The 56573-nt window shown below is 72.1% G+C and carries 51 protein-coding genes and 1 tRNA gene (2 of these 52 only partly in view); 31 read left to right on the top strand and 21 right to left on the bottom strand.

From position 1 onward, the window contains the following. Positions 1-36, bottom strand: the start of a protein-coding gene (locus ABDZ66_RS13105; RefSeq protein ID WP_343759699.1) for a peroxiredoxin. The gene continues 447 nt to the left of window position 1, outside the view; only the first 36 of its 483 coding nucleotides appear in the window; its start codon is at positions 34-36; its stop codon lies beyond the left edge, outside the window. A 35-nt stretch (positions 37-71) separates the two neighbouring features. Here ABDZ66_RS13105 and tilS point away from each other — a divergent pair, with 35 nt between their 5' ends. Next, entirely contained in the window at positions 72-1682 is a 1611-nt protein-coding gene (gene tilS / locus ABDZ66_RS13110; RefSeq protein WP_343759701.1) for a tRNA lysidine(34) synthetase TilS, read from the top strand. A gap of 29 nt (positions 1683-1711) precedes the next feature. Here tilS and ABDZ66_RS13115 read toward each other — a convergent pair whose 3' ends face one another. Both ABDZ66_RS13115 and ABDZ66_RS13120 read right to left on the bottom strand, forming a co-directional pair. Continuing rightward, the gene (locus ABDZ66_RS13115; RefSeq protein WP_343759703.1) at positions 1712-2470 is read right to left on the bottom strand and encodes a glycine-rich domain-containing protein; all 759 of its coding nucleotides are present in this window, start codon (positions 2468-2470) and stop codon (positions 1712-1714) included. A 191-nt stretch (positions 2471-2661) separates the two neighbouring features. Continuing rightward, positions 2662-3765 carry a GTP pyrophosphokinase gene (locus ABDZ66_RS13120; protein ID WP_343759705.1) on the bottom strand — a complete coding sequence of 368 codons (1104 nt, stop codon included), beginning with the start codon at positions 3763-3765 and terminating at the stop codon, positions 2662-2664. 45 nt (positions 3766-3810) lie between these two features. On the opposite strand from ABDZ66_RS13120, the gene ABDZ66_RS13125 reads away from it, so the two are divergent. The 6 genes from ABDZ66_RS13125 (at position 3811) to ABDZ66_RS13150 (ending at position 12210) form a co-directional block, all read left to right on the top strand. Beyond that, positions 3811-5748, top strand: coding sequence for an N-acetylmuramoyl-L-alanine amidase family protein (locus ABDZ66_RS13125; protein WP_343759707.1), 1938 nt, complete (start codon positions 3811-3813; stop codon positions 5746-5748). A 488-nt stretch (positions 5749-6236) separates the two neighbouring features. After that, on the top strand, positions 6237-6926 hold the full coding sequence (locus ABDZ66_RS13130; RefSeq protein ID WP_343759710.1) for an SDR family oxidoreductase: 690 nt from the start codon (positions 6237-6239) through the stop codon (positions 6924-6926). Positions 6927-6937: 11 nt separating this feature from the next. Then, positions 6938-7957: an NAD(P)/FAD-dependent oxidoreductase gene (locus ABDZ66_RS13135; protein ID WP_425544434.1), complete on the top strand. Its 1020-nt coding sequence runs from the start codon at positions 6938-6940 to the stop codon at positions 7955-7957. A 9-nt stretch (positions 7958-7966) separates the two neighbouring features. Further along, on the top strand, positions 7967-8596 hold the full coding sequence (locus ABDZ66_RS13140) for an HAD family hydrolase (RefSeq protein WP_343759714.1): 630 nt from the start codon (positions 7967-7969) through the stop codon (positions 8594-8596). Between the two features lie 378 nt (positions 8597-8974). Then, the gene (hrpB, locus tag ABDZ66_RS13145) at positions 8975-11470 is read left to right on the top strand and encodes an ATP-dependent helicase HrpB (protein WP_343759716.1); all 2496 of its coding nucleotides are present in this window, start codon (positions 8975-8977) and stop codon (positions 11468-11470) included. Beyond that, positions 11467-12210, top strand: a complete 744-nt coding sequence (locus tag ABDZ66_RS13150; RefSeq protein WP_343759718.1) for a class I SAM-dependent methyltransferase — start codon at positions 11467-11469, stop codon at positions 12208-12210. The genes hrpB and ABDZ66_RS13150 overlap by 4 nt, the downstream gene beginning before the upstream one ends. A gap of 203 nt (positions 12211-12413) precedes the next feature. Here ABDZ66_RS13150 and ABDZ66_RS13155 read toward each other — a convergent pair whose 3' ends face one another. After that, entirely contained in the window at positions 12414-13046 is a 633-nt protein-coding gene (locus ABDZ66_RS13155; protein WP_343759720.1) for a Rad52/Rad22 family DNA repair protein, read from the bottom strand. 160 nt (positions 13047-13206) lie between these two features. On the opposite strand from ABDZ66_RS13155, the gene hisB reads away from it, so the two are divergent. The 3 genes from hisB to ABDZ66_RS13170 all read left to right on the top strand — a co-directional run bounded on the left by hisB (position 13207) and on the right by ABDZ66_RS13170 (position 15568). Beyond that, entirely contained in the window at positions 13207-13794 is a 588-nt protein-coding gene (gene hisB, locus ABDZ66_RS13160; RefSeq protein WP_343759722.1) for an imidazoleglycerol-phosphate dehydratase HisB, read from the top strand. Beyond that, entirely contained in the window at positions 13791-14435 is a 645-nt protein-coding gene (hisH, locus tag ABDZ66_RS13165; RefSeq protein ID WP_343759724.1) for an imidazole glycerol phosphate synthase subunit HisH, read from the top strand. The genes hisB and hisH overlap by 4 nt, the downstream gene beginning before the upstream one ends. 92 nt (positions 14436-14527) lie before the next feature. Then, entirely contained in the window at positions 14528-15568 is a 1041-nt protein-coding gene (locus ABDZ66_RS13170; protein WP_343759726.1) for a branched-chain amino acid aminotransferase, read from the top strand. 56 nt (positions 15569-15624) lie between these two features. On the opposite strand, the gene ABDZ66_RS13175 is transcribed toward ABDZ66_RS13170, so the two are convergent. Then, on the bottom strand, positions 15625-16479 hold the full coding sequence (locus tag ABDZ66_RS13175; protein WP_343759728.1) for a hypothetical protein: 855 nt from the start codon (positions 16477-16479) through the stop codon (positions 15625-15627). A 50-nt stretch (positions 16480-16529) separates the two neighbouring features. Between ABDZ66_RS13175 and ABDZ66_RS13180 the strand changes: the two genes are divergently transcribed. From ABDZ66_RS13180 to ABDZ66_RS13215, 8 genes are all read left to right on the top strand, one after another. Further along, positions 16530-18413 (top strand): 1,4-alpha-glucan branching enzyme, encoded by a 1884-nt coding sequence (locus ABDZ66_RS13180; RefSeq protein WP_343759730.1) that lies wholly within the window; start codon positions 16530-16532, stop codon positions 18411-18413. A gap of 7 nt (positions 18414-18420) precedes the next feature. After that, positions 18421-18723: a hypothetical protein gene (locus ABDZ66_RS13185; RefSeq protein WP_343759734.1), complete on the top strand. Its 303-nt coding sequence runs from the start codon at positions 18421-18423 to the stop codon at positions 18721-18723. An 84-nt stretch (positions 18724-18807) separates the two neighbouring features. Then, positions 18808-19809 carry an FAD:protein FMN transferase gene (locus ABDZ66_RS13190; RefSeq protein WP_343759736.1) on the top strand — a complete coding sequence of 334 codons (1002 nt, stop codon included), beginning with the start codon at positions 18808-18810 and terminating at the stop codon, positions 19807-19809. A gap of 78 nt (positions 19810-19887) precedes the next feature. After that, positions 19888-20454, top strand: coding sequence for a DUF2271 domain-containing protein (locus tag ABDZ66_RS13195; protein WP_343759739.1), 567 nt, complete (start codon positions 19888-19890; stop codon positions 20452-20454). After that, positions 20432-21082: a PepSY-associated TM helix domain-containing protein gene (locus tag ABDZ66_RS13200; RefSeq protein ID WP_343759742.1), complete on the top strand. Its 651-nt coding sequence runs from the start codon at positions 20432-20434 to the stop codon at positions 21080-21082. Before ABDZ66_RS13195 ends, ABDZ66_RS13200 begins: the two co-directional genes overlap by 23 nt. Positions 21083-21146: 64 nt before the next feature. Then, positions 21147-21935 carry a nitroreductase family protein gene (locus ABDZ66_RS13205; protein WP_343759744.1) on the top strand — a complete coding sequence of 263 codons (789 nt, stop codon included), beginning with the start codon at positions 21147-21149 and terminating at the stop codon, positions 21933-21935. Positions 21936-22102: 167 nt separating this feature from the next. Next, positions 22103-23314, top strand: a complete 1212-nt coding sequence (locus ABDZ66_RS13210) for a trans-sulfuration enzyme family protein (RefSeq protein ID WP_343759746.1) — start codon at positions 22103-22105, stop codon at positions 23312-23314. A gap of 98 nt (positions 23315-23412) precedes the next feature. Beyond that, on the top strand, positions 23413-24417 hold the full coding sequence (locus ABDZ66_RS13215; protein ID WP_343759748.1) for an NADP-dependent oxidoreductase: 1005 nt from the start codon (positions 23413-23415) through the stop codon (positions 24415-24417). Positions 24418-24611: 194 nt separating this feature from the next. Here ABDZ66_RS13215 and ABDZ66_RS13220 read toward each other — a convergent pair whose 3' ends face one another. The 3 genes from ABDZ66_RS13220 to mnmC2 form a co-directional block, all read right to left on the bottom strand. After that, positions 24612-25613: an isocitrate/isopropylmalate dehydrogenase family protein gene (locus ABDZ66_RS13220; RefSeq protein ID WP_343759750.1), complete on the bottom strand. Its 1002-nt coding sequence runs from the start codon at positions 25611-25613 to the stop codon at positions 24612-24614. Between the two features lie 98 nt (positions 25614-25711). Then, positions 25712-26707, bottom strand: coding sequence for an NAD(P)/FAD-dependent oxidoreductase (locus tag ABDZ66_RS13225; protein WP_343759752.1), 996 nt, complete (start codon positions 26705-26707; stop codon positions 25712-25714). After that, complete coding sequence (mnmC2, locus tag ABDZ66_RS13230) at positions 26707-27435, bottom strand: tRNA (5-methylaminomethyl-2-thiouridine)(34)-methyltransferase MnmC2 (RefSeq protein ID WP_343760320.1); 729 nt, start codon at positions 27433-27435, stop codon at positions 26707-26709. The genes ABDZ66_RS13225 and mnmC2 overlap by 1 nt, the downstream gene beginning before the upstream one ends. Positions 27436-27588: 153 nt before the next feature. Here mnmC2 and ABDZ66_RS13235 point away from each other — a divergent pair, with 153 nt between their 5' ends. Next, on the top strand, positions 27589-29601 hold the full coding sequence (locus ABDZ66_RS13235; RefSeq protein ID WP_343759754.1) for an elongation factor G: 2013 nt from the start codon (positions 27589-27591) through the stop codon (positions 29599-29601). A gap of 1 nt (position 29602) precedes the next feature. On the opposite strand, the gene ABDZ66_RS13240 is transcribed toward ABDZ66_RS13235, so the two are convergent. Next, entirely contained in the window at positions 29603-30268 is a 666-nt protein-coding gene (locus tag ABDZ66_RS13240) for a hypothetical protein (RefSeq protein ID WP_343759757.1), read from the bottom strand. Between the two features lie 71 nt (positions 30269-30339). Here ABDZ66_RS13240 and ABDZ66_RS13245 point away from each other — a divergent pair, with 71 nt between their 5' ends. The 3 genes from ABDZ66_RS13245 to ABDZ66_RS13255 all read left to right on the top strand — a co-directional run bounded on the left by ABDZ66_RS13245 (position 30340) and on the right by ABDZ66_RS13255 (position 33479). Continuing rightward, positions 30340-31359, top strand: a complete 1020-nt coding sequence (locus ABDZ66_RS13245; RefSeq protein WP_343759759.1) for a threonine aldolase family protein — start codon at positions 30340-30342, stop codon at positions 31357-31359. An 85-nt stretch (positions 31360-31444) separates the two neighbouring features. Continuing rightward, positions 31445-32413, top strand: a complete 969-nt coding sequence (locus tag ABDZ66_RS13250; protein WP_343759761.1) for a CPBP family intramembrane glutamic endopeptidase — start codon at positions 31445-31447, stop codon at positions 32411-32413. A gap of 346 nt (positions 32414-32759) precedes the next feature. Then, positions 32760-33479 carry a hypothetical protein gene (locus ABDZ66_RS13255; protein ID WP_343759763.1) on the top strand — a complete coding sequence of 240 codons (720 nt, stop codon included), beginning with the start codon at positions 32760-32762 and terminating at the stop codon, positions 33477-33479. Positions 33480-33541: 62 nt separating this feature from the next. On the opposite strand, the gene ABDZ66_RS13260 is transcribed toward ABDZ66_RS13255, so the two are convergent. Beyond that, the gene (locus ABDZ66_RS13260; RefSeq protein ID WP_343760322.1) at positions 33542-34042 is read right to left on the bottom strand and encodes a DUF456 domain-containing protein; all 501 of its coding nucleotides are present in this window, start codon (positions 34040-34042) and stop codon (positions 33542-33544) included. An 84-nt stretch (positions 34043-34126) separates the two neighbouring features. Continuing rightward, positions 34127-34203, bottom strand: a tRNA-Met gene (locus ABDZ66_RS13265). 217 nt (positions 34204-34420) lie between these two features. Here ABDZ66_RS13265 and fni point away from each other — a divergent pair. Continuing rightward, a complete protein-coding gene (gene fni / locus ABDZ66_RS13270; protein WP_343759765.1) occupies positions 34421-35500 on the top strand; it encodes a type 2 isopentenyl-diphosphate Delta-isomerase in 1080 nt (359 codons plus the stop codon). On the opposite strand, the gene ruvA is transcribed toward fni, so the two are convergent. Further along, positions 35469-36071 (bottom strand): Holliday junction branch migration protein RuvA, encoded by a 603-nt coding sequence (gene ruvA, locus ABDZ66_RS13275; RefSeq protein WP_343759767.1) that lies wholly within the window; start codon positions 36069-36071, stop codon positions 35469-35471. The genes fni and ruvA overlap by 32 nt on opposite strands. Positions 36072-36173: 102 nt before the next feature. Here ruvA and ABDZ66_RS13280 point away from each other — a divergent pair, with 102 nt between their 5' ends. After that, on the top strand, positions 36174-36782 hold the full coding sequence (locus ABDZ66_RS13280; RefSeq protein WP_343759770.1) for a GNAT family N-acetyltransferase: 609 nt from the start codon (positions 36174-36176) through the stop codon (positions 36780-36782). Positions 36783-36870: 88 nt separating this feature from the next. Here the strand turns inward: ABDZ66_RS13280 and ABDZ66_RS13285 are convergent, their stop codons facing one another. Then, positions 36871-38070 (bottom strand): MFS transporter, encoded by a 1200-nt coding sequence (locus ABDZ66_RS13285; RefSeq protein ID WP_343759772.1) that lies wholly within the window; start codon positions 38068-38070, stop codon positions 36871-36873. Positions 38071-38445: 375 nt separating this feature from the next. On the opposite strand from ABDZ66_RS13285, the gene metG reads away from it, so the two are divergent. The 4 genes from metG (at position 38446) to ABDZ66_RS13305 (ending at position 44213) form a co-directional block, all read left to right on the top strand. Then, complete coding sequence (metG, locus tag ABDZ66_RS13290) at positions 38446-40461, top strand: methionine--tRNA ligase (protein ID WP_343759774.1); 2016 nt, start codon at positions 38446-38448, stop codon at positions 40459-40461. A gap of 125 nt (positions 40462-40586) precedes the next feature. Continuing rightward, positions 40587-41429: an RNase adapter RapZ gene (gene rapZ, locus ABDZ66_RS13295; protein WP_343759776.1), complete on the top strand. Its 843-nt coding sequence runs from the start codon at positions 40587-40589 to the stop codon at positions 41427-41429. Next, positions 41426-42814 carry a gluconeogenesis factor YvcK family protein gene (locus ABDZ66_RS13300; protein ID WP_343759779.1) on the top strand — a complete coding sequence of 463 codons (1389 nt, stop codon included), beginning with the start codon at positions 41426-41428 and terminating at the stop codon, positions 42812-42814. Before rapZ ends, ABDZ66_RS13300 begins: the two co-directional genes overlap by 4 nt. Before the next feature lie 76 nt (positions 42815-42890). Further along, entirely contained in the window at positions 42891-44213 is a 1323-nt protein-coding gene (locus ABDZ66_RS13305; protein ID WP_343759781.1) for a glutamate-5-semialdehyde dehydrogenase, read from the top strand. A 64-nt stretch (positions 44214-44277) separates the two neighbouring features. Here ABDZ66_RS13305 and dxs read toward each other — a convergent pair whose 3' ends face one another. From dxs to ABDZ66_RS13325, 4 genes are all read right to left on the bottom strand, one after another. Beyond that, a complete protein-coding gene (gene dxs / locus ABDZ66_RS13310; RefSeq protein ID WP_343759784.1) occupies positions 44278-46170 on the bottom strand; it encodes a 1-deoxy-D-xylulose-5-phosphate synthase in 1893 nt (630 codons plus the stop codon). Next, positions 46171-46860, bottom strand: a complete 690-nt coding sequence (locus ABDZ66_RS13315; RefSeq protein WP_343759786.1) for a hypothetical protein — start codon at positions 46858-46860, stop codon at positions 46171-46173. Between the two features lie 273 nt (positions 46861-47133). After that, positions 47134-47805 (bottom strand): PspA/IM30 family protein, encoded by a 672-nt coding sequence (locus ABDZ66_RS13320; protein WP_343759788.1) that lies wholly within the window; start codon positions 47803-47805, stop codon positions 47134-47136. A gap of 203 nt (positions 47806-48008) precedes the next feature. Beyond that, entirely contained in the window at positions 48009-48839 is an 831-nt protein-coding gene (locus ABDZ66_RS13325; protein ID WP_343759790.1) for a hypothetical protein, read from the bottom strand. A gap of 81 nt (positions 48840-48920) precedes the next feature. On the opposite strand from ABDZ66_RS13325, the gene mnmE reads away from it, so the two are divergent. After that, the gene (gene mnmE, locus ABDZ66_RS13330; RefSeq protein WP_343759793.1) at positions 48921-50246 is read left to right on the top strand and encodes a tRNA uridine-5-carboxymethylaminomethyl(34) synthesis GTPase MnmE; all 1326 of its coding nucleotides are present in this window, start codon (positions 48921-48923) and stop codon (positions 50244-50246) included. 169 nt (positions 50247-50415) lie between these two features. Here the strand turns inward: mnmE and ychF are convergent, their stop codons facing one another. From ychF to ABDZ66_RS13350, 4 genes are all read right to left on the bottom strand, one after another. Beyond that, positions 50416-51513: a redox-regulated ATPase YchF gene (gene ychF, locus ABDZ66_RS13335; RefSeq protein ID WP_343759795.1), complete on the bottom strand. Its 1098-nt coding sequence runs from the start codon at positions 51511-51513 to the stop codon at positions 50416-50418. Positions 51514-51597: 84 nt separating this feature from the next. Then, complete coding sequence (locus tag ABDZ66_RS13340; RefSeq protein ID WP_343759797.1) at positions 51598-52086, bottom strand: hypothetical protein; 489 nt, start codon at positions 52084-52086, stop codon at positions 51598-51600. 66 nt (positions 52087-52152) lie between these two features. After that, positions 52153-53514 (bottom strand): sensor histidine kinase, encoded by a 1362-nt coding sequence (locus ABDZ66_RS13345; RefSeq protein WP_343759800.1) that lies wholly within the window; start codon positions 53512-53514, stop codon positions 52153-52155. Beyond that, positions 53511-54194, bottom strand: coding sequence for a response regulator (locus ABDZ66_RS13350; protein ID WP_343759802.1), 684 nt, complete (start codon positions 54192-54194; stop codon positions 53511-53513). The genes ABDZ66_RS13345 and ABDZ66_RS13350 overlap by 4 nt, the downstream gene beginning before the upstream one ends. A gap of 163 nt (positions 54195-54357) precedes the next feature. On the opposite strand from ABDZ66_RS13350, the gene ABDZ66_RS13355 reads away from it, so the two are divergent. Next, entirely contained in the window at positions 54358-55791 is a 1434-nt protein-coding gene (locus tag ABDZ66_RS13355; protein WP_343759804.1) for a TolC family protein, read from the top strand. After that, positions 55788-56573, top strand: the 5' portion of a protein-coding gene (locus ABDZ66_RS13360; protein ID WP_343759806.1) for a TolC family protein. Its footprint extends 297 nt past the window's final position; 786 of the gene's 1083 nt are visible here — the first part of the coding sequence; the start codon lies at positions 55788-55790; the stop codon falls past the right edge of the window. The genes ABDZ66_RS13355 and ABDZ66_RS13360 overlap by 4 nt, the downstream gene beginning before the upstream one ends.

A 56573-nucleotide genomic window follows, 5' to 3' on the forward strand; every position in this document is an offset into this window, starting at 1 on the left:
GAAGTCCGGGGCGGGCTGTCCGACTTGGAGGCTCATGCGCCCGATTGTACGCGCCGTCCTACAATGCGCCCGTGTCTGACGTTGCTGAGTCCCTGCTGCGGCCCCTGCGTCCCTACGCGGGCGAGGTCGTGGTGGTGGGCGTGTCGGGCGGTGCGGACAGCGTGGCGCTGCTGCGGGCGCTGCGGCTGGTGGGGGCGCGGCCGGTCGCGGCGCATCTGGATCACGCGCTGCGGCCCGACTCTGCCCAGGACGCCGCGTGGGTGCAGGCGCTCGCGGCGCGGCTGGGCGTGCCGTTCGTGGGGGGGCGGGTGGACGTGGCGGCGGTCGCGGCGCGGCGCGGCTGGAACACCGAGGACGCCGCCCGTCGCCTGCGCTACGACTTCCTGACCCGCACGGCGAAGGCGCAGGGGGCGCAGGTGATCCTGACGGCGCACACGCGGCGCGATCAGGCCGAGACGGTCCTGACGGCCCTGCTGCGCGGCGAGGCCGCCTTGCACGGTATTCCCGCCGCGCGCGGGCGGGTGCGCCGCCCCTGGCTGGACGTGCCCCGCGCCGATCTGGAGGCGTTGCTGCGCGCGCAGGGGCAGGACTGGCGCGAGGACCCCACGAACGCCGACCCCGCTTACACCCGCGCCTGGATCCGCCGGGAGGTCCTGCCGGTCCTGACCGCCCGCTACCCGGCGGCCGAGGAGGCCCTGGCCCGCGTGGCCCGCACGCAGGCCGAGGACGACGACGCCCTGACCGGGCAGGCCGCCCGCCTGAGCGCGCACGCCCCGCGCCGCAGCGTGCCCCCGTCCGTGCTGCGCCGCTGGCTGCGCGCCGAGTTGCGCCGCGCCGGACTGGCCTTTCATGCGCTGCACCTGGAAGCGCTGGCCGGGGCGCTCCGGGCGGGGGAGACGGCGCACGTCACCCTGCCCGGTGGGCGGGACGTGACGGTCACAGGTGGGCAGCTGTACCTGACCCGGCAGGCGTACCCGGAACCGGAGTTCCCGATTCCTGCCGGCTGGGTGCGGCGCGCCCGGCGGAACGGGGACCGCATCACCCTGCCCGGCGGGACGCGCAAACTCAGCGACGTGCTGACCGACCGGCACGTGCCGCGCGCCGACCGTGACCGCGTGCCGCTGCTCGCCTCCGATCAGGGCGTGCAGTGGGTGGGCCTCCGGCCGCCCGTCTGGGCCGTCGGTGCGCGCGAGGCGGCCGGGCAGCCCCCGGATCCGCTGCACGCCGCGATGGGTGAGGCGCTGGCACAGGCGCGAGAGGCCGCCGCCGCGCAGGAAGTGCCGGTCGGCGCGGTCGTCCTCGGCCCCGGCGGGCAGGTGGTCGGGCGGGGCCGCAACACCAGCCGCGAGCATGGCGACATGACCCGGCACGCCGAACTGGCCGCCCTGCGGGACGCCGCCCGCACCCTCGGCACCGCGTACCTGAGCGGCTGCACGCTGGTCGTCACGCTCGAACCCTGCCCCATGTGCCTCGGCGCGGCGCTCGAAGCGCGGGTCGGGCACATCGTGTACGGCGCCGCGAACCCCAGGGCCGGTGCGCTGGGCGGCGTGACCGACCTCCTTGCCGCGCACTGGGGGCACACCCCGACCGTCACGGGTGGCGTGCGGGGGCGAGAGGCCGCCCGCCTCCTGAAAGACGTGTTCGGCCGTCTGCGTGAGGACCGGCACAGAGACGATCGCTAGGGTCGCTCAGGCCGCCGTCGCGCAGGGGTTCAGCTGCTGCACCCGCCGCCACAACTGCTTCCACAGCTGCCGCCATCCGAACCGCCATCCGAACCGCCGTCCGAACTCCCGCCGTCCAGACCACCGAGGTCCATGCCGCCGTCACTGTCCCGGCGCTCCCGCCGGGCGCCGGTGCCCGCCGGGGTCGCCTGCGCGGTCGTCAGGAGGATCAGGGCCAGCACGAAGACGCCCAGCGCGGCCAGCACCCCGAAGCGCGTGGACAGGAACGTCAGGAACGCCACGCCGCCCGCGATGACTGCCAGCACCAGCGCCGACATCCTCACCTCCCCGGCCGTGCGGGAGGGCAGGGCCGCCCTGACGGACGGGTCAGGCCACAGGTCCGCCGGGGCCACCTCGCCGAACACGCGGGCGTAGCTGTCCAGCGTGCGGCGGTACTGCGCGCCGAAGTCCGTGTCGCCCGCCTCGCCGGTCGCGGGTTCGTGGTGCAGCGGCGCGGGCAGCAGCGGCGTCAGGCGCTCCCAGTAGTCGCGGGTGAAGGTCAGGTGCTCGTGCCACACGGCGTCCACCGCCCGTGACGGCGTGACCGGGTGCCCGGCGGTGACCGCCAGAATCAGGAAGCGGCGGTACTCACGCGCGGCGCGGTCCGTGAAGGCCGGACTCCAGCCGTGCTCCTGCGCGGCGCGGCGCAGCATCGCGGGTGGGAAGTCGTATCCGGTCAGGGCGGCGGTCGGGTCGGCGGTCTCCGGACCGGAAAGGGGGAGGGGGAAGGTGCGCGCGGTTCCTGTCATGCCCGACTCCTGGCAGGACCCGGAGGAAGGGCGGCCTGGAGGTCGAGAAACGCGGGGCCGCCCGCGCGGGTTCCTGCTGAGGACAGCGTGAGCCGCTGCTGTCAGTGGCACGTCAGCTGATGGGGGGGAGAAGGCCCCCAGCGTCAGCGAGACGTGAACCGGTCGGCCGCGCGACCGGCACCGGTGGGCCCTCAGGCGGAACGGGAACTGTCCGGCAGGAGCCGCTGCACGTCCGCGTACGCGCCGCGCACTGCCTCCACCAGCTGATCGCTGCTCAGCACGCCGCGCATGTCCAGCATGCTCACGATCTCGTGCGGGTCCAGGCTGGGGTTCGCGCAGGCGCGCAGCAGCCCGTAATGCACCACGCTGGTACCGGGCCGCGCGCCGCCCGCCGGGGTCCACGCCTCGCGCAGCATCGGCATCAGGCGCGCGGCGAACGCCAGGATCTCCTCCCGGTGGCGCCGCAACTCCTTCTGCAGCGCCCCCACCGAGTGCACGCCCACGTAATGCAGCAGGCTCGCCAGTCGCTGCGGCCGCTCCGGGTCGGGCCAGCCGGTCAGCAGCAGCACGTTCAGCGCCCCGGCCACCCCGTCGTCCAGGTCCCGCACGGGCGCGATGCCCAGCAGGTGCTTCATGCTCTGCGCGTCGATGAACACGCTGTCCGGCGCCTCCTGCACCCGCTCGGGCAGTGTCGCGGCGTAATCGCGCGACAGGCGGTGCAGGGCCATGAACTCCTCGTCCGCCATCTCCAGCAGGCCCGCCAGCCGGTAGAAACGCCGCTGCACCTCCCGCGGGATCGCCTCGCGGTTCTTGTACCCCAGGTCATGCTCGATCTCCGCCCAGGCATGCTGGAGGATCGAACGGATCTGCACCTCGAACCCCATGCCCGCGAACGCCGCGAGTTCCGGCGTGTCCGGCGTGACCTGCACCACGTAATGCACGCCCATGTACCCGAAGCGGTCCGGGTCGTGCATCTTGCTCTTGTCGATGGAGTTCTCCCAGTCCACGCGGTGGTTCGCCTCGATCAGGCGCGCCACGGCCCCCACGTCCGACTCGAAGTACGTGATCACGCGCACCGCCACGAGGTCCGTCACGTCCGACAGCGACCGGTACCGGCCCGGCTTGCGGCGCAACTTGTCCTCCAGGCTCATGGGTTTCTTCACGCGGCCCGTGACGTGATGGATGTTCAGGCCCGCCTGCTCCAGCAGCCGCGACGTGTGCGCCACGGCCGCGTCCCGCAGCCCCTCGAACTGCGGCAGGTTCGTCTCGTAGTCCTTCACCAGCACGTCGTTCATGAGTGACCGCAGCATACCCCCGCCGGGCCGTGCTACACCCTGAAGATGCGCCCCACCCTGCCGCTGCTGGCCCTGATCGCCCTCCTGAGCGCCGGGACGCCGACCGGCCAGGCCGCCCCGCCCGCCCCGAACGGCGTGTTCGTCGCGTACCCCCCGGACGGCCACCGCGTGCCGTTCGACCACGTGATCCTCGAAGGCCGCGTGCCGCCCGGCTCGACGCTGAGCGTCTCCGGCCGCGCCGTCCCCACCGGCCCGGACGGACTGTTCATGGAATGGTGGCCGCTCAGAGGCGGCGTGAACACCCTCACCCTGACCGCCCGGCAGGGAGGCCGCGTCACCGGCAACCGCACCCTGCGCGTCACGCGCGCCGCCACGCCCATCCTGCCGACGCGGCCCACCCGCATCCTGCCCGGCAGTGTCACGCCCGCCCGGCCGGTCGAGTTCTGGGACGCACCCGGCGACACGCCCGCCGAACGCCGCGTGACCGTCAGCGTGCAGGGCAGCGCCGGAGCGCGCGCCAGCGTCCGCCTCGGCAGCGCCGCGCCCACCCCCATGCGCGAGGGACCGCCCGGCACGTACCGCGCCGACCTGCCCGTCCCCCCGGCCCCCCAGGCCAGCGCCCCCCTGACCGTCACCCTGACCGGCCCGGACGGCCGCACCGTCACCGCTGCCGCCCCCGGCCGCGTGACCGTGCAGAGCGGCGCCGCCCGCAGCGGCACCCAGCGCCCCGGACAGGTGCCGGGCCCCGGCCTGAACGCCAGCAGCACCGTCCTGACCACCCTGACCGGCCAGTCCCTGCTGTACCCCCGCACCGACATGACCTTCACCGTCGTCGGCCGGCAGGAAGGCGACCTGCGCGTGCGCCTGACTGGCGGCCAGAGCGCCCTGATCACCGCTACGCAACTCGACCTGGGCGCCCCCGGCAGCGCCCCCCTCGCCTGGACCGGCGGCCCCGTCCAGCTGGAACCCGACCGACTGGACGCCCCCACCCTGGCAGTCACGCCCGACCCCGGCCCCGCCACCCCGCCCGGCGTGAACGACCTGCCCGCCCTGCCCCCCACCGAGGCCGGGAACGCCACCCCCCCACCGGCAGCACCGACCGTCCAGGCACCCACCCCGGCCGACCCCACCCGCCTCACCCTCCTGATCCCCACCGGACCCGCCCGGCCCCCGTTCACCCTCGAACAGACCGACCCGCGCACCCTCACCCTCACCCTCTTCGGCCCGCCCACCACACCCCTCACCCCGCCCGACCCGCACCCCCTGCTGGCCCGCACCGACCTGCAAACCACCCCCGGCACCACCCGCCTCACCCTCACCCTGAACGCCCCCGTCTGGGGTTTCACCGCCGACCACGACGGCCCCCACCTGCGCCTGAACGTCCGCACGCCCCCCACCCCCGACCCCACCCGCCCCCTGCAGGGCCGCACCCTCACCCTCGACCCCGGCCACGGCGGCACCCAGAACGGCGGCGCCGGCAGCCTCGGCACCCCCGAAAAAGACCTCGTGCTGCCCATCACCCTCCGCGCCGCCGAACTCCTGCGTGCCCAGGGCGCCACCATCCACCTCACCCGCACCACCGACACCACCGTCGGCCTGTACGACCGCGGCCAGCTCGCCCACGACACAGGCAGCGACCTCCTCATCAGCGTCCACGCCAACGCCCTCCCCGACGGCCGCGACCCGCGCGGCATCCGCGGCCCCGAGATCTACTACACCCACCCCCAGGCCCACCCCCTCGCCGCCGCCCTCCTCGCCGCCCTCCGCGCCGGCCTCCCGGACCTCGGCCCCGGCGCCGGCCTGAAACCCGGCGCGGACCTCGCCCTCACCCGACCCACCAGCCAACCCAGCGTCCTGATCGAAACCGGGTACCTGACCGACCCCGGCAACCTGCGCCTGCTGAACAGCCCGGCCGGACAGGAACGGCTCGCTCAGGCCATCGCGGCGGGGGTTCTCGCGTACTACCGGGGGCTTGTGCGGTAAGGCTTGTTTGACTGCGCCTGCGGCGGGCTGCCCCACCCCCCAACCCCCATCCCCAGGGGGGCAACGTCTTCGCCGCGCAGGGCGGCCTGCGCGTTGACGCCAGATCTACACCCGCGCCTGGAACCTGGTAGCGGGGGAGCTTTCGTTGGCACTGGGCAGGTATTTCGCGGGCGTTCGTTGTGGGTGTCGGGCGGGTTCGGCCACGCCTCACACACCATCCTTCGCTCCCGCGCCGTGCGCCCCGCGCGCTACGCGCACGACGGGCCTGGTTGCCATGACGGTCGCATTCAAGGCTCCCCTTGAGGGGAGCTGTCAGCGAAGCTGACTGAGGGGTCCTGCGAAGCAGAGGGGTCCTGCGAAGCAGAGGGGTCCTGCGAAGCAGAGGGGTCCTGCGAAGCAGAGGGGTCCTGCGAAGCAGATGGGTCCCGCGAAGCAGGTGGGTTGCCCTTCCCACATCGCGCTGCTTCCTTCCCCCGTACCATCTGGTCATGAGTGTCGTTCGGCCGGTGACGTTGGTGACGGGAGCTGCGGGTGGGATTGGGGCGGCGTTGGCGCGGCGGTTGGCGTCTTCGCATGATCTGATCCTGTCGGGGCGGAATGTGGGGGCGCTGGAGGCCCTGTGTGCGGAGGTGGGGGGTGCGGCGCTGGTGCTGGACCTGACGCGCCCGGAATCGTTCGAGGACGCGCTGGCGGGGGTGGGGCGCGTGTCGAACGTGGTGCACAACGCGGGCGTGGTGGAACTGGGCGCGGTGGCGGAGCAGAAGCATGCGGTGTGGTCGCACACGCTGGCGGTGAACGTGGTCGCCCCGGCGGAGTTGACGCGGCTGCTGTTGCCGCGCGTGCGCGTCGAGCGGGGGTCGGTGGTGTTCGTGAACAGTGGTGCGGGCCTGCGCGCGAACGCGGGGTGGGGGAGTTACGCGGCCAGCAAGTTCGGCCTGAAGGCGCTGGCGGACGCCCTGCGGGAGGAGGAGGCGGGCGCCGGGGTGCGCGTGTCGAGCGTGTACCCGGGCCGCACGGCGACGCCCATGCAGGCGAAGGTGCGCGCTCAGGAGGGCGCGGCGTACACGCCGGAGGCGTTCATCGATCCGGATTCGGTGGCGGCCACCATCGAGTTCGTGCTGAACGCCCCGCGCGACGCGACGCTGCCGGACGTGAGCGTGCGCCCCGGCCCCCGCTGATGGGCACGCCGGTGGCGGACTTGCCGCCCCCCCGGGCAGGTCGGGTGCAGGCGGACCTGCTGGACGTGGTGATCGTCGGGGCAGGCCCGGCGGGCCTGAGTGCCGCGCTGACGCTGGGCCGCTCGCGGCGGCGGGTGCTGCTGCTGGACGGCGGCCCGCCCCGCAACGCGAGCGTGTCGGCCGGGCACGGACTCATCACGCGCGACGGGATGCACCCGGCGGACCTGAAAGCGCAGGCGCTGGCGGACCTCGCGCCGTACGACGTGACCGTCTGCGCCGACGGTGCGCGCGAGGTGCGCCGCGACCCCGACGGGGCGTTCGCCGTGCGGGTCGGTCAGGACTGGCACCGCACGCGCGTGCTGCTGTTCGCCACCGGCGTGCAGGACGTCCTGCCGGCCGTGCCGGGCCTGCGGGACCGCTGGGGGCAGGGTGTGTACCACTGTCCGTACTGCGACGGCTGGGAACACGAGGGCCGCGCGCTCGCCGTGTACGGCTGCGGCCAGAGCGCTCACCACCTGGCCCTGACGGTCCGGGCGTGGTCGGACCGCGTGACCCTGATCTGCGATGGCGACCCGGCCCTCACGCCCGAACAGACCCGCGATCTGCGCCGCGTCGGCGTCCGCATCCGCACGGAAGCTGTCCGTCACCTGCGCGGCGGTCCCCTCGAAGACCAGCCGGTGTGCGTCACCTTCCGGGGCGCGCCGCCCCTCCTGGTGGACGCCGTGTTCCTCGCGCCCGAACAGCAGCAGGGCAGCCACCTGCCCGCCTCGCTCGGCTGCCACCTGAGCGACCGGGGCCGCGTGCAGGTCGACGACCAGCAGGAAACCAGCGTCCCCGGCGTGTTCGCCGTGGGCGACATGACCGGCGCCCCGCAGTACGTGGTGCAGGCCGCCGCCGCTGGAATGCACGCCGCGCAGGTCATCAACACCCGCCTCATCCACGCGGCCGTGCATTCCCTGGGCGCCGCGTTCCACAAGACCCCCGATGACGGCGCAGAAGTGCCCCGCCCCCCCGAAGCCGACGATGAGTAGCATACTCGTGTGAGTATCCACGCCATCCTCTTCGACCTCGACGGCACCCTCCACGACCGCGCCGCCACCCTCCGCGCGTGGCTCGCCGAACACACCCGGCAGTTCAGCCTCCCCGACACCTACGCCCCCCGCTTCCTCGAACTCGAAGATCACGGCTACCGCCCCAAAGCCCAGGTCATCCCCCAGCTCGTGCAGGAACTCGGCCTCCCACACCACCCCCAGACCCTCCTCGACACCTACGCCCACCACGTCCGGCACGCCGTCCCCATGCCCCACGCGCACGCCGTCCTGCGCGAACTCCGCGCGCGGGGCGTCCGCACCGGCATCGTCACCAACGGCTGGGAAGACCTCCAGCGCACCTGCGCCGACCGCTGCGGCCTCACCGACCTGATCGACGACCTCGTCATCAGCCGAGCCGTCGGCCTCAGCAAACCCGACCCGGCCATCTACCGGCTCGCGCTGAACCACCTCGGCGTCAGCGCCCAGCACACATGGTTCGTGGGCGACTCGCCCCGCAACGACATCGCCGGGCCGCAGGCGGTGGGGCTGTGCGCCGCGTGGCTCCCCACCACGCACCCGCTTCAGGGCAAGGTTCCGGACGTGATTCTTCGGGATCTGCGGGATGTGCTGGGGTTGTAGGTGGTCTTTCCCCACCCCCCAGCCCCCTACCCCAGGGGGGCAGGGGGGGCTTACGTTGGCACTGGGCAGGTATTTCGCGGGCATTCATGGTGGGTATCGGGCGGGTTTGGCCACGCCTCACACGCCATCCTCTGCTGCGCAGCTCTGCGAGTCCGCCCCCGCGCCGTCCGCCCCGCGCGCTGCGCGCACGACGGGCCTCGTGGCGACGACGGTTAGGTCAGCCAGTCTCTAGGCTCCCCTTGAGGGGAGCTGTCGCCGCAGGCGACTGAGGGGTCCCCTGCGAAGCAGCTGTGTTCCGCTGTTCCGCTGCGAATCAGCCCGCCCTTCCCACGCTCCCTTCCCACGCTCGGTACCCTTGCGGCGCGTACCATCGGGGGTGTGAGTTCTTTCGTGTTGCCGATTGCGGAGGTGGTGCCTGCGGTGCGTGGGGCGCTGGCGGCGCATTCGTTGGTTGTGGTGCAGGCGCCTCCGGGGGCGGGGAAGAGTACGGGGTTGCCGCTGGAGTTGCTGGGCGAGCCGTGGTTGGCGGGGCGTGGGATCGTGATGCTGCAGCCGCGGCGGGTGGCGGCGCGGGCGGTGGCGGCGCGGCTGGCGGAGGGGCTGGGGGAGGAGGTCGGTGGGACGGTCGGGTACCGGGTGCGGTTCGATTCGCGGGTGTCGGCGGCGACGCGCCTGGAGGTCGTGACGGAGGGCATCCTGACGCGGCGGCTTCAGCGGGATCCGGAGCTGTCGGGGGTGGGGCTGGTGATCCTGGATGAGTTTCACGAGCGGAGCCTGAACGCGGATCTGGCGCTGGCGCTGCTGCGGGAGGTGCAGGGGGCGCTGCGGGATGATCTGCGGGTGCTGGTGATGAGTGCCACGCTGGACCCGGAGTTGCCGGGGCGGCTGGGGGCGCCGCTGGTCGAGAGTGCCGGGCGGGCGTTTCCGGTCGAGGTCCGCTACCTGCCCACGGATCCGGTGGGCCGGGTGGAGGATCTGGTGGCGCGGCAGGTGCGGGTGGCGCTGGAGTCGGAGCCGGGGGACGTGCTGGCGTTCCTGCCGGGCGTGCGCGAGATCCGCGCGGCGGCGGCGGCGCTGTCGGACGTGGACGCGGCCGTGCTGCCGCTGTACGGGGACCTGCCGGTGCGGGAGCAGGCGCGGGCGCTACGGCCCGATCCGGGGGGGCGGCGCAAGGTGGTGCTGGCGACCAGCATCGCGGAGACCTCGCTGACCATTGACGGGGTGCGGGTGGTCGTGGACGGCGGCCTGAGCCGCACGCAGCAGTTCGATCCGGCCAGTGGACTGTCGCGGATGGTGACGGGCCGGGTCACGCGGGACGCGGCGACGCAGCGGGCGGGCCGCGCGGGGCGCACCGCGCCGGGCGTCGCGTACCGCCTGTGGAGCGAGCGGACGCAGCCGCTGCTGCCGGCCGCGCGCCCGCCGGAGGTCATGGAGGCGGACCTCGCGCCGTTGACGCTGGAACTCGCGCAGTGGGGCGTGCCGGACCCGGCGGACCTGCACTGGCTGGACGTCCCCCCGGCCCGGCGCATCGAGACGGCGCGGGGCGTGCTGCGGGACCTGGGTGCGCTGGACGGGGCGGGCCGCGTGACGCCGGAGGGCGCGCGCCTGCTGGACTTCCCCACGCATCCGCGTCTGGCGCACCTGCTGACCGCGCCGGGCGACGCGGCGCTGGCGGCGGACGTGGCGGCGCTGCTGGAGGAACGCGACCCGCTCCCACCGGGGTCCGGGGCGGACCTGACCGAGCGTGTGGCGGCCCTGCGTGCGTGGCGGCGCGGGGAGCGCACGCCCGGTGACGTGGGCGTGCTGGAGCGGATCGAGCGGCTGTCCCGGCAGTGGCGGACCCTGCTGAAGGTCCGGCCGGACGACTCGGTGCCGGACGGGTTCGCGGTGGGCGCGCTGATCGTGCGGGCGTACCCGGAACGCGCCGCGCTGGCCCGCGAGGAGACCAGCGGTCTGCGCCGGGGCCGGTTCCTGCTGGCGGGCGGGCAGGGGGCCGCGCTGCCCGAGGGGGACGGTCTGGCGGGCGTGCGGGCGCTGGCGGTGGCGCACCTGGACGCCACTCCCATGAGTGCCGCGCAGGCCGAGGGTCGCGTGTTCCTGGCCGCGCCGCTGGACCCGGCCGCGCTGGACGCCGGGGCCGCGTGGGTGGACGCGGTGCGCTGGGACGCCCGCACCGGCACGCTGGTCGCGCAGCGTGAGCGGCGCTTCGGGGCGCTGATGCTTGAAGCCCGGCCCCTGCGTGACCTGCCCGCCGGGGCGCGGCTGGACGCGCTGGCCGGGGCGATCCGTGAGGAGGGCCTGCACCTGCTGACCTTCAGCGCCGAGGCGCAGGCGCTGCGGGACCGCGTGGAGTCCGTCCGGGCGTGGCGGCCCGACGAGACCGACTGGCCGGACCTGAGTGACGCCGCGCTGCTGGAGACCCTGGAGGACTGGCTGGGACCGCACCTGGGCGCGGCCCGCTCGCGGGAGGACCTGGGCCGCCTGAACCTCCTGCCGGCCGTGCAGGCGCGGCTGCCCTGGCCGCTCCCGGCCCGGCTGGACGAACTGGCCCCCACGCACCTGACGGTGCCCACCGGCAGCCGCATCCGGCTGACGTACCGCCCCGGCGAGGCCCCGATCCTGGCCGTGAAGTTGCAGGAACTGTTCGGGCTGGCCGACACGCCCGCCGTGAACGGGGGCCGCACGCCCGTCCTGCTGCACCTGCTGTCCCCGGCGGGGCGGCCCGTGCAGGTCACGCAGGACCTGCGTTCCTTCTGGAATTCCTCGTATTTCGAGGTGCGTAAGGACCTGCGCGGCCGTTACCCCAGGCACCCCTGGCCCGACGATCCCTGGACGCACGCCCCCATGAAGGGCACCAAGAAACGGGGCGTGTGACGGACGCGCGCCGGGACGACCTGATCGCCGCGCTGTACGGCCCGGTCGGCTGGCCGCGCGCCCGGCAGATTGCGCGCAGACTGCGGCCGTATGTGCCCGCTGGCAGCACCCTGCTGGACCTGGGGGCGGGGACCGGCCACACCGGGGCACTCCTGGCCCGGCAGGGCTGGGCGGTGACGCTGGCGGACGTGCCGCCGCATCCCGGCGCGTGGGGGCAGCGCCTGATCGCGCACCCCTGCGCCCGCACGCTCGCGCGGCGCGGCGGCCTGAGCCGCGTGCTGTGCCGGGGCCGCCTGCCGTTCCCGGATGGTCAGTTCGGCGTGACGCTGCTGGCGTTCGTGCTGCACCACTGCCCGGACCCGCTGGCCGTGCTGCGCGAGGCGGCGCGCGTGTCGGGCCGCGTGATCGTCATCGAGGACCTGGAGGAGGGTGGGCGCAGGCCGGGCCGCGCCGGACAGTGGCTGGACGCCCTGCTGAACCTGGAGGCCGGGCATCCGCACGCGCACCGCTCGCAGGCCGACTGGCACGCCCTGTTCCACGCCACCGGATTGCAGGTGCACGCGCAGGCGCACTGGACGACCCGCCCGCTGGGTATCCGCACCGGGCACACGCTGTTCGACCTGCGCCCGGCAGGGGAGAGCCGGGCAGCAGAGAGCCCGCCGGGAGAGGCGGGCGGGGGCTCATACGGACTCCGATTGAATGGACTGCAAAGACCATTCAATCCGAGCGGATGCGAGTAGGAGCTGGGCGGGTTCCGGACGTGGAGTTGACGACCCGGTGCCGTTCCGGGTTGTCAACGAAACAAACGGAATCCGTATCATAGGGGTTGTCTACAGCAGGCGGGCGAGGGTGCCGCCCAGCAGCATCAGCAGGAGCAGGGCCAGGGTCACGGTCAGGAGGCGGCCGGGCTGCGTGTGGGCAGACTCGTCCCGGTCGCGGCGGATCACGCGGCCCGTCCGGCGTGCGGTCCGCCGGGCTGATTGTGGGGGGGGTCGTGCGGGGTGGGGTGCAGGCTGCCCAGCGCGGCTTTCAGGTGGCGGTACACCTCGCGCTGCAGGTCGAGGTCCTCGGGCAGTTCGTAGCGCAGCTGGTCCATGGCCTGCATCAGGTGCGCGCCGCCGGGGGTGCGTTCGTGGTCGGGGCGGGCCCAGTCCGGGAGTTCCGGGGTGTGGGTGGGCTGGCGTTTGGTGTCGTCCCAGTCGCTCCAGGTGCGGGGCAGGTCGTACAGGTAACGGCCGATGCCGAAGTGCACGGCGCAGCGTTTCAGGGCGTCGCTGGCGGCGGCTTTCAGGGTGCTCAGGTCGCCGTCCGGGGCCTGTCCGATGTCCTCGCGGCTGACGCCCAGGACGGTCAGGCGGCCCTTGACGGTGGGGACGGGCGTGCCGGGGATGACTTCCACGCTGAATTCCCAGTGGTCGGGGCAGATGGCGTCCAGGCGGTCCTGGACGGCGCGGGCGTCGATGTGGGCCAGCAGCAGGGCGCGGCTGCGGTCCTTGCTGATGGCGACGGCTTTCCACGCCACCATGTGAGCGGGAAACGGGGACTGGAGTCGTTTCTGAACATCGCTCAGTTTCATGGATTTAGTCTATAACAGAATGCAATTACGGTCAAGACAGAATGACCGGGTGTCCGGAACGCACGCCCCACCCACCACCGCCCCCACGCCCTGCCCCCCGCGCCCCCTTCCATCGACAACCCCACACTCCTGGCCCGCCGCGCCCTCTACCATGCGTGGCATGAGTCGCGCGGCCACCGTCACCCGAACCACCAGCGAAACCGACATCACCGTCACGCTGGACCTGGACACCCCCACCTACCAGCCCCCGCACACCGGGCACGGCTTCCTGGACCACATGCTCGACGCACTGGCCCGCCACGCCCGCATCGGCCTGAGCGTCCGCGCGACCGGCGACCTGCACATCGAACCGCACCACCTGATCGAGGACACCGGCATCACCCTCGGGCAGGCCCTCACCCAGGCCCTCGGGGACCGCCGGGGCATCGAACGCTACGGCAGCGCCTTCGTGCCCATGGACGAGACCCTGGCGCACGTCGTGCTGGACCTGTCGGGCCGCGCGCACCTCGCCTTCGAACCCGAGACCCTGAACGTCTGGGGCGACGCGGGCGGCATGACCCACTACCACCTGCGCGAATTCCTGCGCGGACTGTGCAACCACGCGGGCATCACCATGCACGTCCGGCTCCTCGCGGGCCGCGAGGCCCACCACGTCATCGAGGCCATCGTGAAGGCCGTCGCCCGCGCCCTGCGGGACGCCGTGCAGGTCACCTCGCAGACCATGCCCAGCACCAAGGGCAGCCTGTGAGCTTCCCCACCACCGAACGCCCGGAAGTCCTGCTGCTCGACTACGGCGCAGGCAACGTCCGCAGCGCCGCCAAGGCCCTGGAACGCGCCGGCATGACCGTGCGCGTCAGCAGCGACCCCGCCGATGTGCCCGGTGCACGCGCGCTGGTCGTGCCTGGCCAGGGGCACTTCCGGCAGGTCATGGACGCCTTCGACCGCAGCGGCTTCCGCCAGCCCGTCCTGAACGCCGCCCGGGGCGGCACGCCCATCCTGGGCATCTGCGTGGGCATGCAGATGCTCCTCGAAGGCAGCGAGGAGGCGCCGGGCGTCCAGGGCCTGGGCCTGATTCCCGGCACCGTCCTGCGCTTCCCCAGTGACCCGCAGCGCAAGGTGCCGCAGATGGGCTGGAACAGCCTGGACAAGGTCGGGGACAGCCCCCTGCTGGCGGACCTCGCCTGCCCCGCCTACGCGTACTTCGTGCACTCGTACTACGTGCCCCTGACCGTCGAGGTCGACGCCGGGGCACTCACCGAGTACGGCGTGCCCTTCTGGGCAGCGCTCAGCCACGGCAACCTGCACGCCACGCAGTTCCACCCGGAAAAGAGCGGCGCCGTGGGCCTCGCCATCCTCGAACGCTTCCGCCGCAACGTCCTTGAAGGTTGATGGTCAAAAGTTAATGGGCAAGGGTGGGCGCCGTCCCGCCATCCGCAACGGGCAATAGACCGGCGGGGCACGCCTGAGCCACAATGAACGGCATGACGACCCAGACCCCCCGCCCGCCCGTGGACCTCGACTGGAACACGCTGGGATTCAGTTACATCCGCACCGACGAACGCTACCTCTCGCACTGGCGGGACGGCGCGTGGGACCAGGGCAGCCTGACCCTCGACAACGTCCTGCACATCAGTGAGGGCAGCACCGCCCTGCACTACGGCCAGCAGTGCTTCGAGGGACTCAAGGCGTACCGCGCCGCCGACGGCAGCATCAACCTGTTCCGCCCGGACCAGAACGCCGCGCGCATGCAGGCCAGCTGCCGCCGCGTCCTGATGCCCGAGGTCAGCACCGAGCAGTTCATCGACGCCTGCCGTCAGGTCGTGAAGGCCAACGAACACTGGATTCCCCCCTACGGCACCGGCGGCGCGCTGTACCTGCGTCCCTACGTGATCGGCGTGGGCGACAACATCGGCGTGCGCACCGCCCCGGAATTCATCTTCGGGGTGTTCGCCATTCCCGTCGGCGCGTACTTCAAGGGCGGCCTGACCCCGCACAACTTCATCACGTCCGGCATGGACCGCGCCGCGCCGCACGGCACCGGGGCCGCCAAGGTCGGCGGGAACTACGCCGCCAGCCTCCTGCCCGGCGCGCAGGCCAAGGACCGCCACTTCGCGGACGCCATCTACCTTGACCCCGCCACGCACACCAAGATCGAGGAGGTCGGCGCCGCGAACTTCTTCGCCATCACGAAAGACGGCCAGACGTTCATCACGCCCAAGTCCCCCAGCATCCTGCCCAGCATCACCAAGTACAGCCTGCTGCACATCGCCGAGCACCGCCTGGGCCTGAACGTCGTCGAGGGCGACGTGTTCATCGACCACCTCGACGAGTACGCCGAGGCCGGCGCGTGCGGCACCGCCGCCGTCATCACGCCCATCGGCGGCATCCAGCACGGCGACACCTTCCACGTGTTCCACAGCGAGACCGAGGTCGGTCCCGTCACCCGCCGCCTGTACGACGAACTGGTCGGCATCCAGTACGGCGACCGCGAGGCCCCGGAAGGCTGGATCGTCAAGGTGTAACGGCACCGGAGGCGGGGGGCGGGTTCGCAGTGCGCGGGCCGCCTCCCGCTTCCTGCCTACCGCGAGAGGTAGATGGGGGTGACGGTCACGGCTTGCAGGCCCAGATCTGTGTCCATCAGTGTTTCTGCGGGCGTATCGCCCCAGGCCTGCATGATCAGTTGCCGCACTCCTCGCAGGCGGGCGGCGTCGCAGGTGGCGCGCAGCAGCGCGTGCCGTAGCGCGGTGTGCCGCAAGTCAGGGTGAATGCCGGGGCTGCCGATTGTCAGGGTGTCGCCGTCCAGCCACGCGCGGCAGATGCCGACGCCACGACCGGTCCTGTCCAGCGCGATGTGCCCCACGCGGTCGTCGGCTCCGTGGGCGCCCGGAACGATGTCGGTGTCGCTGACCAGCGTGTGACCCAGGCGGTCGGCGTATGTGCCCTGCGCCTCCCACCGGACGGTCAGGTCAGGTGCGTCTGCCAGCGGCAGGATGCGCACCCCCGCCGGGACTGAGATTTCCGGGGTGGGCAGGGGTCCGTGCCACTCCGTGTACTGCCCCGCGTGCTCCCAGCCGAGCGTCCGCAGGGTGTCGCCGGGCAGCAGGGCGTCGTCCGCGTAGGCACTCAGGGGTGTGCCGGACGCCGAAGCGGCGCGCAGCAGGGCGGCCGCGACCTCTGCCTGCTGCGGGCCGGGCCGGGCGCCACCCAGCACCTCCAGGTCCGCGCGGGGGGTTCGGCGCAGCGCGATCACGCCTGCGTCATCGGCCACCCACGCGGCCGTGAGCTGCGGCAGCAGGGGGCGCAGGTCGTCGGCGCCGCACCCCAGCAGGTCGGCCAGGGCCGGGAGGGCCGCGTCGGGCGGGGCAGCATACGGGTCGAGTGTCGGTGACCAGGGCGCACCTGCCCCCCTGGCACTCTCTGACCGTTCCTTCATGTTCATGTCTGGGCGGCGGGTGGGGCGTGGGGCGCGGCTACACTCGGGGCATGAGTGAAGCGCTTCCGCTGGACCATGGTCACCTTCAGAAGCTCGTCACGGCGGATCTGGTGCGGCCCGATCACCTGCTGGGCGCGCACCCCGTGACCGAGAACGGCGTGGAGGGCGTGCGCTTCGGCGTGTGGGCCCCGAACGCGCATCACGTGAGCGTGGTGGGCGACTTCAACGGCTTCAACGGCTTCGACAACCCCATGCAGCGCCTGGACTTCGGGTTCTGGGGCGCGTTCGTTCCGTCGGCGCGCAACGGGCAGCGGTACAAGTTCCGCATCACCGGCCCGGACGGCCGCACCGAGGACAAGATGGACCCGTACGGGTCGTTCTTCGAGGTGCGCCCGGCGACGGCCAGCATCGTGTGGGAGCAGCCGTTCGACTGGACGGACGGCGGGTGGATGGCGGGGCGCAGCGCGGGCCTGGATCAGGCGGTCAGCGTGTACGAGGTGCACCTGCCGTCCTGGGCGCGGCGCGAGGACGGCTGGTTCCTGAATTACCGTGATCTGGCGCACCGGCTGGGCGAGTACGTGACGTTCATGGGGTACACGCACGTGGAGCTGCTGGGCGTCATGGAGCACCCCTTCGACGGGTCGTGGGGGTATCAGGTGACCGGGTACTACGCGCCCACGAGCCGCATGGGCAGCCCGGAGGACTTCAAGTACCTCGTGAACCACCTGCACGCGCTGGGCGTGGGCGTGATCCTGGACTGGGTGCCGGGGCACTTCCCGACCGATCCGGCGGGCCTGGGCCGGTTCGACGGCACGCCCCTGTTCGAGTATGCCGACCCGCGCAAGGGCTACCACCAGGACTGGAACACGTACATCTTCGATTACGGCCGCAACGAGGTCGTGATGTTCCTGATCGGGTCGGCCCTCAAGTGGCTGCAGGACTTCCATGTGGACGGCCTGCGCGTGGACGCCGTGGCGAGCATGCTGTACCTGGACTTCTCGCGGACCGAGTGGATTCCGAACGTGCACGGGGGCCGCGAGAACCTGGAAGCCATCGCGTTCCTCAAGCGCCTGAACGAGGTCGTGCATCACATGGCGCCGGGCTGCATGATCGTGGCCGAGGAGAGCACCTCGTTCCCCGGCGTGACCACCCCCAGCCCGCACGGCCTGGGCTTCGATTACAAGTGGGCGATGGGCTGGATGAACGACACCCTGCGGTACTTCGAGGAGGACCCGCTGTGGCGCCGCTACCACCACCACGCGCTGACGTTCTTCAACGCGTACCGCACCAGCGAGAACTACGTGCTGGCCATCAGCCACGACGAGGTCGTGCACCTGAAGAAGAGCATGGTCATGAAGATGCCCGGCGACTGGTACGCGCAGCGCGCCGGGTACCGCGCGTTCCTGACGCTGATGTGGGCCACGCCCGGCAAGAAGCTGCTGTTCATGGGGCAGGAGTTCGCGCAGCCCACCGAGTGGAACCACGATCAGGCGCTGCCGCTGCACCTGGCGGACCAGCCGGACCACCGGGGCGTGCTGGAACTGGTGCGGGACCTGAACGGCCTGTACCGGGGCCGCCCGGACTGGCACGTGGCCGACACCCGCGACGAGGGCCTGCAGTGGATCAGCGCGGACGACGTGGAACACAGCGTGTACGCCTTCCTGCGGCGCGACCCGGTGGGCGGCGCGTGGAGTCTGGTCGTGGCGAACCTGACGCCCGTGTACCGGGACATCTACCCGGTGGGCGTGCCGGTGGGCGGCGAGTACCGGGTGCTGCTGTCCACCGACGACGGCCGGTACGGCGGGTTCGGCACGCAGCAGCCGGACCTGACCGCCCACGCGGAAGGCTGGAACGGGCAGCCGCACCACCTGCGGCTGAACCTGCCGCCGAACAGCGTGCTGGTGCTCGCGCCGGCCGGGGCGGGTCTGCTCTAATGCGGCGGTGACGGATTCTTCTTCTTCCGGTGCCGGTGGTCCGGGCCCGCAGCGGCCGGCGCCCGACGCGCTGACAACCGCGAGCTTCGCACTGCTGGCCGTGCTGGCGGGGCTGCTGCTGTGGCCGCTGCTCAGTGGCGGCCCGGCCCCCAGTCCGTACCTGGTCGCGGGGTTGCTGGTGGTGCGGCTGGGCCTTCAGTTCCTGCGGTCGCGGCGGGACGAGCGGTTGCGGCGGCCCGCGAGCTGGGCGCTGGACATCCTGCTGATCGCGCTGATCTTCTACTCGGCCAGCAACCAGCCGCCCGCCTGAGCGGCGCCGGGTGCGGCCCCCCCGATACGTGACCGATGGGGGGGCACCCATTCTTTAACCCGGTTCAAGGTTTTTCAGGGCAGAATGACCGGCGTGACCCTGAAAACCCTGCTGAACGCCGCGCGACCCACCTACCGGCTGAGCAGCACCTACGAACGCATGCTCGGCACCGAGGTCGAACTGCAGGTCGTCGCCCGTACCCGCGCCCACGCGGAACACGCCGAGGACGCGGCCCTGAGCGAGATCGAGCGGCTGACCCGCGTGTTCAACCGGTTCGACCCGACGAGTGAACTCAGCCGCTGGCAGCAGCGGGGCGGCACGCACGTGCCCCTGAGCCTCGACCTGCTGCATGTCCTGAGACTCGCGGACCACTGGCGCGCCCTGAGCGGCGGGGCGTTCCACCCGGGCGCGGACGCGTTCGGGCAGCTGTGGCGGCAGGCGGCCGACGCGGGACAACAGCCCACGCCAGGTGCGCTGGCCCGGCAGGTCAGCGCCCTGCGCGCCGAACCGTGGACGCTGCACGCCGACGGCAGCGCCACCCTGCACGCCCGCTACCCCATCGGCCTGAATGCCATCGCCAAGGGGTACATCGTGGACTGCGCCGCCACCGTCGCCTCCCGTTACCCCGGTGTCCGCAGCGTCCTCGTGAACGCGGGCGGGGACCTGCGCGTGATCGGCGGGGCGGGCGTGCAGGTGCGCGTGGCGGACCCCTTCACCGCGCGGGACGACGCGCCCCCGCTGGCGCAGGTGCGGGTGCGGGGCGCGGCCCTGGCGACCAGCGGGTCCGCGCACCGGGGCCTGCGCATCGGGGAACGCTGGTACTCGCACGTGATCGATCCGCGCACGGGCGCCCCCGTGCAGGACACGCCGGGCGTGACCGTCACCGCGCCCGAGTGCGCCGCGGCCGACGCGCTCGCCACCGCCCTGAGCGTCCTGGCGCCCTGCGCCGCGCTGGCCCTGGTGAACGACCTGCCCGGCTGCGAGGCGCTGATCGTGACCAGGGACGGCCAGAAGCTGAGCAGTGACGGCTGGCGCGGCCGTCCCGCTGCCATGCGGCCGGCGTGGCCCGCCCCCGCCCTCCGCTGACCGCGCGGCCGGCCCGCTCCTTAACGCGGGGCTAACCGCCCTGTCCGATCCTGCACCCGACAGGACCAAGGAGGCACCATGACACACATTCCGACGAACACGCGCCGCCGTTTCCTGGGGAAACTCGCGGCCGCCACCGCCCTCACCGTATTCCGTCTCGCGCCCGCGCAGGCCGCCGCCGCCAGCACCGCCGGGCGGTGGGCGACCGGCATGGTCCTGGACATCAACTTCACGGTCGCCACCCAGGCCACCGGCCGCGTCAAACGCCCCTACGTGGCCGTCTGGATCGAGGACGAGGCCGGGAACACCGTGCGCACCCTGACCGTGTGGGTGCAGCAGTCCCGCATGAACCCCCGCTGGCTGCAGGAACTGCGCCGCTGGACCCGCCAGAACAGCGCCATGCTCGCCACCGTGTCCTCGGCCACCCGCAACCCCGGCACGTACGCCGTCGCCTGGGACGGCAAGACCGACCGGGGCGCCACGGCCACCCAGGGCACCTACTACGTGTGCGTCGAGGCGGCCCGCGAGCACGGCCCGTACTCGCTGGTGCGTGAGAAGGTCACGGTCGGCGCGGCGTCGTTCCGGAAGACCCTGGGGGCCAACAACGACATCGAGGCTGCCAGTGTCAACTTCAGCAGGGCCTGAGCAGGGGGGCGCCGCGCGGGTCCGCTCCGCGCCCCGCCCGCGCACCCTGAAAGCCCGCACGAACGTCTGGCTGCGCTGGGCGCACACGTACACCAGCATGATCAGCCTGCTGGTCGTGCTGTTCTTCAGCCTGACCGGCATCACCCTGAACCACCCGGACTGGGTGTTCGGCACGAGAGAAACCACGAAAACGGTGACCGGCACCCTCCCGGCCGGCTGGATCAGCGGCAGCGCGGTCGACTGGCTGAGCGTCGCCGAGGAACTCCGCGCGCAGCAGGGCCTCAGGGGCCGCGCCAGCGACCCCCGCCTGGACGGCCAGGAGGCCAGCCTCTCGTTCCTGGCGCCCGGCTACAGCGCCGACACCTTCATCGACACGCAGACCGGCCGGTACGAGACGACCATCCTCGCGCAGGGCGCCGTGGCCGTCATGAACGACCTGCACAAGGGCCGCGACGCCAGCCCCGCCTGGAAATGGGTGATCGACCTGAGCGCCGTGTTCCTGACCGTCATCTCCCTGACCGGCCTGGGCATCCTGCTGTACCTGAAAAAGACGCGCGTGCAGGCCCTGAGCGTCATGGGTGTCGGCGCCGCGCTGACCGTCCTGCTGGCCTGGCAGGCCAGCCGATGACCGACCCTGCCCGCCGTGACGGATCTTCCCGTTCCCCTCGGCCGCGGAGGGTATCGTGGCCCGCATGACCGTTGCCACGAGGACCTACACCCCCGCCGAAGTCACGGCGTTCTACGACGCGCACCGCACCGTCCGCCAGTACCAGACCCATGTGGACGGCTCGCCGCTGCCGCTGCCCGCCGATCACCTGGAAGCCATCCTGCACGCCACGCAGCGCGCCCCGACCGACGCGACGGCGCAGCTGTACTCCCTGATCCGCATCACCCGCCCGGAACTGCGCGCCCGCCTCGCGGAACTGACCACCAACGCGCACATCGCCACGGCCAGCGAGGCCTTCGTCGTGTGCGCCGACGTGCGCCGCGTGGAGCGCGTGCTGGAAGTCAGCGGCAGGCAGGCCGGGCAGTGGCCGGCCATCGCCGTGCACTTCGGCATCGGGGACGCCGTCATGGCCGGCACCAACCTGCTGACCGCCGCCGAGATGCTCGGCTACCAGGGCTGCTGGATCGGCGGCGTCCTGAACGGCCTGGACGGCATCATCGAGGAACTGAAGCTCCCGCAGGGCGTGCTGCCCTTCGCCGCGCTGACCATCGGCACGCCCGCCGAGAACGCCCCGTACCGCCCCCGCGTGCCGCGCCCGCTGGTCATCCACACCGACACGTACCACGACGGGAGCGACGACGAGATCCGCGAGGCCGTGCAGGTCATGAACCCCATCGCGGCGCGCGGCGATCAGCCCGGCGACTGGGCGCGCCTGCTCACCATGTACTTCGGGCAGGGGGGCGGCATGGAAGCCCGCGAACCCGGCCTGGTCGCGGCCCTGAAGAAACAGGGCCTCTGGGCCGGCGCCGAGTAAAGCCGCCCCCGAGGAGCACCGGCACCCCGCGCCCGCTGTCCGGCGCGGGGGTCTTCGTTGCCGGGCAAGGCCAGCAGGGCTGCCGGGCGGGGTCGCTGACCGGGCGTCCGCTGACCTGCCTGCCTCCGGGCGGCGCGTGGATGCGCCGCGCTCCGTACAATGCGCACGTGAGCCAATCCAACCCCGATGCCCCCGGCGAGCCCGCTGCGCCCGTGAAGTACGACCTGACCACCCTGGCCGCCCGCGCGGGCGAGGAGGCCCGCCCCAACCGCGCGGCCGCGCTGGTGGAACCCATCTACCAGAGCACCGTGTACGCGTTCGCGGACCTGGACGACCTGGACCGCGCCATGAGCGGCGAGGATCCCGCCAGCTTCTACTACCGCAACGGCACCCCGAACGCCGCGACCCTGGAACGCGCCCTGGCGACCCTGGAAGGCACCGGGGCCGCGCTGGTGGCCGGGAGCGGCATGGCGGCCATCAGCGCCGCGCTGCTGGGCGTCCTGAAGGCCGGGGATCACGTGATCACGGACGCCCGCGTGTACGGCGTGACGTACGCCCTGCTGGCCGAGGAGTTCCCCCGCCTGGGCATCGAGGTGTCGTTCGTGGACGCCTGCGACCTGAACGAGGTCGAGGACGCCTTCCGGCCGAACACCCGCGTGGTGCACGTGGAGAGCCTCACGAACCCGCTGCTGACCGTGCCGGACGTGCCCGCCCTGGCGCGGCTGGCGCACGGACGCGGCGCGCTGCTGAGCGTGGACAACACCTTCGCCAGTCCCGCCGTGTTCCGCCCGGCCGAGCACGGCGCGGACCTCGTGACGCACTCGGTCAGCAAGTACCTCAGCGGGCACTCATCGGCGTTCGGGGGCGTGCTGTGCGCCTCGCCGGAACTGGTGGCGCTGGCCCGCACGCGCCTGCTGCGCCTGGGCGGCACCATCTCTGCCTTCGACGCCTGGATGACCATGCAGGGCCTCAAGACGCTGGGCCTGCGCATGCGCGCCCACAGCGGCAACGCGCAGGCGGTCGCGGACGTGCTGGTCAACCACCCGCGCGTCAGGGCCGTGTACCACCCGGGGCTCAGTGACCACCCGCAGTTCCACCTCGCCATGGACCTGTTCCCGCAGGGCTTCGGCGGGATGCTGAGCGCCGACATCGAGGACGCGCCGCGCTTCGTCAGGGCCCTGGCTGGCCGCATTCCGCTCGCGCCGTCGCTGGCGGACGTGATCACCACGCTGTCCTGGCCGTGGGGCACCTCGCACCGCCCGCTGCCGGAACCCGAACGCCGCCGCCTGGGCATCACCCCGAACCTGCTGCGCCTGAGCATCGGCATCGAGGACATCGGCGACCTGCTGGGCGACTTCGAGGCCGCGCTGGACGCGTAGAAGACCTGTGGTTCAGGGGGGTGTCCTCGGGTACGGAACACCCCTAACGTCACCTCCCTCACCGTGTTGGGTTCTCATGAAGGCGCACAGTGGGCCGCATGACGACTTCACGTGAAGTGCAACTCGCGGCCCGCCCCCAGGGCGAACCCAGGAACAGCGATTTCAACATCGTGGACATCGACCTGCCCGCCCCCGGTCAGGGCCAGATTCAGGTGCGGAACCTGTTCCTGACCGTCGACCCGTACATGCGCGGCCGCATGAACGACGTCAAGAGCTACACCCCGCCCTTCGCGCTGGGGGAGACCATGACCGGCGGGGCCGTCGGCGTCGTCACGCACAGCGAGGACGCCCGCGTGCCCGTCGGCGCGCACGTCCTGCACGACCAGGGCTGGCGCACCCACGCCAACATCGACGCCGGGCGCGTGAAGGTCCTGCCGGAACTCGCGGGCGTGCCCCTCAGCGCGTACCTGGGCGTGCTCGGCATGCCCGGCCTGACCGCCTACGCGGGCCTGCTGCGCACCGCTGAATTCAGGGAAGGTGACGTGGTGTTCGTGTCCGGCGCGGCCGGCGCGGTCGGCAGCGCCGTCGGCCAGATCGCCCGCCTGAAAGGTGCCTCGCGCGTGATCGGCAGCGCCGGCAGCGCCGGGAAGGTCGCGCACCTGACCGGTGAGCTGGGCTTCGACGCCGCCTTCAACTACAAGGACGGTCCCGTCAGCGAGCAGCTCAGGGCCGCCGCGCCAGACGGCATCGACGTGTACTTCGACAACGTCGGCGGCGAGCACCTCGAGGCCGCGATCAGCGCCATGCACTCCATGGGCCGCATTGCCATCTGCGGCATGATCAGCCAGTACAACGCCACCGAACCCACCCCCGGCCCCCGCAACATGGTGCAGATCATCGGCAAGCAACTCACGGTGCGCGGCTTCCTGGTCACGCCCCACTACGACCTGTTCGACACCTTCGCACAGGAAGTCGGCGGCTGGATCGCCAGCGGCCAGATGAAATTCGACGAGACCGTCGTGGAAGGCATCGACCGGACGCCCGAGGCCTTCATGGGTCTCCTGAAGGGCCAGAACACCGGCAAGATGATCGTCAAGCTGTAAGACGGACTCCGATTGAATGGCTTTGTAAGCCATTCAATCCGAGCGGAGCGAGTAGGAGCCGAAACGGGTTCCGGGCGTGGAGTGGGCAGATCGGTGACCTTCCGATCTGTCCACGAAACAGACGGAACCCGTGCACAGGAGGGGGGGCCGGACGCTCAGCGTGTCCGGCCCCCCCCTCTGGTGTCGTGCTGCGCTTACGCCAGGGCGGCGATGACGGCGTTCGTGAATTCCTCGGTGCCGGCGGTGCCGCCGAGGTCACGGGTGCGGGGGCCCTCGACGAGGACCTTGTTCACGGCCGCGTCGATGCGGCGGGCCGTTTCGTGGTCGCCAATGTGGTCGAGCATCAGCACGGCGGCCAGGATGGTCGCGGTGGGGTTGCTGATGCCCTGCCCGGCGATGTCCGGCGCGCTGCCGTGCACGGACTCGAAGATGCCGAACTTGTCGCCCACGTTGCCGCTGGCGGCGATGCCCAGGCCGCCGACCAGACCGGCGGCAAGGTCGGACAGGATGTCGCCGAACATGTTCGTCATGACCATCACATCGAACTGCTGGGGGTTGCGCACGAGCTGCATGGCGGCGTTGTCCACGATCATCGTGCCCGTGTTCAGGCCCTCGACGGTCTTCGCGTGGTCGAGGATGGTGTTCAGGAACAGCCCCTGCGTGACGGGCAGCACGTTGGCCTTGTGCACAACCGTCAGGCGCTGGCTGCGCTTCATGGCGAGGTCCGCGGCGAACCTGCCGATGCGCTCGCTGGCGTCCTTGGTGATGACGGTGTCGGCGATGGCGGTGTCGCCGTAACGCCGCTCCTGTTCCACGTACAGGCCCTGGGTGTTCTCACGGACGATCACCAGGTCGACGTTCTCGTACGCGCCGGGCACCGGGCGGGTCTTGGTGGGGCGCACGTTGGCGTACAGGCCGTACTTCTGACGCAGGTGACGGATCGCGCCGGAGAACCCGGCGGGTTTCTCGCCGCTGGGGCTGGTGGCCGCGCCGAACAGGGTCGCGTGGGTGTTCTCCACGGCGTCGTAGGTGGCCTGCGGGACGCTGGTGCCGTGATCCAGGAAGTACTCGTACCCGGCCTCGGCGTGCACGTACTCGGCGCTGAAGCCGGCGGCGTCCAGCACGCGGCGGGTCGCGGGGATGACTTCGTGGCCGATGCCGTCGCCTTCAATTAAACAGATGCGGTAAGTCGCCATAACCTGCACAGTCTAATGCACCTTTGTATTTCTATTCACCCTTGCGCGGGGCGCGGCACGTTACCCGCCGCGTGACGCACCCCCCAACTGGAAGCGTTTCAACCGGCTGGGCGCGGGGATTCCGGCGAGGCCATGAGCCGAGCGGCCAGGTCATGCGCCAGCAGCGGTCCCAGCAGGAAACCCTTGCTGCTCAGGCCGCTCAGCCGCCACGAACCGTCGGGTTGCAGTCCGGCGCGCAGCCCGGACAGGCGCGACCCGGTCCAGCGGCCCGTGACCCGCGCGCCCCGCAGCCCGGTCAGCGCCGCGCCCTTGCCCAGCAGCCACCCCAGCGAGCCCAGCGGCAGCCCCTCCGGCGCCCAGGTGGGAGCGGGCGTCTCGAAGGTCGCGCCCAGCACCCCGCCCGCCGCGGCCGGGGCGAGGTACGCGCCGAAACTGACGGGCACGCCGGTCACGGCGCGGTCCAGGGTCAGCAGGCTGCCCATGCGGTGCGTGCCCGCCTCGCCCCGCCACGCGCTGCCCACCGAACCGCCGCAGAACACCACGGCGTCGGCATGCAGGGTGTCGCGGCGCAGGGGGTCGCCGTCCGCCAGCGTGACCGTGCAGGCCGTCCAGTCCAGCGCGCGTCCGGTGACGACCTGCGCCCCGGACGCCCGCACCAGGGCGCGGGTGAAGGCCGGGCCGTCCACCCACCCGCCCTCCGGCAGGTGCAGGACGTGCGCCCAGCCGGGAGTCAGGGGTTCCGGCGCGTCTGCGGGGGTCAGCCACCCGTGGCGCAGCGCGGCTGGCAGGTTCCGCTCGAACCGCGCCCGCGTGCGGTCGTCCGGGATGGGCCGCAGCACGCCCGTCTGCCCGTGCGGCACGGCCCAGCCCGCCGCGCACAGCTCGCGCAGCAGCGCCCAGGTGAAGGCCATGCCGTCCAGCGCGCGGGCGTCCACGCCGCCCGACTGCCCGCGCACCGGGTTGATCAGGGCGCTCGGCACGCCACTGGCGCGGTGCAGCCCGGCGTCCACGACCGTCACCCGTGCGCCCGCGCGGGCCAGGAAGTACGCCACCGACGCCCCCGCGATCCCCGCCCCGATCACGATGACGTGCATCAGCCCTCCTGCACGGCGCGCAGGCACTCGCGTTTGCCGGGCGCGCCGGGGCGGCGTTCCACGCGCAGCCCGGCCGCCCCCAGGGCGCGGCGCACGTGCCCGGCGGCGCTGTACGTGCCCAGCACCCCGCCCGGCGCGAGCGTGCCCGCCACCCGCGCCACGAACTCCGGCGTCCAGACCTCCGGGTTGCGGGACGGCGAGAAGCCGTCCAGGTACAGCGCGCTCGCCCAGGCGTCCGGCAGCGGGGCGGTCAGCACGTCCGCGAAGGTCACGGTGACGCTCACGCCGCCCGCCTGCACCTGTATCTCCCGCGGCAGGTCCTGCGGCCCCAGGCCCGACTCCGGCCACGCCGCGAGCAGCGCCTCCCAGACCGGGTGCGCCGCGCCCTGACCGCCGCGCGCCACCTCGCGCAGCAGGGCGCGGGGGGCCGGGTCGAACTCGAAGGCGTGGTACGCCAGCGCCGCGCCGCGCGCCGCCGCGTCCGCCACCGTCGCGCGGAAGTTCACGCCCAGCCCGAACCCCACCTCCAGCACGCGCGGGGCCGGGTGAACGTGCGTGTCCGTGCCCTCCAGAAAGACATGCCGCGCCTGCGCCGCCGCGCCGTGCCGCGACCCGTACGCCTCCCCGAAACGGACGCTGTGCGCCGTGCGCGACCCGTCCGGCGTGAGCAGGATCCCGCCGGGCACGGCGTCAGGCAGGGGGAACAGGGGAGAGGCGTCGTCCGGCATCACCCCCCACCATACGGGAGGGCCAGCGCTGCGGCCCAGGGACAGGCGGCCGGGGCGCTGGGTGTACACTCGGCAGTACCCAGCGTTCACGTTCACGGTTGCCGGTGTGCGTTCGCCCGCCTCCCAGTCCCCCCCAAAGGATCGGTGGTTCGTGTGCCCGTTCGGATCGTCAGTCTCGCCGCCCACAGTGGCGCCGGTAAAACCACGCTCTCCGAGGCCCTGTTGCTGCGCAGCGGGGCCATCTCACGCGCCGGACGGGTCGAGGACGGCACCGCCCGCAGCGACCACACCGACGCCGAGAAGACCCACGGGTTCTCCATCCAGACCGGCGTCGTCCGCCTCGCCCACCGCGGGACGGACATCACGCTGCTCGACACGCCCGGCTACGCCGACTTCGTCCGCGAGATCCGGGGCGGCATCCGCGCCGCCGATACCGCCGTGATCGTCGTGAGTGCCGTCAGCGGCGTCGAGGTCGGCACCGAACGCGTCTGGGCGACCGCCGACCGCTTCGCCATGCCGCGCCTGATCGCCGTGAACCAGATGGACCGCGACCGCGCCAACTACCACGCCGTCCTCGCCGACCTGCGCGCCAGCCTCAGCGGGCCGGTTGCCCCGGCCTACCTGCCGCTCGGCGAGGGCGCCGACTTCCGGGGCGTCGTGAACGTCCTGACCGGCGAGGTCAGCCCCCCCCAGGACCTGCCGCCCAGCGACCGCGCCGCCCTGCAAGCCGCGCAGACCGCCCTGACCGACGCCATCGTCGAGACCGACGACGACCTCATGAACCGCTTCCTGGACGGCAGCCCCATCAGCACCGACGAACTGCACGCCGCCTTCACGCGCGCCGTGCACGCCGGCACGCTCTACCCCGTCATTCCGGTCAGTGCGCACAGCGGCGCAGGCGTGGACGCCCTCCTCGACCTGATGGTCACGGGCCTGCGCAGCGCCCGCGAACGCGGCCCCCTGACCGGCGTGGACGGCCAGACCCGCGACCCCACCCCCGACGCGCCGCTCAGCGCACGGGTGTGGCGGGTGTCCATCGACCCCTTCGTGGGCAAGCAGGCCTTCATCCGCGTCTGGAGCGGCACGCTGCGCCCCGGCGACATCCTGCGCAACACCACGCAGGACCTGGACGTGCGCCCCATGCACCTGTACGTCCCGAACGGCAAGGACCTCACGGAAGTCACGGAGCTGCCCGCCGGCAGCATCGGCGTCCTCACCAAACTCCCGGACCTGCACGCCGGGGACACCCTCGCCGACCCCGCCCTGCCCATCCGGTACGACCCGCTGTGGCTGCCCGACCCGGTCCACACGGTCGCCATCCACCCCGCCACCCGCCAGGACGAGGACAAGCTCGGCGCGGCCCTCGCGAAACTGCGCGAGGAGGACCCCACCCTGCACTACTCGCGCGAGGCGCAGACCGGCGAGCAACTCCTGTCGGGCATGGGTGAGATGCACCTGAACATCGCCGTGGAGAAACTCGCCGCGCAGGGTGTCACCGTGACCACCACCACCCCCCGCATCCCCTACCGCGAGACCATCCACGCGCCCGCCGAGGCGCAGGGCAAACACAAGAAACAGAGCGGCGGACACGGCCAGTACGGCGACTGCCGCATCCGCATCGAGCCCGGCCCCGGCTTCAGCTTCCGCTCCGCCGTGGTGGGCGGCGCCATCCCCGGCAAGTACATCCCCAGCATCGAGAAGGGCGTGCAGGACGCCATGCTCAGGGGACCCCTGGCCGGATACCCCATGCAGGACGTCCACGTCACCGTCCTCGACGGCAGCTACCACGACGTGGACAGCAGCGACATCGCCTTCCGCACCGCCGGCAGCCTCGCCCTGAAAAACGCCGTGGCGAACGCCCGCCCGGGCCTTCTGGAACCCGTCCTGCAACTGCGCGTCCGCGCCCCGGCCTCCTTCACCGGGGACCTGATCAGCGACCTCCAGACCCGCCGCGCCCGCGTGCAGGGCATGGACCCCGAGGGGACCGTCATCACCGTCACCGCCCTCGTCCCGCAAGCTGAACTCCAGACGTACAGCGCCGACCTGCGCTCCCTGACCGGCGACCGCGGCGCCTTCAGCGTCAAACCCCACGGGTACCAGGCGGTCCCGGAACCCCTCGCCAAAAAAATCATCGAGACGCGACAGGGCGAACTCGCCGGGGCGTAGGTCAAGGGCCCAGGTCAGGGAAGGTTTCTCGAATCACGCGGCCATTCCGGAAGGTGGTGACCTGATCTCCGTAAGGAACTCCGCCGATGACCGTCCAGGTGGGTGCGCGCAGCAGGGTCTTCACGTCGGTCAGAGGTTCGTCGGGTGCGCCGCGCAGCCACAGGAGGTCCGTGGCGCTCAGGCCGACGCTGGAGGCGCGGGGCTGGCTGCTGAGGCGCTGCACGTCACCGGGTGGGGGCGTGAAGCTCAGCGTGCGGTTCAGGTGCGTCTCGTCCACGAAGGCGACACGGAACGTCGTGCAGGACTTCACCTCCAGTCCCTGCCACCAGCGGGGGAGAGGCCCGTTCCCGCTGCTGCCTGAGACGGGTTCCACTGGTCCCTGTGGTTCGAGCGTGAGGATGATGGCCTGCGGCGTTCTCTGCTCGCGGACATGTCCTTTCACGCCGATTTCAACCTCGCGCGGGCCGGTCTGTTCGACCTGCGTGACCCGGACCGGGGTGGTGAGTGGAATGAAGAACTCGGTGGTACTGCTCCCCCGGACGCAGCGCAGCGGGCCGCCGCCGTACACCCAGACGTCCCTCCCGGCCAGCCGCGCCAGTTCCGGCGGGAGGGTCGGGGGCGGGGTGTGGCAGGCGACCAGCAGGAGCAGGGCAGGCCAGAGTCGCATCCTCCAGGCATACCACCTCCTCTCCCGGGGCGCGTCCCACTTTGGGTGCGGCGCGGCGTAGCATCCGGGTCATGACATTGCCTGCGCCTGTGATTGCCGACCTGCGTTCCGATACCGTCACGACCCCCACGCCCGCCATGCGCGAGGCGATGGCGCAGGCGCCGGTGGGGGACGACGTGTACGGCGAGGACCCCACCGTGAACGAGTTGCAGGTCGAGGTGGCCCGCCTGACCGGGCACGAGGCGGGGCTGTTCATGCCGTCGGGCACGATGACGAATCAGGTGGCGATTGCGCTGCACACCCGCCGCGGCGAGGAGGTCATCTGCGCGGAGGGGTCGCACATCTACGAGTGGGAGCTGGGCATGATGGCGGCGTTCAGTGGGGTGGTGCCGCGGTTCGTGCCGGCGCCGCTGGGCGTGCCCGCCCCGGAGGACGTGCGCTCGGCGGTGCGGCGCAGCGTTCACCAGTCCCCGAGCGGGTTGATCAGCCTGGAGAACACGCACAACAAGGCGGGCGGGACCGTGATTCCGCTGGATGTGCTGGACGGGATTCGCGCGGTGGCGACCGAGGAGGGCCTGCCGCTGCACCTGGACGGGGCGCGCGTGCTGAACGCGGCGGTCTCTCTCGGTGTGCCGCTGAGTGACATCACGGCCCGTTTCGACACGGTCAGCGTGTGCCTCAGCAAGGGCCTGGGCGCCCCGGTGGGCAGCGTGCTGGTGGGCAGCGCAGCCCAGATGCGGCAGGCGCACCGTTACCGGAAGATGATGGGCGGCGGCATGCGGCAGGCGGGTGTGCTGGCCGCGGCGGCGCTGGTGGCGCTGCGTGAGGGTCCGGCCCGGCTGGCGGAGGATCACCGCCGCACCCGTGAACTGGCCCACGCCCTCGTGAACGCGGGTTTCGACGTGAACATGGCTGCCGTGCAGACGAACATCATCTACGCGGCCGTGCCGGACGCCGCCGCGCACGCCGCCCGCTGGAGCGAACAGGGCGTGCTGTGCAACGCGCTGGGGCCGGACAGCGTGCGCTTCGTGCTGCACCACCAGATTGACGACGAGGCGCTGGCCGGGGCCATCCGCGTCCTGACGGCGTAGGGGCAGCGGACACGCTGTTCCCGCTTCCCCCTCCTCAACTTTCCGTTGACGCGCCGTGCCGGGTGGGCGCGGTAGGCTCGGGGGTATGACCGTTCCGGATGCCCTGCCCGTGACCACCGATCCGCCTGACGTGCCCGCGCCGCCCGGGGTGCGGGCGGTGGATGGCAACCGGGCGGCGCTGGCGCTGCTGCTGGTGCAGAACGTGGTGTCGGCGGGGCTGCTGGCCTTGAAGGTGCCGCTGGGGGCGTCGCTGCTGGGGGCGTTCGTGGTGGTGGCGCTGGTGGGCCTGACCGCCTTCCGGACGCCGATGCGGGCGCTGTTCCGGGACGTGCGCTGGCGCACACCGCCCGCGTGGGGCGTGGCGGTGGCGGCGTTCGTGCTGGCATTCCTGGCATCACGGGCGTTCGTGCTGGCGTTCGTGACCCTGGTGCCGTCGGCAGCGGACAGCGCCCCGCAGTTCCTGAGTCGCGGCGCGGACCTGTGGGTGCTGCTGCTGGCGGCAGGCGTGCTGGTCCCGGTGGCCGAGGAGGTCGCGTTCCGGGGCCTGATGATGCGCGGGCACGAGCGCGCGGCCGGGTTCGGGGCGGCGGCACTCACGTCGTCGCTGGCGTTCGCGGTCGCGCACGGCGCGCCGGTCAGCGTGATCGGCATCCTCCCGCTGGCGTACGTGCTGGCGCGCGTGACGCAGCACACGGGCAGCATGTGGAACGCCGTGATCGTGCACGTACTGAACAACACCATCGCGCTGGGCCTGGGCGCGTTCCTCGCCGGGCGACTCCCGACCGACCCGGCCCGGGCGACCGAGCTGCTGTCGAACCCGGCCCTGAAGGTGCCGCTGGCGGTCGGGGCGGCGCTGTTCGGGACGGTGGTGCTGGTCGTGCTGCACCTGTGGCTGACCCCGAAAGCCGATCCGCAGGAGCGTTCCGCGCCGGGCCCGTGGCTCAGCGGGGCGTACGTGGCCGTGCTGCTGTTCGGCCTGACCGCGTTGACCCTGACCTTCCCGCCCGTGGCTGCGTGGCTGGAGACGGTCCGCGCCGCCGCGCAGGGCCACTGAGACGGACTCCGGTTGAATGGCTGACAAAGCCGTTCAATCCGAGCGAAGCGAGGAGGAGCTGGGCGGGTTCCGGACGTGGAGTTGACAGATCGGTGGTGTTCCGATCTGTTAACGAAACAAACGGAATCCGTATGAGACGGACTCCGGTTGAATGGGCTGCAAAGACCATTCAATCCGAGCGGATGCGACTCGGAGAGCTGCTCCGCAGAGCAGGAGAAAAGCGGGTTCCGGACGTGGAGCTGGCAATCCGGTGAACTTCCGGATTGTCGGCGAAACAAACGGCAGTCCGTATGAGGAGGGCCGCGCGGGTGTGACGGCGGTGGTGGGGGCTACCATGGCGGGGTTTATGGCCCGTCCTGATGCCCGCCCGTCCCGCGCCCGTCCGACTGCCGTGCCGTCCGATCCGGCCGCGCCGCTGCCCACCGAGTTCCTGACCGGCCCGCGCGTGTTTGCGCGGCGGCTGGCCCCGACCGACCCGGTCGCGTGGCGGTACCTGGGTGTCGTGGCGCTCAGCGCGGCGCTGTCCGGCGTGGCGTACGCGGCGCTGGTGCGTCCCTCGGTGACGCTGGCGGCCGGGCTGGCGGGCGGCGCGTCCCCGCTGCTGGTGCACGTGACGAACGCCATTGGCGGGGCGTTCCTGGCGATGTTCACGTTCGTGCTGATGTGGCTGCTGGGCTGGCTGGGTGCCGGACGGCCGGGCCGGGCGGCCGAGGTGTACGGCGCGAGTTTCGCGTTGTTGCCGCCGCTGTACCTGCTGGTGACGGTCGTGGCGCTCCTGACGCCCCGCGACGCCTGGATGCCGGCCGCCGGGGCGCTGGCGCAGGCGGGCAGCGACAATCAGGCGGTGCAGCGGCTGGCGCTGGCCGGACTGGCCCGCACGCCCGCCGCGTTCCTGCTGCTGGCCGTGACGATGCTGGGCACGGCCGCGCAGTGCGCCCTGAGCTTCCCGGCGTTCCGTGAGTTGACCGGGCGGCCCGGCCGGGCGCTGCTGGGGGCGCTGCTGCCGCTGCTGCCGGCGCTGGCGGTGGGGTTCATCGCGCTGGCGCCACTGCTGTTCCAGCGTTGAGCCAACGCGTGAAGGGGGCCGCCCAGTTGCCGGGCGGCCCCCTTCTGCATGGTAGGTGCGGTTCAGCCGAAGACGGACCGGGCCGGGTCCCACAGGCGCCACAGTTCGTACAGGCCGATCAGCAGGTGCAGCACGAGTTTGGCGGCCAGTCCGGCCAGCAGGCCGATCAGGGTGCCCCACGCGGCCCGCGCGGCGTCCAGCGGGGCCTTGCGTACGACCAGCAGTTCCGCGATCAGCGCGCCGGCCAGCGGGCCGACGATCAGGCCGAACGGAATGAAGATACCGACCAGACCGCCGATCAGCGCGCCCCACACGGCCTGACGGCTCCCGCCGTACCGGCGGGCCCCCCAGGCCGAGGCGACGTTGTCGACCATGCTGATGGCGACCGTGATCAGCAGGAAGGTCAGCAGGAACGGCAGGTCCGGCCACGGCTGGAATCCGTCGACCAGCGTGGCGGCGACGGACCCCAGGAAGATGATGACGGTGGCGGGTACGGCGGGCACGAACGTGCCGATCATGCCGATCACCCAGGCGACGAGGAAGATCAGGAAGGCGAGACTCACGCCGTACAGTACGCCGCGCTGCCCGCCGCCGTTCCCGGACGCGGGAGGGAACATGAAAAGACCCCCACCGAGGTGGGGGCTGCTTGGTTGCAGGGACAGGATTTGAACCTGCGACCTCCGGGTTATGAGCCCGACGAGCTACCAGACTGCTCTACCCTGCGTTACTCTGGTTAAACTTTCTGCGTCTGCGTCGCGGTTTCTTTCGTTCCCGCTCTCAGCGCTCAGGAATAGTACCTCGGGTTCCCGGAACTGTCAACTTTGTGTCACGCTGCACTTTTTTGCCGTGCTGCACGTCCGGCCTCCGGCACCTGCCGGAACAGCGCTGTTTCGGGGGGAATCCCACCGCCCACCCTGCCCGCGCCCGTTACGCTGAACCCCGTGACCGACGCCCCCCTCACCCCCGCCCGGAGCGGCCCCCCGGCAGGCAGCGCCATCGAGCAGCGCAAACTGCGGCACATCGAGGCCTGCCTGCGCCCGGACAGTCAGTACGCCGCGCGCCCCACCGGCCTGCACGAGGTGCCCTGGCCGTACCGCGCCCTGCCGGAACGCGACCTGGAGGGCGTGGACCTGCGCACGACCTTCCTGGACTGCCCCCTGAGCGCCCCGGTCCTGATCGGCGCGATGACCGGCGGCGCCGACGCGGCCGGGCGCATCAACCGCAACCTCGCCATGGCCGCGCAGCGCCTGGGGATCGGCATGATGCTCGGCTCGCAGCGCGTGATGCTGGAACGCCCGCAGGCCCGCGCCAGCTTCCTGGTGCGCGAGTGGGCGCCGGACATCCTGCTCGTCGGGAACCTGGGCGGCGCGCAGTTCCTGCTCGGCTACGACGACACCCACGCGGCGAGGGCCGTGCAGGAGGTCGGGGCGGACGCCCTGGCCATTCACGTCAATCCCCTGCAGGAGGCGCTGCAACCTGGCGGTGACACCCGCTGGGCCGGCCTGACCGACCGGCTGGCCGCGCTGGTCCCCACGCTGCCCTTCCCGGTGATCCTGAAGGAGGTCGGGCACGGCCTGGACCGCCGCACCGTGCAGGCCGTGGCGGGCGCGGGCTTCGCGGCGCTGGACGTGGCCGGGGCGGGCGGCACCAGCTGGGCGCGGGTCGAGCAGCTGGTTCACCACGGGCACGTGCGCACACCGGACCTGTGCGACCTCGGCATTCCGACCGCGCAGGCCATCCGGGAGGCGCGGGCGGCCGCGCCGGGCACGCCGCTGATCGCGTCGGGCGGGATTCGCACGGGACTGGACGCCGCCCGCGCCCTGAGCCTGGGCGCGCAGGTCGTCGCCGTGGCCCGCCCGCTGCTGGAACCGGCCCTGGACAGCGCGGACGCCGCCGAGGTCTGGTTGCGGCAGTTCATTCACGAGTTGCGGGTCGCGCTGTTCGTCGGGGGGTACGCGGGCCTGGACGACCTGCGCGCCGGGGCGGGGTTCAGCGCAGGCGGCCCAGCGAACGGCGGATAAGCTGGTCGGCGTTCAGGTCCGGTTCGGCGGCCAGCAGTTCGGCCACGGTCGCCCGGACCTGCGCCTCGCGGAAGCCCAGGGCCAGCAGGGCGTCCACGGCGTCGCGGCCGGCGGTGGTCGTGACCCGCGCCGCCTTCACGCCGCCCGCGCCGCTGGCCGGGGCTGCCAGATGTTCCGGGACCTTGCCCTGCAATTCCAGGACCAGCCGCTCGGCGGTCTTCTTGCCGACGCCGCTGACGCTGCTCAGGAGTTTCACGTCGCCGCCCAGCACCCCGGCCGCCAGGGCGCTGACCGGCATGGCGGACAGCAGCGCCAGCGCCAGTTTCGGCCCGACCCCGCTGACGCTGGTGAGCAGGTCGAAGATCCGGACGCTGTCGGCGTCGTGGAAGCCGAACAGCAGCTGCGCGTCCTCGCGCACCACGAAGCGGGTGTTCAGTTCGGCCGTCTCGCCCGCCGTGAGTTTCCCCAGGGTGCTGGACGGGCACTGCACCTCGTACCCCACGCCGCCCGCCACGATCACGGCGCTGTGTTCACGTATTTCCCGGACCACGCCGGACAGGTAGGCAATCATCCTCCCCAGTGTACATTCCGCTCTGAACAGAAACAGCGGCGGGCGGCAGGTTCGCACCACCCCCGCCCCCGCGCGGCGCCGCGGTGTGCTGCACTGTGAAGCATGGTGATCCTGCGTCCCGCCCGCCAATCCGACCGCGCCGCGCTGCTGCGCATCTGCCTGGAAACCGGCGACAGCGGCCAGGACGCCACCGCCCTGTACCGCGACCCCCACCTGCTGGGGCAGGTGTACGCCGCGCCGTACCTGACCTTCGCGCCGGACTTCGCGTTCGTGCTGGAGGACGCCCTGGGGGTCGGCGGGTACGTCCTGGGCACGCCGGACACCGCCGCCTTCGAGGACACCCTGGAACGCGCGTGGTGGCCGCCGCTGCGCCGCCAGTACCCGGACCCGCAGGCCATTGCGCCCGCCGACCGCACGCCGGACGAACGGATCGCGCACCTGATCCACCACCCGCGCCGCACCCCGCCGGACCTGCTCGCCGCGTACCCGGCGCACCTGCACATCGACCTGCTGCCACGCGTGCAGGGAGGCGGGCGGGGCCGCGCCCTGATGGACACGCTGCTGGGCGCACTGCGGGAGGCCGGCGCGGTCGGCGTCCACCTGGGCGTCGGGGCGCGCAACGTGAACGCCCAGGGCTTCTACCGGCACCTGGGCTTCCACGAGCTGGGCCGCACGCCGGGTGCCGTCACGTTCGGCCGACGCCTGGACTGACCCGGACTCCGGTTGAATGGGCTGCAAAGCCCGCCGGGTCCGAGCGAAACGAACGGCAGTCCGTATCACCCGCGCCCGTCCCTGGCGTTCAGCCGGCGCGCCGCAGACTGAACGCCAGCAGGGCCGCGCCCAGCAGCCCGGCCAGCAGCGCGCCCACCCGGAAGATCAGGCCCTCGTGACCCGGCTGGCTGGTCAGCAGCACCGGGCTCAGGAACTGCCCCAGGAAGATGGCGCTGCTCATGCCGGCCGTCACCCGGCCCCGCCACGCGGGGGGCGTCAGGTCCGCCAGCCAGGTGTACAGGTTCGGGAAGACCAGCCCGCCGCCCAGCCCGCCCAGGATCAGGCCCAGCAGCGCGCCCGTGACGCTTTGGGCGCCGGACACGGTCAGCCACCCGGCCGCCAGCAGGCCCAGGCCCAGCGCCGCCGTGCGCTGCGCGTGAAAGCGCCCGGTGAAGCGCGAGTACGCCAGCGACGTGAGCGCCGCGACCAGCGTGAACGCGCCCAGCAGCAACCCGGTCACGGCGGGCGCGGCGCCCAGGGTGCGCAGCAGGAACGGCCCCTGGGTGGGCATCAGGTAGAACACGATCATGTACCCGACCGACAGGGCGTAGATCACGCCGATGCTGGCCCAGCGGGGCCTGGCGTCCCGGGCGCTGTCGGTGGGCAGCGGGGCGGGCAGGCCGCCGGCCAGCCGCAGGGTCAGCGGGATCAGCAGCAGCGCGGCCAGGTACAGCGCAAAAGGTGCGCGCCACGACGCGGCGGCCAGCAGGCCGCCCAGCGGCATCAGGACCGCGCCGCCGAAATTCCCGAACGCCGCCTGCTGACTCAGGAACCGCCCGCGGGCCGGGCCGCTGAACAGGTCGTTCACGAGCGCCCCGGCGGCCGTCATGGTGCCCGCCACGGCCAGTCCCAGCACGATCCGCCCGGCCAGCAGCGTCCCGATGGAATCGGCGATCAATCCCGCGCTGCCGCCCAGCGCGTACAGCACCAGCGAGGCCAGCAGCACCGGGCGGCGGCCGTAGCGGTCGGCCAGCACGCCGCTCAGCGGCGCGGTGAGCGCGATGACCAGGCCCACGATCGTCAGGGACAGCTTGATCAGAAAGGCGGCGTTGGGCGTGTCCGCGAAGTGCGCCTGCATGGCGGGCAGGGCCGGGGCGATGGTCGCGCCGCTCATGATGGTCAGGGTGGAGAGCAGCAGCAGGGTCAGCTGGGTCAGGCGGTCCGGGGCGTGTCCGGCGGTGGGGGAGGGCGGCGGGGACGTGAGCGGCACGGAGCGGGGCGCGGACATGCCGCCAACGTAGCTTTATTTTGTGAAGTGCAAAGGTGATTACAGCGGTTGTCCGGGGGCGGCGCCGTGTGGGCACAGCGGGGCGCGGACGGTCGGCCGCAGGCCAGATGACAGAGTCGCCCGCCCACCCGCACCCGCTACAGTGAACGCATGCCGCACCGACCCCGCTGCGCTGCCCCCACCCCCCGCCGCAGGCCCCTGTCCGGCCCGCGAATGCCGGGCCGCGCTGCCTGAGCGCCCACCCCGCGCTCCGGGGCCGGCCACTCACGGGCACGCTGGACCGGGGGGACACGCGGGACGCGCAAAATTCCGTATTCTGACAGGGTTGCCCGGCCCTCCTCTCATCAGGGAGCCGGCCGGGAAGGAAGGGAGACCATGAGCCAAGCAGCACCCACCCCGTTTTTCATCACGGCCGCCATCGATTACGCCAACGGCGCGCCCCACATCGGGCACGTGTACGAGAAGATCCTGACCGACGCCATCGCCCGCTACCAGCGCCTCGCGGGCCGCCCCGTCACGTTCGTCATGGGCACCGACGAGCACGGCGAGAAGATCAGCAAGGCCGCCGCCAAGGCCGGCGTGACCCCGCAGGAACTCGTGGACGACCTGTCCGACCGGGCCTTCCAGGGCCTGTGGAAGACGCTGGGCATCAGCTACGACCACTTCGTGCGCACCACCTCCGCGCGCCACAAACGCTTCGTGCAGGAGATCCTGCAGCGCGTGTACGACGCTGGCGACATCTACTTCGCCGAGTACGAGGGCCTGTACTCGGTCGGCGCCGAACGTTACGTCACCGAGAAGGAACTCGTGGAGGGCCCCGACGGCGTGCGCCGCTTCCCCGGCGACAAGGACCCCCCGGAACTGCGGCGCGAGGCGAACTACTTCTTCAACATGGAGAAGTACCAGCCGTGGCTGCTGGAGTACCTGCAGACGAACCCCGAACTGATCCAGCCCGCCGGATACCGCAACGAGGTGCTGGAGATGCTGAAGGAACCGGTCGGGCCGCTCAGCATCAGCCGCCCGAAAAACCGCGTGCCCTGGGGCATCGAACTGCCCTGGGACGCCGACCACGTCACGTACGTGTGGTTCGACGCGCTGCTCAGCTACCTCACGCCGCTCGTCAGCAGCGGCCAGGACGCCAGCGTCAGCGGCACCGCCTGGCATGTGATCGGCAAGGACATCCTCAAGCCGCACGCCGTGTTCTGGCCGACCATGCTGCGCGCCGCCGGGCTGCCCATGTACCGCCGGCTGGTCGTGCACAGCCACATCCTCGCCGAGGACGGCCGCAAGATGGGCAAGAGCCTCGGGAACGCCATCGACCCCGAGGCGCTCGTCTCGGCGTACCCCACCGACGCCATCCGCTACACCCTGCTGCGCGAGGCGACCCTCAGCGCCGACAGCCCCTACGGCGAGGGCATCCTGATCTCCCGCCTGAACAGCGACCTCGCCAACGACCTGGGCAACCTGCTGTCCCGCACCATCAGCATGATCCAGAAGTACCGGGGTGGCGTCGTGCCCGCCGCGCAGGACCTGTGCGACCGCGACCGCAGCATCGAGGCCGCCGCGCTGGCCCTGCCCGGCCAGATCCTGGCACTGGTGGACGACCTGAAGATCAACATGGCCATCGAGGCCGCCATGAACTTCGTGCGGGACCTCAACCGCTACATCGCCGAGAGCGCGCCGTGGAACCTCGCCAAGAGTGACGACACCCAGCGCCGCCTGGACACCGTGCTGTACACCGCCGCCGAGGGCCTGCGCGTCGCCAGCGTCGCCCTGGAGGCCGTGATCCCGGTCAAGGCCCGCGAACTGCGCGCCCAGCTGGGCCTGGCCTCCCAGACCTACGCCCTGGCGCCCGCCTGGGGCCTGATCCCCGCCGGGACGCGCGTGGCGGGCGGCCCGATCCTGTTCCCGAAACCCGAACCGAAAGAAGCCTCCACCCCCGCCCCCGGCGGCCCGAAACCCGGCAAGAAAGAGAAACCCATGACCCAGACTGCCCCTGAAACGACCAGCCCCGCCCCGGCCACCCCGGCCACCGACGCCGCGTCCGCCCCCGAGGCCACCGAGGCCCTGATCAGCATCGACGACTTCGCCCGCATCGACCTGCGGATCGCGGAGGTCGTCGCGGCCGAGGCCGTCGCCAAGGCCGACAAGCTCCTGAAACTCACGGTGAAACTCGGTGACGAGACCCGCACGGTCGTGAGCGGCATCCGCCGCTGGTTCGAACCCGAGGCGCTGGTGGGCCGCAAGGTCATCCTGGTCGCCAACCTGAAACCCGCCAAGCTGCGCGGCATCGAGTCGCAGGGGATGATCCTCGCCGCCGAGGACGACCAGGGCAACCTGGACCTGATCGGCACCGGCCTGGACCTGCCCAGCGGCACCCGCGTCCGCTGACCCACCCCCACCTGCCCCGCCCGGCCCCGCGCCCGGCGGGGTCGACTGCTGCCGCGGCCAGCAGGGCGGTCAGCCGCTGACCGGACCGTCACTTACGCCGGGGCGGGGCGGGCTAGACTGTCCCCATGCCCTTCGTCGTGGTTTCCGGCCTGTCCGGCAGTGGAAAAAGCACCGTCCTGCGCACCCTGGAGGACGCCGGGTTCTTCATCACCGACAACCTCCCCCCGGAACTGTGGGGCGCCATGCACGACCTCGTGGAGGCGCGCGGCCTGGACCGCGTGGCGATCAGCACCGACGCCCGCACCCGCCACTTCCTGGACGCCCTGGAGACCAGCTACGTGCGCCTGTCGCGCCGCCGCGAGGACCTGCGCGTGCTGTTCCTCGAGGCGAACGCGGACGTGCTGCTCAAACGCTACAACTTCACGCGCCGCGAACACCCGCTCGGTGAGAACCTGATGCTGGACTTCGCGCGGGAACGCGAACTGCTTGCCCCGCTGCGCGCCATCGCCGACACCGTCATCGACACCACCGACCTGAGCGCCAAGGACCTGGGCAACCGCGTGATGCAGCTGTTCCGGCTGGAACAGGACTTCCACCTGCGCCTGATGTCCTTCGGGTTCAAGAACGCGCCCCCACGCGACGTCGACATGATCCTCGACGTCCGCTCGCTGCCCAACCCGTACTACGACCCGGCCCTGCGCCCCAGGACCGGCCTGGACGCCGAGGTGGCCGCCTACGCCTTCGCCGGCGCGGAATCCGAGGCGTTCTACACCGAGCTGCGCGACTTCGTGCGGGTCGCCGCCGAACGTGCCCGCGCCAGCGGCCGCCACGGTTACACCGTCGGGATCGGCTGCACCGGCGGGCAGCACCGCAGCGTCGCCGTCACCACCCGCCTCGCCCAGGACCTGCGGGACCTGAACGTGGACGTCATGGACCACCGCGACATGAAAGTCGGCGGGCACGGATGAGCGACCCCCCCCTCTCGCACCTCGACCCCCGGGCGCGGACACCCGAAACGGCCCCCGCGCCCCCCCGCCGCGCCCGCCTAAACCCCCTCCTGAAACGCCGTGGCCGCCGCGCCCGCATGTGGATGGCGCCCGGCATCGGCGTGAAACGCTGGGTGGCGCTGTTCGTCGCCTGCACCCTGCTGGGCGCGGTGGGCGTGCTGCACTTCACCTGGACCGGCCCGCTGCACTTCGTGGCGACCCGCTGGATCCTGTGGGTCAACACCCTGATCGCCCCCGAGGTCATGCCGCTGTACACCGGCGGCGCCGTGCTCATGCTGCTCGCACTGTTCGGGGCGCTGTGGAGCATCATGATGCTCAACGGGTCGGTGCTGCGCGGCACCGGCACCGCCCCGGAAACGGCGGTGGACATGCTGTACGAGCGGCGTAACCTCGCCCGCGGGCCGCACGTCGTCACGCTGGGCGGCGGGACCGGGATGTCCAACCTGCTCTCCGGCCTGCGCCTGCACACCGGAAACACCACGGCGGTCGTGACCGTCTCGGACGACGGCGGCAGCTCCGGGCGCCTGCGCGAGGCGCTCGACATGATCGCGCCCGGCGACCTGACCGACTGTTACGCCGCCCTGAGCGACAGCCCCGTCATGGCGCGGCTGCTGCTGCACCGCTTCCAGCGCGGCGAGGGCCTCGAGGGCCACACCTTCGGGAACCTGATGCTCGCCACCCTCAGCGAGGAGCAGGGCGGACTGAGCGAGGCCATGAAGGACATTCACGAGGTGCTGCGCATCCGCGGAAAGGTCTACCCGGCCACCACCAGTCCCTCCACGCTGGTCGCGCGCCTCAGTGACGGGCGCACCATCCGCGGCGAGAGCCGTCTGGCCGCCCAGGTCGGCAACGCCACCATCCAGGAGGTCACGCTTGACCCGCCGGACCTGCCCACCCTGCCGGAAGTGATGGTCGCCCTGCAGAACGCCGAGCAGATCGTCCTGGGACCCGGCAGTCTGTACACCAGCATCATTCCCGCGCTGCTCGTGCCGGGCATCGCCAGCGCCATCCGCCAGAGCACCGCGCCGCTCGTCTACGTCGCGAGCCTGATGACCGAACCCGGTGAGACCGACGGCCTGAGCCTCGAGGGGCACGTGCAGGCCATCACCCGCCACCTGGGCCGCACGCCGGACTGCGTACTCGTGAACAACGCCATGCCCCCCCGCGACGTGGTCGCCCGCTACGCCGCCGAGGGCGCGCACCTCCTGACCCTGCAGGGCGCCAGCCGCGACCTGCGCGGCCGCAGCGTGCTCTGTCCGCTGCTGCAGGCCGGACAGGCCCGGCACGACCCGCACGCGCTGGCACAGGCGCTGCTGCAACTCGCGCCGCGGCGCACCGTGGGCTGAAGCGCGGCACGCCGCCCACCCCTGGCCGTCTACTCCGCGCCGTCACGGGGCGGGGACGCACTGCTACGCTCGTGCCATGAGCTTCTCCGACCAGACCCGCTCCCCGCAGGCCCCGGCCCGGAACGACCTTCCGGTCAGCGTGCGGGCGCTGGGCACGCAGGCCCGCGCCGCCGCCCGCACGTTGCGGTCCCTGCCCACCTCCCACAAGGTCGCGGCCCTGCACGCCATCGCCACCGGCCTGCGCGCCAACGCGCACACCATCCTCGCCGCGAACGCGCAGGACGTGCAGGCCGCCGCCGAAGCCGGGCTGCCCGCGCCGATGCTCGCCCGCCTGCGACTGGACGCCCAGGCCCTCGAAGGCATCGCCTCCGACGTGGAGGCCGTGTCGCGCCTGCCCGACCCGGTCGGCGAGACCACCCCCGCGCAGACCCAGCCGAGCGGCGTCCGCGTCCACACCCGCCGCGTGCCGCTGGGCGTGCTGGGCGTCATCTACGAGAGCCGCCCGAACGTGACCGTGGACGTCGCCGCACTCGCCCTGATGAGCGGGAACGCCGTGATCCTGCGCGGCGGGAAGGAGACCGTGCGCAGCAACGCCGCGCTGGAGGACGTGATTCACGCCGCGCTGCGCGGACAGAACCTCCCGGCGCATGCCGTGCAGGTCATCCGCGACCCGGCCCGCGAGCGGATGCTGGAACTCCTGAAACTCGACGATCTGGTCGACGCGATCATCCCGCGCGGTGGCGCCGGCCTGCACCGGTTCTGCGTGGAGAACGCCACCGTGCCCGTCATCGTGGGCGGCATCGGCGTGGTGCACGTGTACCTGGACCCCAGCTTCACCCGTGACCCAGAGGACCGCGCGCGCGCCCTGGAGATCGTGCGGAACGCGAAGGTGCAGAAACCCAGCGCCTGCAACGCCCTGGACACCCTCCTGATCCACGAACGCGCGCTGGACGCCCTGCCCGGCATCGCCCGCGACCTCCAGGCGCACGGCGTCACGCTGCGCACCGACCCGGCCGCCCACGCGGCCCTGAGCGCCGCCGGCATCACCACCGACGCCGCCACCGACGCCGACTACGGCACGGAATTCCTGGCCCTGACCGCCAGCGTGAAGACCGTTCCCTCCTTCGAGGACGCGCTGGACTTCATCGCGGCGCACGGCAACCACACCGACGTGATCCTCACCCGCGACGACGCGCAGGCCCGGCGCTTCGTCGAGGACGTGGACAGCGCCGCCGTGATCGTGAACGCCAGCCCCCGCTTCAACGACGGTGGCCAGCTCGGCCTCGGCGCCGAGGTCGCCATCAGCACCCAGAAACTCCACGCCCGCGGCCCCATGGGCCTGCGCGAACTGACCACCACCAAGTGGGTCGTGGAAGGCAACGGCGAGGTCCGGGAGTAGATGGTTGAAAGTTGATGGTTGATAGAAGGGAGTGGTCCTCTATCAACCATCACCCTTCAACTCTCTACACTCCAAGCGGGACGTCCACGCCGAGTTCGGCCAGGACCGTGCGGATGGCCTGCGCGTCGATGCCGGTGCGGGCGTGGACGCTCTCGACGGTCGCGTGTTCCTGGAATTCGTCCGGGATGCCCAGGACGCGCACGGGGGTGCGCAGCCCCTCGGCGTTCAGGAATTCCAGCACGGCGCTGCCGAAGCCGCCGACCACGGTGTTGTCCTCGACGGTGATGATCGCGCGGGCCGTGCGGGCCACCTCACGCAGCATGGCCTCGTCCAGGGGTTTGACGAAGCGGGCGTTCACCAGACCGACGCCGCTCAGCCCGTCGGCGGCCTTCTGCGCGTACTCCAGGCCCTTGCCGCCGGCCAGGATCACCACGTCGCTCCCGTCCTTCAGGCGCTCCCAGGTCCCCCATTCCAGGTCGGGCCAGGTGCCCTCCGGTACGGGTTGGGTGTTGCCGCGCGGGTAGCGGATCGCGAAGGGCCCGTCGTGCGTCTGCGCGTACTTCAGCATGCCGCGCAGTTCCGCCGCGTCTCTCGGCAGGCCGATCCGCACGCCGGGAATGGAGCGCAGGAAACTCAGGTCGAACACGCCGTTGTGCGTCGCGCCGTCCGCACCCACGATCCCGGCGCGGTCGATGGCGAAGGTGACGTTCAGATGCTCGATCGCCACGTCGTGCAGCACCTGGTCATAGGCGCGCTGCAGGAACGACGAGTAGATCGCCACGACCGGCCGCAGGCCCTGCAGCGCCATCCCGGCGGCGGCAGTCACGGCGACCTCCTCGGCAATCCCGACGTCCAGGTAACGGTGCGGGTGCGCTTTCGAGTACCCGACCAGGCCGCTGCCCTCGCGCATGGCGGGCGTGATCACGAAGGTACGGGGGTCCTGCGCGGCCAGTTCGGTCATGGCGTCCCCGAACGCCGCGCTCCACGAGTACGCCTTGCTGGCGCTGAACTCCCCGGTGTCCGGGTCGAACTTGCCGGGGCCGTGCCAGTAGATCGGGTCGGCCTCGGCGTAGCTCAGGCCCTTGCCCTTCTTCGTGACCACATGCAGGATGGTCGGTCCGTCGAGGTCCACGAGGCGTTCCATCAGCCACACGAGTTCCTGCACGTTGTGACCGTCGACCGGCCCGACGTACCGCACGCCCATCGCCGCGAAGGGGTTCACGCTGGCCGGATCGAAGAAGTGCCGCGTACTGCTCTTGGCGCGACTCATGAAGCTCGCCAGGGGCTTGCTGACGGCCTCCATGGCCTTCTTCCCGGCTCCCTCGCCCTCCTGGAACCACTTCTGCACCTGCAGGCCGCGCATGAACTTGTTCATGGCACCCACGTTCTCGCTGATGCTCATCTCGTTGTCGTTCAGGACGATCAGCATCCGGCGGTTCATGTCCCCGATGGTGTTCAGCGCGGCCAGCGCCATCCCGCCCGTCAGGCTGCCGTCCCCGATCACGGCGGCGACCTTGTAGTCCTGGCCCAGCGCGTCGCGGGCCATCGCCATGCCCAGCGCGTTCGCCAGACTGGTGCTGGCGTGCCCGACCGTGATCGCGTCGTGCGGGTTCTCGCTGACCTTGGTAAAGCCGCTCAGGCCGCCCTCCTTCTTGATGGTCGCCATCTGGTCGCGCCGCCCGGTCAGGATCTTGTGCGCGTATGCCTGATGCCCCACGTCGAACAGGATCCGGTCACGCGGGGAGTTCAGGACGTAGTGCAGCGCCACGATCAGGTCCGTGGCGCCCAGCGAGGACGCCAGGTGCAACCCTCCGACCGAGCAGACCCGCACGATCTCGTCGCGCAGTTCCTGCGACAGGGCCGGCAGCTGATCGCGTGAGAGACGTTTGAGATCGTCGGGACTGCTGACCTGATCCAGCAGCGGGGTGCTGGTGGGGGAGAGGGAATCGGGACTCATTTACTGACCTCCTGAACGGGTGGTGAAGTTCCGGCCCGTGAGCAGCAGGCCCTCGGGCGAGCGGACCTCGCCGACGAACGGCGCGAACCACAGCTGCTGCGTGGCCGGGAACAGGCCGCCAACCGTGTCGCTGATCTGGCGCGTCACCACCCACACGTCGAAGCGTCCGCCCGGCGTCTGCACCGAGCGGCGCTCCTGAACCACGTAACTGTAGTTCAGTTGCCCGCGCTTCTGCACGGTGCCTTCGTCCCCGCTGATCGTGATCTCGCTCTGGCCCTGCCAGGTGAGGCCCACCCGCCAGGCGTTCTCCGCCGGGTACTCCTGCCAGGGGGGATCGAGGCGCACGTTCACGCCCGGTTTGCGCAGCCCCAGCAGCTGCGCGCCGCCGGCCCCGACCGTCCGGAACCAGGTCTGATCCGCGCCGCGCCCGGTCAGCTGGAAGGCCACGACCCGCTGCCCGGCGAAGACCGTCGGACCCAGGGCCCGCAGCACGTACGGGGCCGTGCCGGTGTCCTCGCCCTCGAGCAGGTACGACCACGCCAGTCCGCTCTCCTGCGGGTAGAACGACACGCCGCTCACGGGCGTGCTTGCCTGCACCGGCCCGGCACCCGAGACGGCCGGCGTGCAGGCCCCCAGCAGCGCCGGCAGCAGCAGCGCCGGCAGCAGGGCAGGAAGGGAGGGGCGGCGCATGGCCATCAGGGTAAACCGCTTCATCCCGCCTATTCTGTCAGGAAACATGGTATTGCCCCTGTCGTGGCCCCCGTCGTGGCCCCCGTCGCCGGGCGCGGCAACGCCCCCCCCTCCGGCGTTCCGGAGAGGGAGCCATGAAACGGGCGGCCGCCGGCCGGCGCTGCGGCGCCGCCCTGCGCGGCCGACTGGTGCGGACTCCGGTTGAAAGGTGGACAATCCCCGTTCCGTCCGGGCGGAGGCAACCCGGAGAGCTGCCCCGCACGGCAGGCCGTATCAGCTCTTGTCGCCCGCCACCTTGGCTTTCAGGGCGGCCATGGCGTCGTCGAGCGCCTGCCCGCGGCCCAGGTCCTTGAGCTGCGCGTCGAAGTCGTTCTCCTTGCGCAGCTCCTGCACGGCGCGGTTGCGGTCCTCCATGCCCGAGACCTTCTGCTCCATCTCCTCGAAGGCGTCCATCGCGCCGCCCGCCTTATCGAAGCCGGACACGCGGTCCAGGGTCGCCCCGGCCTGCGCGGTCTTCTGCCGGGCGGCCAGCAGGGACTTCTTGCTCTCCATCTCGTCGATCTTGGCTTCCAGCGCCCGCAGCTGCGTTTTCAGCTGCTCGACCGTGCTGCTCTGCAACGCCAGCTGCTCCTCGAAGCCCGCCGCGAGGTCCTTGGCGTTCTGTGCGCGGCGCAGCGCCTCCCGCGCGAGGTCCTCGCTGCCGCCGCGCAGCGCCTCTTCCGCCTTCTTCTCGTACTCGGCGGCCATGCGGCGGTTGCTGCTGGCCTCGCGGTCCAGTTTGGCGTTCTGGCTCATGGCGTCGGCCACCTCGCTGCGCGCCTCGGCGTACGCGGCGCGCATGTCGCGCAGGGCCTGCTCGATGATCAGGCCGGGGTCCTCGGCGCGGCTGATCAGGTCGTTCACGTTGGCACGCAGCAGTCGGGACAGTCGGTCAAGGATGCTCATGGTGGTTCCTCCTGGAAGTGCCGGCCCGGCACCCGCCGCAGGGCGGTCCGGGCACGCGGGCCGGTGGATGTGGGCTCGCCGCCTATCATTACGCTTTTGCGCTCCCGGCAGTTGCGAACGACCCCCTCACGCCGCAGAGCATGAAGGGGTCGTAAACGGTGCCGGTCTGCCCGCACCCGCCATTCAGGTCAGAACGCGTCAGCTCAGAACACGATGGGGCGCAGGCCCACGCTGTCGGCGCCGCAGGCGACCGTCAGGTTGCTGCCGGCCGGCGTGACGGTGCAGCCCAGCGCCCGCAGGCCCGCCAGCGGGAAGATCAGGTTCTTCCCGTCCGTGACGGGCGCCAGCGGCAGCTCCACCGCGCCGCCCGCGGCCAGCGCCGCCTTCTGCCCGACCGTGACGGTCAGCAGCCCGTCGTCGGTGGACAGGCGGTACTTGCCGCCGCCCAGCGACGCGACCTTCACGACGCCCGTGAGGTCGCTCCCCAGCACGTACGGTTGCCCGCGGACAATCCCGGCCGGGACCGCCACCTTCGCGGCCGGGGCGGCGACCTTCACGGCGTCCACGACGACCAGCGTCTCCTTGTCACTCATGGGGCTGAGCAGCACGAAGCTGTCGGCCGCGCCACCGACCGGACCGGCCAGCAGCACGCTGGACTTCCCGCTGGTCTTCCAGTCGCCCGGGGCGCGCGCGCCCAGCTTGCCCTTGACCAGCGGCCGCAGCGTCCCGGCAGCCGTCTGCGAGTACACGCACACGGCGTTCACGCTGAGTTTCAGGGCTGCCGGGCAGCTCACGATGCGGCCCTTGGCGACCCCGCTGACCTCCACGGCCAGCGCGCTCACGGAGCGGTTCGTGACGGCCGACACCGTGGCCCTGGCCGGCGCGGCCTGGACGGGTGCCGGGGCGGCGGGGGTGGCCGGCGCGGTCTGGGCGGAGGCCAGCGGCGCGAGCGCGCCCAGCAGGGTCAGGCCGGTCAGAGAACGGGTCAGGGATGAACGCCCGGGACGGGCAGTGGCAGAGGGGGTTGAACGCATAGCCCGCATGCTAGGGCCACAGCATGAGGGGCGACTATGAGGCCCGCCCGCGCCACGCCGGCCGGGTGCTAGCCTGCGTGGGTGACGCGTTCCGGACTGCAAGACACCATCGCCGCCATCGCCACCGCCCCCGGCAGCGCCGGCGTGGGCATCGTGCGCGTCAGCGGCCCGGACGCCCTGCGCGTCGCGGACGGCCTGTTCCGGGGCCGGCGCGCCCCGTCCCGCACGCCCGGCGGCCGCTTCCTGTTCGGGCACCTGACCGGCGAGACCGGCGAGATTCTCGACGAGGGCCTGTGCCTGATCTTCAGAGGCCCGCGCAGCTACACCGGCGAGGACGTCGCGGAATTCCAGACGCACGGCAGTCCCGCCGTGCTGGCCCGCGTGCTGGCCCGCACCCTGGAACTCGGCGCGCGCGCCGCCCGCCCCGGCGAGTTCACGCTGCGCGCCTACCTCAGCGGCCGCCTGGACCTCACGCAGGCCGAGGCGGTCCTGAACCTGATCGAGGCGCAGACCGACGCCGCCCGCCGCCAGGCCACCCTCGGCCTGACCGGCGCCCTGGCAGGACGGGTCGAGCGGGTCGCGGCGAACGTCACCCGCACCCTCGCAGCCCTCCAGGCCATGCTGGACTACCCGGAAGAAGGCGTGCCGGACGAGGACCGCGCCCAGCCGCTGGCGGCCGCCGAGCACGACCTGAACGACCTGCTGCTCACCGCCCGCGCCGGACAGGTCGCCACGCGCGGCGCCCGCCTCGCCCTGATCGGCCGCCCCAACGCCGGTAAGAGCAGCCTCCTGAACGCCCTGGTGGGCTTCGAGCGCAGCATCGTCACGCCCGTCGCCGGCACCACCCGCGATTACCTCGAAGCGGGCCTGGAACTCGCCGGGGTGCCCGTCACGCTCGTCGACACCGCCGGCATCCGCGACACCGCCGACGCCATCGAGGCGGCCGGCGTCCGGCAGGCCCTGAACCTCGCCGGGGCCGCCGACCTGATCCTCGCCCTGGAGGACGGCAGCGCCCCCCGCGAGCCCCTGCCCACCACCCTGGACCTCGGCAGCGGCCCGCGCGTCATCCGCGTGCGCACCAAGGCCGACCTGCCCCCCGCCTGGACCGACCCCGGCGCCCTGAACGTCAGCGCCGTCACCGGAGACGGCCTGCCGGAACTGCGTGAAGCCATCCGCGCCGCGCTGCTCGGCGACGCCGCACGCGGCGAGGCGTGGCTGACCACCGAACGGCAGGCCGACGCCGCCCGCCGCGCCCTGGACCACATCCAGGCCGCCGCGCACGCCCCCGACGACCTCGCCAGCTACGAACTCGAGGAGGCCCTGCGCGCCCTGGCCGAACTGACCGGCCGCGACGTGCAGGAAGACATCGTGGACGCCGTGTTCCGCAACTTCTGCGTGGGCAAGTAAGCGGGAAGCAGAGAGCAGGAACGGCAAGAAGAGGAAGGTGGGGCACTCCGGTCAAGTTGGAGCGTCCCACCTTCCTCTGTTGTCTGGTTCTACTTCCGGAACCCGCCTGGCTCCCACTCATACGGCCTCGGATTGAACGGCTTCGTAAGCCATCCAACCGGAATCCGTGTTACATGTTGTGCAGGACGTTCATGATGTCGCCGTCCTTCATGACGTAATCCTTGCCTTCGGTGCGGACCCAGCCCTTGCTCTTGGCGGCGGCCCAGCCTCCGGCCTCGACCATCTTCTCCCACTCGATGACCTCGGCGCGGATGAAGCCGCGCTGCAGGTCGCTGTGGATCTCGCCCGCCGCTTCGGGGGCCGTCTCGCCGCGGCGGATGGTCCACGCGCGGACTTCCTTCTCGCCGCTGGTGATGAAGGTCATCAGGCCCAGCGTCTCGTACCCGACCTTCACGAGCTGGTCCAGGCCGCTTTCCTGCACGCCCAGCTCGTCGAGGAACATGCGGGCGTCCTCTTCGGGCATCTCGGCGAGTTCCCCCTCGATCTGGGCGCTGATCTTCACGACCTGCGCGCCCTCGGCGGCGGCGTACTCGCGGACCTTCTGCACGTACTCGTTGTCCTGCGTCAGGTCGTTCTCGCCGACGTTCGCGACGTAGATGACGGGTTTGGTGGTGATCAGCCCGAATTCCTTGGGGATGGGCGCGTCGTACGTGCCGGCGCGGGCGGGTTTGCCCTGGCCCAGCACGGCCAGGATCTGCTCGGCCAGCGCCGCCTGTTCACGCGCGTCCTTGTCGTTCCCCTTGGCTTTCTTCTGGAGGTTCTGGAGGCGTTTTTCCAGGCCGCCGAGGTCCGCGAGGATCAGTTCGGTGTTGATGGTCTCGATGTCGTCGATGGGGTCCACGCGGCCCGCCACGTGAATGACGTTCCCGTCCTCGAAGCAGCGGACGACGTGCGCGATGGCGTCCGCCTCGCGGATGTTCGCCAGGAACTGGTTGCCCAGGCCCTCGCCCTGACTGGCACCCTTGACCAGACCGGCGATGTCCACGAACTCCACGAAGGTCGGCACGATCGGCGGCACGCGCTCACCCTTGGTGAACACGCGGCTCAGCGCGGCCAGACGTTCGTCGGGCACCGTGACCCGGCCGACGTTCGGTTCGATGGTCGCGAACGGGTAGTTCGCGGCGAGCGCCCCGGCGCGCGTGATGGCGTTGAACAGCGTGCTTTTCCCGACGTTCGGCAGACCCACAATTCCAATAGCAAGACCCATGATTTCGACTCCTTCACCCGCCCGTCCTGCGCGGGGCAACCCTCAGAGTTTACCGCAGTTCCGGCCAGCGCGGCCCGCTGGCTGTCAGCGGCGCACGGCGAGGGTCGGGCGGGCGTTCCCGCGGAGCCGCTCGGCGATCAGGTCGTCCTCGTCGCAGGCGCGGCCGTTCCCGTTCAGGTCCAGTTCGCTGCGGTACCCGCCCTCGTGCCGGCGCAGGTCCTTGAAGCCCAGCGGGACCAGCTGCTGACACGTCCCGTTCACCCGGATCCCGGCGCGCAGCACCCAGCCCTTCGCGCCGTCGTGGCCTGCGCTGACCTCGCACCAGCGTGGAAAGCAGCGGTACACGACCAGTGAGGTGCGGGTCGGCAGGGTCGGCAGCTGCCTGGCGCGCGGGTCCGGCTGCACGTACTGAGGCGTGCGGGTGGTGGTCACGCCCACGAGCGACCCGGCCGCGCCGGCCGACGCCAGGGGCAGCGCCAGCAGCGCCAGCAGCGCGGGCAGTGAGCTCCAGACGGGCGGCAGCGACCGGGCCGGGGAATGCAGGCGGCGCGGCCGGACCGCAACGAGAAACATGTCACAGAGGTAGCACGGCGGGGACCGGACCCGCCATCCCCCGGATGCACGGGTGCCGGCGGCGCGTCAGGCGGTCGAGACGGGCAGCGCCACCGTGAACCGCGCCCCGCCCAGGCTGGCGCTGCCCGACAGCTGCGCCTCGCCGCCGTGCGCGGCCGCCAGCGCCCGCACGATCGCCAGGCCCAGGCCGCTGCCGCCGGTGTCGCGTGCCCGGCTGCCGTCCAGGCGGGTGAAGCGCGTGAACACCGCCTCGCGGCTGTGTTCGGGCACGCCGGGTCCGTCGTCCTCGACGTGCAGCAGCGCGCGGCCCTGCACGGTTTCCACCTGCACGCTCACGCGGCTGCGCGCGTGACGCAGGGCGTTGTCCACGAGGTTGCTGGTGATCTGCCGCACGCGCACCGGGTCGCCCTGAATGGGCGTCCGGACGGCCTGCACGCTCAGCGTCACGCCGCGCGCCGCCGCGCGGTCCTGCAGGTCCCGCACGACCTCGCGGCCCAGCGTGCCGAGGTCCAGCGGCTGCGGGTTCAGGGCCAGCCGCCCGGCCTCGGCCAGCGTGATGGTGCGCAGGTCCCCGACCAGCCGGGTCAGCAGCTGCGTCTGGGTGCTCAGCAGCGTGATCTGCTCCGCGTTCAGCGGGTACACGCCGTCCTCCAGGGCGTCCAGTCGCGCCTGCATGACCGCGATGGGCGTGCGCAGCTCGTGCGCGATGTCCGCCACCGCCTGCTGCCGCTCATGCTCGAGCGCCTGCAGGTTCTCGGCCATGTCGTTGAAACTCTGCGCCAGGCCCGCCATCTCCCGCTCGCCGCTCTGCACGGGTGCGCGCGCACTCAGGTTCCCGCCGGCCAGCTGCGCCGCGGCGCGCGACACGGCCGACACGGGCCGCGCGATCCGGCGGGCCAGCAGCCACGCCAGCAGCGCCGAGGCCGCCACGGCCAGCAGGCCCACCTGCACCAGGCTGCGCTGCACGTCCCGCACGAAGTTCTGCGTGCGGGACGGCGGATCGCGCGGCCCGTCGAAGCGCATGCCGCGCGGGCGGCGGCCCTGCAGTACCTCTGCCTGCTCGCCGCTGGGCAGCATGATCACGCCGCCCACGTCCGGACTGCTCTGCCCGGGTTCCAGGAAGGGGTCCACGACCATCCCGGTGCGGATTTCAGGGACGGGCGGCGTCGGAACGATCACCTCGCCGCGTTGCAGCGCCTCCTGCCGCTCACGCATGGCGACCTTGATGTCCTCCGGCAGGCGGTCCACCTGCCGCTGCACGACCATGTTCGAGAACGCCAGCGTGCTGCCCACCGACACCCCCACGATCAGCAGCATTGCCAGCAGCAGCGTGACGGCCAGCGGCCGGCGGCTGACATGCCACGCGGCGGGCGGACGGGCCGCCGCGCGGGCAGCGGCCGGCGGGTGGGGGGGGAGCGGAGGGGTCACGCACCCGCCTCCAGTCGGTAACCGACGCCGCGCACCGTGTGCAGCAGCCCGCCGCCCTGGGCGGCGTCCAGTTTGCGGCGCACGCTGGCCAGGTGGGCGTCCACCACGCGTTCCAGCGCGTCACTGTCCGGCAGGGCCGCCGCGAGCAGCTCCTCGCGGGAGAAGGCCCGGCCCGGCGATTCGGCCAGCTGCGACAGCAGCCGGAACTCGGCCGGCGTGAGGTTCAGGGTCTCGCCGTGCACGCGCGCCACGAAGCCCCGGCGGTCCACTTCCAGCGGCCCGACCCGCACCGGACGCTCGGTGTCTTCCAGCGTGCTGGTCGCGCGGCGCAGCACGGCCCGCACCCGCGCCATCACCTCGCGCGGCCGGAAGGGCTTGACGACGTAATCGTCCGCGCCGAGTTCCAGCCCCACGATCTGGTCGGTCTCCTCGGCGCGGGCGGTGACCAGGATCACGGGCGTCGCGCCGTCGCCGCGCACGGTGCGCAGCACGTCCAGGCCGCTGCGACCCGGCAGCATGATGTCCAGCAGGATCAGGTCCGGGTTCAGGGCGCGGAAGGCGTGCAGGGCGGCGTTCCCGTCGGCGGCCCGTTCGGTGCGGTAGCCTTCCTGGCGGGCGTAGGCTTCCAGGACCTCGGCCAGTTGCGGTTCGTCCTCCACGATCAGGATCAGGGCGCTCATGGCCGTATGGTAGGTGAGTTGCGTGAAGGACGGACGAACCGTTCTGCCGCCCGTCCCGTGCGATTTCCGGTGTTCCGGACGTCCTGATCGCCTTGCAGGCACCTTCGACAAATCTTCATGAACGCTGCGCGGACTCTTCGCGGGGCGTGGCCAGACTCTGGGCATGACGCCCCCTCCCGTCCTCCCGCCCCGCCGGGGCCTGCCGCTGTTCCTGGCCCTGAGTGCCGCGCTGTTCCTGGCGTCCGGTCCCGCGTGGGCGCAGACCTTGCCGGCCTCGCCGCCCGCCGCCACCCCGGCCCCGGCGCCTGCATCCTCCGACCCCCGGACGTACACGCTGGAACAGGCGTACGCGCAGCTGGCCGGGGCGCCCGGCGTGACCCGCGCCGCCCTGAGCGTGCAGGTCGCGCAGCGGAACCTGGAGGCCGCCCGCAGCGCCCTGGGCCTGACCGTCAGCGTGAACGGCAACGCCAGTTACGCCGGCAGCGCCGGGACCGCCAGTGACGGCGCGGCCACCCAGACCGCCAGCCTGGGCGGGAACGCCGGGGTCAGCGTCAGCCTGGGCCTGCTGCCCTGGTCGAACAGCCAGAGCGGCCTGCGCGCCTCGGAACGCAGCCTCGCCCTGGCGGGCGCGACCCTGCACGAAGCGCGGCGCAGCGCCCGCCTGAACGTCACGCAGGCGTACTTCGACGCGGTGCTGGCCGCGCAGGACGTGCAGATCGGCGCGCAGACGACCGCGCTGCGCGCCCGGCAGTTGCAGGTGGCGCAGGCGCAGGAGGCCGCCGGGAACGCCGCGCCCGGGGCGGTCCTGAGCGCCCAGGCCGCCCTGCAGGCCGCGCAGTCCGCCGCCGCGCAGGCGCAGGGGAACCTGGAGACCGCGCAGCGCACGCTGGAATCCGCGCTGGGCGTCAGCCTGGGCCGCGTGACCTTCGGCGCCCCCGCCCCGGCGGACCTGACCCTGCCGGACCTGAGCGCCCTGGTCGCCCGCGCCCGCAGCGGCCGCGCCGACGTGATCGGCGCGCAGAACACTCTGGCCGCCGCGCAGGACACCCTGGACAGCGCCACCCGCGACTCGGCCCTGCCGGACCTGACCGCCAGCGTCGGCTACGGCGGCGGCAGCGCCGGAACGCTCAGCGCCAGCCTGAACCTGAAACAGGGCACCCTGAGCAGCGCGTACAGCGTGCCGGTCGGCAGCAGTGCCGCCAGCAGCGGCGGGCGCCTGACGGCCAGCCTCAGCGGGTCGTACGTCGTGTACTCCCCGGCACAGCGGGCCGGCCTCAGCGCCGACCAGGCGGCCGTGACGCAGGCGGCGCTGTCCCTGACCGTCGCGCAGCAGAACGCGGAACTCGACGTCCGCAGCCGCTTCATGGCCGCGCAGCAGGCCCTGAGCGCCGCGCAGACCCGCCAGACCCAGCTGCAGGTCGCGCAGCAGCAACTCCTGACCGCGCAGGCGCGCGTGCAGGCCGGGACCGCCACGCCCGACGACGTGCAGAGCGCCGAACTGACCCTCGCGCAGGCGCAACGGGACCTGCTGTCCGCCCGCCTGAACGCCCAGATCACCCTGATTCAACTCGACAACGCCGCCGGAGGCCCCCAGTGACGCACCCCACCCCCACGCCCGCCCACCCCCGCGCTGCCCGCCCCCGCCTGCACCTGCTGAGCGCCGCGCTGCTGAGCGCCGCCCCGGCCGCCCACGCCCAGGGCACGCAGGCCGTCAGTGGCGGCGCGGCCGTCACCGCCGCCCTGAACAGCGGCGCGGACGTGAACACCGCCCAGGCGAACCTGACCAGGGCGCAGGCCGCCAACCGCGCCGCGCAGGCCGACCCCGCCACGCTGGTCGCCGGGAAACTGAACGCGAGGAACGCCGAGACGCTCGCCCAGGCGCAACTCCGCGCCGCGAAACTCGCCGCGGTCCAGAACACCATCGGCGCGTACAACGCCCTGCTCGAGGCGCAGGAGAACGTGGAACTCCAGACCCTCCAGACCCAGGTGGACCAGAAGGCCGCGCAGGTCGCGCAGGTGAAACTGGGCATCGGGAACGCCACCGCCCTGGACGTGCAGAACGCGCAGAACACCCTGAGCGGCAGCCAGCAGACCCTGGCGGACGCCCGCGCGCAGGTGAACCTCGCCGCCGCGAAACTCGGCACGCTGACCGGCCTGGGCAGCGGCGTGCGCGCCGGCAGCGTCATCACGGCCCCCAAACTGAGCGTCACCCTGAGCGCCCTTCAGAACGGCCTGGGCGGCCTGAGCAGCCTCGTGGGCGCCGCGAACGACCTGAGCAGCGCGCAGTTGAGCGTGAAACTCGCCGACAACGACTTCACGCCCGCCCGCACCCTCCAGGACGCCCGCACTGCCCTGGCGAACGCGCAGCGTGCCGCCGAC

The organism is Deinococcus depolymerans, assembly GCF_039522025.1.
Taxonomy (GTDB): Bacteria; Deinococcota; Deinococci; order Deinococcales; family Deinococcaceae; genus Deinococcus; species Deinococcus depolymerans.

Bases quoted from the DNA above. Each gene is read 5' to 3' on its own strand.
- ABDZ66_RS13115 (WP_343759703.1), bottom strand. From the start codon at position 2,470: ATGACAGGAACCGCGCGCACCTTCCCCCTCCCCCTTTCCGGTCCGGAG.
- ABDZ66_RS13120 (WP_343759705.1), bottom strand. From the start codon at position 3,765: ATGAACGACGTGCTGGTGAAGGACTACGAGACGAACCTGCCGCAGTTC.
- ABDZ66_RS13125 (WP_343759707.1), top strand. From the start codon at position 3,811: ATGCGCCCCACCCTGCCGCTGCTGGCCCTGATCGCCCTCCTGAGCGCC.
- ABDZ66_RS13130 (WP_343759710.1), top strand. From the start codon at position 6,237: ATGAGTGTCGTTCGGCCGGTGACGTTGGTGACGGGAGCTGCGGGTGGG.
- ABDZ66_RS13155 (WP_343759720.1), bottom strand. From the start codon at position 13,046: ATGAAACTGAGCGATGTTCAGAAACGACTCCAGTCCCCGTTTCCCGCT.
- hisB (WP_343759722.1), top strand. From the start codon at position 13,207: ATGAGTCGCGCGGCCACCGTCACCCGAACCACCAGCGAAACCGACATC.
- ABDZ66_RS13170 (WP_343759726.1), top strand. From the start codon at position 14,528: ATGACGACCCAGACCCCCCGCCCGCCCGTGGACCTCGACTGGAACACG.
- ABDZ66_RS13175 (WP_343759728.1), bottom strand. From the start codon at position 16,479: ATGAAGGAACGGTCAGAGAGTGCCAGGGGGGCAGGTGCGCCCTGGTCA.
- ABDZ66_RS13180 (WP_343759730.1), top strand. From the start codon at position 16,530: ATGAGTGAAGCGCTTCCGCTGGACCATGGTCACCTTCAGAAGCTCGTC.
- ABDZ66_RS13190 (WP_343759736.1), top strand. From the start codon at position 18,808: ATGACCGGCGTGACCCTGAAAACCCTGCTGAACGCCGCGCGACCCACC.
- ABDZ66_RS13195 (WP_343759739.1), top strand. From the start codon at position 19,888: ATGACACACATTCCGACGAACACGCGCCGCCGTTTCCTGGGGAAACTC.
- ABDZ66_RS13205 (WP_343759744.1), top strand. From the start codon at position 21,147: ATGACCGTTGCCACGAGGACCTACACCCCCGCCGAAGTCACGGCGTTC.
- ABDZ66_RS13215 (WP_343759748.1), top strand. From the start codon at position 23,413: ATGACGACTTCACGTGAAGTGCAACTCGCGGCCCGCCCCCAGGGCGAA.
- ABDZ66_RS13220 (WP_343759750.1), bottom strand. From the start codon at position 25,613: ATGGCGACTTACCGCATCTGTTTAATTGAAGGCGACGGCATCGGCCAC.
- ABDZ66_RS13225 (WP_343759752.1), bottom strand. From the start codon at position 26,707: ATGCACGTCATCGTGATCGGGGCGGGGATCGCGGGGGCGTCGGTGGCG.
- mnmC2 (WP_343760320.1), bottom strand. From the start codon at position 27,435: ATGCCGGACGACGCCTCTCCCCTGTTCCCCCTGCCTGACGCCGTGCCC.
- ABDZ66_RS13240 (WP_343759757.1), bottom strand. From the start codon at position 30,268: ATGCGACTCTGGCCTGCCCTGCTCCTGCTGGTCGCCTGCCACACCCCG.
- ABDZ66_RS13245 (WP_343759759.1), top strand. From the start codon at position 30,340: ATGACATTGCCTGCGCCTGTGATTGCCGACCTGCGTTCCGATACCGTC.
- ABDZ66_RS13250 (WP_343759761.1), top strand. From the start codon at position 31,445: ATGACCGTTCCGGATGCCCTGCCCGTGACCACCGATCCGCCTGACGTG.
- ABDZ66_RS13255 (WP_343759763.1), top strand. From the start codon at position 32,760: ATGGCCCGTCCTGATGCCCGCCCGTCCCGCGCCCGTCCGACTGCCGTG.
- ruvA (WP_343759767.1), bottom strand. From the start codon at position 36,071: ATGATTGCCTACCTGTCCGGCGTGGTCCGGGAAATACGTGAACACAGC.
- ABDZ66_RS13280 (WP_343759770.1), top strand. From the start codon at position 36,174: ATGGTGATCCTGCGTCCCGCCCGCCAATCCGACCGCGCCGCGCTGCTG.
- ABDZ66_RS13285 (WP_343759772.1), bottom strand. From the start codon at position 38,070: ATGTCCGCGCCCCGCTCCGTGCCGCTCACGTCCCCGCCGCCCTCCCCC.
- metG (WP_343759774.1), top strand. From the start codon at position 38,446: ATGAGCCAAGCAGCACCCACCCCGTTTTTCATCACGGCCGCCATCGAT.
- rapZ (WP_343759776.1), top strand. From the start codon at position 40,587: ATGCCCTTCGTCGTGGTTTCCGGCCTGTCCGGCAGTGGAAAAAGCACC.
- ABDZ66_RS13300 (WP_343759779.1), top strand. From the start codon at position 41,426: ATGAGCGACCCCCCCCTCTCGCACCTCGACCCCCGGGCGCGGACACCC.
- ABDZ66_RS13305 (WP_343759781.1), top strand. From the start codon at position 42,891: ATGAGCTTCTCCGACCAGACCCGCTCCCCGCAGGCCCCGGCCCGGAAC.
- dxs (WP_343759784.1), bottom strand. From the start codon at position 46,170: ATGAGTCCCGATTCCCTCTCCCCCACCAGCACCCCGCTGCTGGATCAG.
- ABDZ66_RS13315 (WP_343759786.1), bottom strand. From the start codon at position 46,860: ATGCGCCGCCCCTCCCTTCCTGCCCTGCTGCCGGCGCTGCTGCTGCCG.
- ABDZ66_RS13320 (WP_343759788.1), bottom strand. From the start codon at position 47,805: ATGAGCATCCTTGACCGACTGTCCCGACTGCTGCGTGCCAACGTGAAC.
- ABDZ66_RS13325 (WP_343759790.1), bottom strand. From the start codon at position 48,839: ATGCGTTCAACCCCCTCTGCCACTGCCCGTCCCGGGCGTTCATCCCTG.
- ychF (WP_343759795.1), bottom strand. From the start codon at position 51,513: ATGGGTCTTGCTATTGGAATTGTGGGTCTGCCGAACGTCGGGAAAAGC.
- ABDZ66_RS13340 (WP_343759797.1), bottom strand. From the start codon at position 52,086: ATGTTTCTCGTTGCGGTCCGGCCGCGCCGCCTGCATTCCCCGGCCCGG.
- ABDZ66_RS13350 (WP_343759802.1), bottom strand. From the start codon at position 54,194: ATGAGCGCCCTGATCCTGATCGTGGAGGACGAACCGCAACTGGCCGAG.
- ABDZ66_RS13355 (WP_343759804.1), top strand. From the start codon at position 54,358: ATGACGCCCCCTCCCGTCCTCCCGCCCCGCCGGGGCCTGCCGCTGTTC.